The sequence below is a fragment of the Kitasatospora sp. NPDC059747 genome (assembly GCF_042732955.1).
Classification (GTDB): domain Bacteria; phylum Actinomycetota; class Actinomycetes; order Streptomycetales; family Streptomycetaceae; genus Kitasatospora.
In genome coordinates this window covers 1-52,718 of the sequence record NZ_JBHWGV010000063.1, presented here as the reverse complement: position 1 = coordinate 52,718, position 52,718 = coordinate 1, and the positions used below count along the sequence as shown (strand labels likewise).

43 protein-coding genes and 2 tRNA genes are annotated in these 52,718 nt (G+C 72.6%); 13 read left to right on the top strand and 32 right to left on the bottom strand.

The features are described 5' to 3' along the window. Nucleotides 1-144 precede the first annotated feature (144 nt). The gene (locus ACFV4G_RS25840) at nucleotides 145-1,416 is read right to left on the bottom strand and encodes a sensor histidine kinase (protein WP_380444309.1); all 1,272 of its coding nucleotides are present in this window, start codon (nucleotides 1,414-1,416) and stop codon (nucleotides 145-147) included. A 338-nt stretch (nucleotides 1,417-1,754) separates the two neighbouring features. Between ACFV4G_RS25840 and ppc the strand changes: the two genes are divergently transcribed. Then, complete coding sequence (gene ppc / locus ACFV4G_RS25835; RefSeq protein WP_380444313.1) at nucleotides 1,755-4,514, top strand: phosphoenolpyruvate carboxylase; 2,760 nt, start codon at nucleotides 1,755-1,757, stop codon at nucleotides 4,512-4,514. A 66-nt stretch (nucleotides 4,515-4,580) separates the two neighbouring features. Here ppc and ACFV4G_RS25830 read toward each other — a convergent pair whose 3' ends face one another. The 8 genes from ACFV4G_RS25830 to ACFV4G_RS25795 all read right to left on the bottom strand — a co-directional run bounded on the left by ACFV4G_RS25830 (nucleotide 4,581) and on the right by ACFV4G_RS25795 (nucleotide 11,045). After that, nucleotides 4,581-5,522: a hypothetical protein gene (locus ACFV4G_RS25830; protein ID WP_380444307.1), complete on the bottom strand. Its 942-nt coding sequence runs from the start codon at nucleotides 5,520-5,522 to the stop codon at nucleotides 4,581-4,583. Next, complete coding sequence (locus ACFV4G_RS25825) at nucleotides 5,512-6,033, bottom strand: SigE family RNA polymerase sigma factor (protein ID WP_380444305.1); 522 nt, start codon at nucleotides 6,031-6,033, stop codon at nucleotides 5,512-5,514. The genes ACFV4G_RS25830 and ACFV4G_RS25825 overlap by 11 nt, the downstream gene beginning before the upstream one ends. A gap of 117 nt (nucleotides 6,034-6,150) precedes the next feature. After that, entirely contained in the window at nucleotides 6,151-6,471 is a 321-nt protein-coding gene (locus ACFV4G_RS25820; RefSeq protein ID WP_380444303.1) for a hypothetical protein, read from the bottom strand. Nucleotides 6,472-6,617: 146 nt separating this feature from the next. Continuing rightward, complete coding sequence (gene pth, locus ACFV4G_RS25815; RefSeq protein ID WP_380444301.1) at nucleotides 6,618-7,199, bottom strand: aminoacyl-tRNA hydrolase; 582 nt, start codon at nucleotides 7,197-7,199, stop codon at nucleotides 6,618-6,620. 113 nt (nucleotides 7,200-7,312) lie between these two features. Further along, nucleotides 7,313-7,900 carry a 50S ribosomal protein L25/general stress protein Ctc gene (locus ACFV4G_RS25810; protein ID WP_380444299.1) on the bottom strand — a complete coding sequence of 196 codons (588 nt, stop codon included), beginning with the start codon at nucleotides 7,898-7,900 and terminating at the stop codon, nucleotides 7,313-7,315. Nucleotides 7,901-8,182: 282 nt separating this feature from the next. Next, on the bottom strand, nucleotides 8,183-9,160 hold the full coding sequence (locus ACFV4G_RS25805; protein WP_380444297.1) for a ribose-phosphate diphosphokinase: 978 nt from the start codon (nucleotides 9,158-9,160) through the stop codon (nucleotides 8,183-8,185). A gap of 204 nt (nucleotides 9,161-9,364) precedes the next feature. Then, nucleotides 9,365-10,819, bottom strand: coding sequence for a bifunctional UDP-N-acetylglucosamine diphosphorylase/glucosamine-1-phosphate N-acetyltransferase GlmU (gene glmU, locus ACFV4G_RS25800; RefSeq protein ID WP_380444296.1), 1,455 nt, complete (start codon nucleotides 10,817-10,819; stop codon nucleotides 9,365-9,367). A 155-nt stretch (nucleotides 10,820-10,974) separates the two neighbouring features. After that, nucleotides 10,975-11,045: transfer RNA gene (locus tag ACFV4G_RS25795), tRNA-Gln, on the bottom strand. 294 nt (nucleotides 11,046-11,339) lie between these two features. Here ACFV4G_RS25795 and ACFV4G_RS25790 point away from each other — a divergent pair. Both ACFV4G_RS25790 and ACFV4G_RS25785 read left to right on the top strand, forming a co-directional pair. Continuing rightward, entirely contained in the window at nucleotides 11,340-12,323 is a 984-nt protein-coding gene (locus tag ACFV4G_RS25790; RefSeq protein ID WP_380444294.1) for an acyl-CoA desaturase, read from the top strand. Between the two features lie 191 nt (nucleotides 12,324-12,514). Further along, complete coding sequence (locus ACFV4G_RS25785) at nucleotides 12,515-13,117, top strand: TetR family transcriptional regulator (protein ID WP_380444292.1); 603 nt, start codon at nucleotides 12,515-12,517, stop codon at nucleotides 13,115-13,117. Nucleotides 13,118-13,154: 37 nt separating this feature from the next. Here ACFV4G_RS25785 and ACFV4G_RS25780 read toward each other — a convergent pair whose 3' ends face one another. Then, nucleotides 13,155-14,012: a methyltransferase domain-containing protein gene (locus ACFV4G_RS25780; RefSeq protein WP_380444290.1), complete on the bottom strand. Its 858-nt coding sequence runs from the start codon at nucleotides 14,010-14,012 to the stop codon at nucleotides 13,155-13,157. Nucleotides 14,013-14,123: 111 nt separating this feature from the next. Between ACFV4G_RS25780 and ACFV4G_RS25775 the strand changes: the two genes are divergently transcribed. Continuing rightward, nucleotides 14,124-14,621 (top strand): MarR family winged helix-turn-helix transcriptional regulator, encoded by a 498-nt coding sequence (locus ACFV4G_RS25775; protein WP_380444288.1) that lies wholly within the window; start codon nucleotides 14,124-14,126, stop codon nucleotides 14,619-14,621. Nucleotides 14,622-14,675: 54 nt separating this feature from the next. Here the strand turns inward: ACFV4G_RS25775 and ACFV4G_RS25770 are convergent, their stop codons facing one another. The 5 genes from ACFV4G_RS25770 to ACFV4G_RS25750 all read right to left on the bottom strand — a co-directional run bounded on the left by ACFV4G_RS25770 (nucleotide 14,676) and on the right by ACFV4G_RS25750 (nucleotide 18,569). Then, nucleotides 14,676-15,611, bottom strand: coding sequence for a LuxR C-terminal-related transcriptional regulator (locus tag ACFV4G_RS25770; protein WP_380444286.1), 936 nt, complete (start codon nucleotides 15,609-15,611; stop codon nucleotides 14,676-14,678). 327 nt (nucleotides 15,612-15,938) lie between these two features. Continuing rightward, complete coding sequence (galE, locus tag ACFV4G_RS25765) at nucleotides 15,939-16,901, bottom strand: UDP-glucose 4-epimerase GalE (RefSeq protein WP_380444284.1); 963 nt, start codon at nucleotides 16,899-16,901, stop codon at nucleotides 15,939-15,941. Between the two features lie 175 nt (nucleotides 16,902-17,076). Continuing rightward, a complete protein-coding gene (locus ACFV4G_RS25760) occupies nucleotides 17,077-17,745 on the bottom strand; it encodes a LuxR C-terminal-related transcriptional regulator (protein WP_380444282.1) in 669 nt (222 codons plus the stop codon). A 168-nt stretch (nucleotides 17,746-17,913) separates the two neighbouring features. Continuing rightward, nucleotides 17,914-17,989, bottom strand: a tRNA-Thr gene (locus tag ACFV4G_RS25755). 118 nt (nucleotides 17,990-18,107) lie between these two features. Then, nucleotides 18,108-18,569, bottom strand: coding sequence for a winged helix-turn-helix transcriptional regulator (locus ACFV4G_RS25750; protein WP_380444280.1), 462 nt, complete (start codon nucleotides 18,567-18,569; stop codon nucleotides 18,108-18,110). 147 nt (nucleotides 18,570-18,716) lie between these two features. Here ACFV4G_RS25750 and ACFV4G_RS25745 point away from each other — a divergent pair, with 147 nt between their 5' ends. Further along, nucleotides 18,717-19,313, top strand: coding sequence for a flavodoxin family protein (locus tag ACFV4G_RS25745; protein ID WP_380444278.1), 597 nt, complete (start codon nucleotides 18,717-18,719; stop codon nucleotides 19,311-19,313). Nucleotides 19,314-19,343: 30 nt separating this feature from the next. Here the strand turns inward: ACFV4G_RS25745 and ACFV4G_RS25740 are convergent, their stop codons facing one another. Next, on the bottom strand, nucleotides 19,344-20,660 hold the full coding sequence (locus ACFV4G_RS25740; RefSeq protein ID WP_380444276.1) for an MFS transporter: 1,317 nt from the start codon (nucleotides 20,658-20,660) through the stop codon (nucleotides 19,344-19,346). 162 nt (nucleotides 20,661-20,822) lie between these two features. On the opposite strand from ACFV4G_RS25740, the gene ACFV4G_RS25735 reads away from it, so the two are divergent. From ACFV4G_RS25735 to ACFV4G_RS25725, 3 genes are all read left to right on the top strand, one after another. After that, nucleotides 20,823-21,284 carry a WXG100 family type VII secretion target gene (locus tag ACFV4G_RS25735; protein WP_380444274.1) on the top strand — a complete coding sequence of 154 codons (462 nt, stop codon included), beginning with the start codon at nucleotides 20,823-20,825 and terminating at the stop codon, nucleotides 21,282-21,284. Nucleotides 21,285-21,293: 9 nt separating this feature from the next. Next, nucleotides 21,294-23,519 (top strand): hypothetical protein, encoded by a 2,226-nt coding sequence (locus ACFV4G_RS25730; RefSeq protein WP_380444272.1) that lies wholly within the window; start codon nucleotides 21,294-21,296, stop codon nucleotides 23,517-23,519. Between the two features lie 79 nt (nucleotides 23,520-23,598). Then, entirely contained in the window at nucleotides 23,599-24,195 is a 597-nt protein-coding gene (locus tag ACFV4G_RS25725; protein ID WP_380444270.1) for a hypothetical protein, read from the top strand. Between the two features lie 157 nt (nucleotides 24,196-24,352). On the opposite strand, the gene mycP is transcribed toward ACFV4G_RS25725, so the two are convergent. The 3 genes from mycP to ACFV4G_RS25710 form a co-directional block, all read right to left on the bottom strand. After that, complete coding sequence (gene mycP / locus ACFV4G_RS25720; RefSeq protein ID WP_380444268.1) at nucleotides 24,353-25,636, bottom strand: type VII secretion-associated serine protease mycosin; 1,284 nt, start codon at nucleotides 25,634-25,636, stop codon at nucleotides 24,353-24,355. Between the two features lie 105 nt (nucleotides 25,637-25,741). Beyond that, nucleotides 25,742-27,343 (bottom strand): hypothetical protein, encoded by a 1,602-nt coding sequence (locus tag ACFV4G_RS25715; protein ID WP_380444266.1) that lies wholly within the window; start codon nucleotides 27,341-27,343, stop codon nucleotides 25,742-25,744. A 4-nt stretch (nucleotides 27,344-27,347) separates the two neighbouring features. Further along, entirely contained in the window at nucleotides 27,348-27,779 is a 432-nt protein-coding gene (locus tag ACFV4G_RS25710; RefSeq protein WP_380444264.1) for a hypothetical protein, read from the bottom strand. Between the two features lie 325 nt (nucleotides 27,780-28,104). On the opposite strand from ACFV4G_RS25710, the gene ACFV4G_RS25705 reads away from it, so the two are divergent. Continuing rightward, a complete protein-coding gene (locus ACFV4G_RS25705; protein ID WP_380444262.1) occupies nucleotides 28,105-29,952 on the top strand; it encodes an FUSC family protein in 1,848 nt (615 codons plus the stop codon). 31 nt (nucleotides 29,953-29,983) lie between these two features. Here ACFV4G_RS25705 and ACFV4G_RS25700 read toward each other — a convergent pair whose 3' ends face one another. From ACFV4G_RS25700 to rsmI, 7 genes are all read right to left on the bottom strand, one after another. Next, nucleotides 29,984-31,801, bottom strand: coding sequence for an ABC-F family ATP-binding cassette domain-containing protein (locus ACFV4G_RS25700; RefSeq protein ID WP_380444260.1), 1,818 nt, complete (start codon nucleotides 31,799-31,801; stop codon nucleotides 29,984-29,986). A 192-nt stretch (nucleotides 31,802-31,993) separates the two neighbouring features. Next, complete coding sequence (locus ACFV4G_RS25695; RefSeq protein ID WP_380444258.1) at nucleotides 31,994-32,926, bottom strand: 4-(cytidine 5'-diphospho)-2-C-methyl-D-erythritol kinase; 933 nt, start codon at nucleotides 32,924-32,926, stop codon at nucleotides 31,994-31,996. Continuing rightward, nucleotides 32,923-33,804: a 16S rRNA (adenine(1518)-N(6)/adenine(1519)-N(6))-dimethyltransferase RsmA gene (gene rsmA / locus ACFV4G_RS25690; RefSeq protein WP_380444257.1), complete on the bottom strand. Its 882-nt coding sequence runs from the start codon at nucleotides 33,802-33,804 to the stop codon at nucleotides 32,923-32,925. Before rsmA ends, ACFV4G_RS25695 begins: the two co-directional genes overlap by 4 nt. Before the next feature lie 220 nt (nucleotides 33,805-34,024). Beyond that, on the bottom strand, nucleotides 34,025-34,903 hold the full coding sequence (locus ACFV4G_RS25685; RefSeq protein ID WP_380444255.1) for a TatD family hydrolase: 879 nt from the start codon (nucleotides 34,901-34,903) through the stop codon (nucleotides 34,025-34,027). Further along, complete coding sequence (metG, locus tag ACFV4G_RS25680; protein ID WP_380444253.1) at nucleotides 34,903-36,522, bottom strand: methionine--tRNA ligase; 1,620 nt, start codon at nucleotides 36,520-36,522, stop codon at nucleotides 34,903-34,905. The genes ACFV4G_RS25685 and metG overlap by 1 nt, the downstream gene beginning before the upstream one ends. A gap of 162 nt (nucleotides 36,523-36,684) precedes the next feature. Next, on the bottom strand, nucleotides 36,685-37,110 hold the full coding sequence (locus tag ACFV4G_RS25675; protein WP_380444251.1) for a hypothetical protein: 426 nt from the start codon (nucleotides 37,108-37,110) through the stop codon (nucleotides 36,685-36,687). Between the two features lie 349 nt (nucleotides 37,111-37,459). After that, nucleotides 37,460-38,344: a 16S rRNA (cytidine(1402)-2'-O)-methyltransferase gene (gene rsmI / locus ACFV4G_RS25670; RefSeq protein ID WP_380444249.1), complete on the bottom strand. Its 885-nt coding sequence runs from the start codon at nucleotides 38,342-38,344 to the stop codon at nucleotides 37,460-37,462. A 97-nt stretch (nucleotides 38,345-38,441) separates the two neighbouring features. Here rsmI and ACFV4G_RS25665 point away from each other — a divergent pair, with 97 nt between their 5' ends. Together ACFV4G_RS25665 and ACFV4G_RS25660 are read left to right on the top strand one after the other, a co-directional pair. After that, nucleotides 38,442-40,292 carry a dolichyl-phosphate-mannose--protein mannosyltransferase gene (locus ACFV4G_RS25665; protein WP_380444247.1) on the top strand — a complete coding sequence of 617 codons (1,851 nt, stop codon included), beginning with the start codon at nucleotides 38,442-38,444 and terminating at the stop codon, nucleotides 40,290-40,292. Between the two features lie 190 nt (nucleotides 40,293-40,482). After that, nucleotides 40,483-42,255: a penicillin-binding transpeptidase domain-containing protein gene (locus ACFV4G_RS25660; RefSeq protein ID WP_380444245.1), complete on the top strand. Its 1,773-nt coding sequence runs from the start codon at nucleotides 40,483-40,485 to the stop codon at nucleotides 42,253-42,255. A gap of 33 nt (nucleotides 42,256-42,288) precedes the next feature. On the opposite strand, the gene ACFV4G_RS25655 is transcribed toward ACFV4G_RS25660, so the two are convergent. The 6 genes from ACFV4G_RS25655 to ACFV4G_RS25630 form a co-directional block, all read right to left on the bottom strand. Then, on the bottom strand, nucleotides 42,289-43,713 hold the full coding sequence (locus tag ACFV4G_RS25655; RefSeq protein ID WP_380444243.1) for a glycosyltransferase 87 family protein: 1,425 nt from the start codon (nucleotides 43,711-43,713) through the stop codon (nucleotides 42,289-42,291). A gap of 160 nt (nucleotides 43,714-43,873) precedes the next feature. Further along, on the bottom strand, nucleotides 43,874-45,436 hold the full coding sequence (locus ACFV4G_RS25650; RefSeq protein WP_380444241.1) for an amino acid permease: 1,563 nt from the start codon (nucleotides 45,434-45,436) through the stop codon (nucleotides 43,874-43,876). 177 nt (nucleotides 45,437-45,613) lie between these two features. Further along, entirely contained in the window at nucleotides 45,614-47,125 is a 1,512-nt protein-coding gene (locus tag ACFV4G_RS25645) for a penicillin-binding transpeptidase domain-containing protein (protein WP_380444239.1), read from the bottom strand. Then, nucleotides 47,125-48,504 (bottom strand): FtsW/RodA/SpoVE family cell cycle protein, encoded by a 1,380-nt coding sequence (locus ACFV4G_RS25640; RefSeq protein ID WP_380444237.1) that lies wholly within the window; start codon nucleotides 48,502-48,504, stop codon nucleotides 47,125-47,127. Before ACFV4G_RS25640 ends, ACFV4G_RS25645 begins: the two co-directional genes overlap by 1 nt. 171 nt (nucleotides 48,505-48,675) lie before the next feature. Beyond that, the gene (locus tag ACFV4G_RS25635; protein ID WP_380444235.1) at nucleotides 48,676-49,356 is read right to left on the bottom strand and encodes an ABC transporter; all 681 of its coding nucleotides are present in this window, start codon (nucleotides 49,354-49,356) and stop codon (nucleotides 48,676-48,678) included. Beyond that, on the bottom strand, nucleotides 49,353-50,216 hold the full coding sequence (locus ACFV4G_RS25630; protein ID WP_380444233.1) for an ATP-binding cassette domain-containing protein: 864 nt from the start codon (nucleotides 50,214-50,216) through the stop codon (nucleotides 49,353-49,355). Before ACFV4G_RS25630 ends, ACFV4G_RS25635 begins: the two co-directional genes overlap by 4 nt. Before the next feature lie 205 nt (nucleotides 50,217-50,421). Between ACFV4G_RS25630 and ACFV4G_RS25625 the strand changes: the two genes are divergently transcribed. Both ACFV4G_RS25625 and ACFV4G_RS25620 read left to right on the top strand, forming a co-directional pair. Further along, complete coding sequence (locus ACFV4G_RS25625; protein ID WP_380444311.1) at nucleotides 50,422-51,744, top strand: VWA domain-containing protein; 1,323 nt, start codon at nucleotides 50,422-50,424, stop codon at nucleotides 51,742-51,744. Between the two features lie 2 nt (nucleotides 51,745-51,746). Then, complete coding sequence (locus tag ACFV4G_RS25620) at nucleotides 51,747-52,628, top strand: peptidase (protein WP_380444231.1); 882 nt, start codon at nucleotides 51,747-51,749, stop codon at nucleotides 52,626-52,628. Nucleotides 52,629-52,718 lie beyond the last annotated feature (90 nt).

The window sequence follows — 52,718 nt, the reverse complement described above, 5'->3', positions numbered from 1 at the left end:
GCGAAGACCGCCCCGCACCCGCTCCCACCCCGCTACACTCCCCACTCCCAGGCCGTTGACCAGCGGGAATGGAGAAGTCCTGCTGGAGTACTAGGAACGAGCACCCCCAGCGCGGACGGGCACCGCCACCGCGGACGGGCGCCGCTACCGCAGCGGTTCGGCGCGGACGGCCAGCCGGGAGGGCAGCACCGCCTCGACCCGGAACCCGCCGTCCGCCTCCGGCCCGGCCGAGAAGGTGCCGCCGAGCGCGATCACCCGCTCGCGCATCCCGACCAGCCCGTTGCCCCCGCTCGGCAGCTTCGCCGCGCCGTGCTCGCCGCCCGGGCAGGCGTTGACGACGCTGACCCGGACCCCGTTCGGCGCGTACGCGAGCAGGACGGACACGTCGGCGCCGCCGGCGTGCTTGTGCGCGTTGGTCAGGCCCTCCTGGACCACGCGGTACGCGGTCTGCTCGGCCTCGCCGGTGAACTGCTGCCGGCTTCCGCTGACCGTCAGGGTGACCGCCATCCCGGCCGCCCGGGACTGGTCGACCAGCCGCGGCAGCGCGGCCAGCGAGTCCGGTTCGGCCGGGCGCTCGTCGTCCATCCGCAGCACGCCGAGGATCTCGCGCAGCTCGTTGAGCGCCTGCCGGCCGACCTCGCCCATCAGCTTGGCGCTCTGCGCGGCCTTCTGCGGGTCCTTCGCGGCGATCCGCTCCAGGGCCCCCGCGTGCACCACCATCAGCGAGACCCGGTGCGCGACCACGTCGTGCATCTCGCGGGCGATCCGCGTGCGCTCCTCCAGCCGGGCCCGCCGGGCGCGTTCCTGGGCCTGTTCGGCCAGCAGGTCGAGCTCGGTCTCCAGACCGTGCGCACGGTCCTTGAGCGACTCGATGAGCCGCCGCCGCGCGCCCACGTAGAGGCCGGTCACCACCGGCGGGACGGTCAGGCCGACCGCCACCAGGACGGCCACCAGCACCTGGACCCAGAGCGGCGTCGGGTCCGGGGGGCCGTCGCCACCGGGCAGGAGCATCGACACCAGCATGACGGTGACGGCCTCGGCGAAGGCCAGCGCCGACAGCGCGACCACCCGGCGGCGCCGCGAGGGCCACTCCCACGTCTCGGCCAGCGTGTACAGGGCCACCACGAGCAGCACGACGCCGAGCATCCCGGGCATCGCCACCAGCGTCACCAGCACCGGCACGGCCGGCCAGCGCCGGCGCAGCACCAGCGAGCCGCCCGCCAGCGCGCCGAGCACGGCGATGCCGGCCGCGCCGGCGGCGCTCAGGTGCGCGCGCGCGGAGAGGAAGGCGATGGTGCTGAGCGAGCACTCCACCGCGGCCAGCAGCGCCAGCCCGATGTCGAGGAATGCGCTGCGCGGTCGTTCCCACCACCAGAACGACCGGACCGGCGCGCGCTCCCCAGGCGACTTGCTCATGCCTGACAGCCTAAGGCGCAACCCCGTTCCCTCCCCACCGGGATGGCACCGGTAACTTCCCCAGACCTTCAAGTGGTCCAGACCACATGGCGGCCGCGGTGATCCTGTCCGCCATCCGGCCACCTCGCGGACACCGACCTCCCCGACACCTATGCTGGTCGCGTCGGACAGCGCGGTCCGCACGCGTCACACCTGCCACACGCGGGCGGACCTGTGACGATGAGCCGTTGCCGAACCCCACCACCACAGGGAGCCCAGCCGTGACCGCTCCGGTCCCCAACCCGGCGGACAGCCCCACCTCCGTCGCCGCCGCCGGCCCAGACGCAGACAACGCGGCCCTGCGCGCGGACATCCGCCGCCTCGGCGACCTGCTCGGCGAAACGCTGGTCCGTCAGGAGGGCCCCCAGCTGCTGGGCCTGGTCGAACAGGTCCGCCTGCTCAGCCGCACGGACGGCGAGGCCACCGCCGAACTCCTCTCCGGCATCGACCTGGATACCGCGGCGAAGCTCGTCCGCGCCTTCTCCACCTACTTCCACCTCGCCAACGTCACCGAGCAGGTGCACCGCGGCCGGGAGTTCGCCACCCGCCGCGCCCGGGAGGGCTCGCTGCTCGCGCAGACCGCCGACCAGCTCGCCGACGCCGACCCCAAGCACCTCCAGGACACCCTGGCCCACCTCGCGGTCCGGCCGGTCTTCACCGCGCACCCCACCGAGGCCGCCCGGCGCAGCGTCCTCAACAAGCTCCGCCGGATCGGCGAACTCCTCGAACGCATCCACCGCGAGCAGCTCAGCTCCGGCCTCGCCGCCGCCGACCCGGCCACCACCCCCGACCGGGCCGCCACGCGCCGCACCTCCCTGCAGCGCTCCGCCGACCGCCGCCTGGCCGAGGTCATCGACCTGCTCTGGCAGACCGACGAGCTGCGCATCGCCCGCCCCGAGCCCACCGACGAGGCCCGCAACGCCGTCTACTACCTGGACGAGCTCTACCGCGAGGCCGTCCCCGAGGTCCTGGAGGAGCTGCAGGAGGAGCTCGCCCGGGTCGGCCTCAGCCTGCCCGACGGCGTCCGCCCGCTCACCTTCGGCACCTGGATCGGCGGCGACCGCGACGGAAACCCCAACGTCACCCCGCAGGTCACCTGGGACGTCCTCAACCTCCAGCACGAGTACGGCATCAAGGACGCGCTCGCCGCGATCGACGACCTGCGCAACACGCTCTCCACCTCCGAGCGCCTGGCCGGCGCCTCGGCCGAGCTCCTCGCCTCGCTCAACACCGACCTGCACCTGCTCCCCGAACTCAGCCCGCGCTACAAGCGGATGAACGCCGAGGAGCCCTACCGCCTCAAGGCCACCTGCATCCGGCTCAAGCTGGAGAACACCCGCGAGCGCCTGGCCGGCGGCACCCCGCACGTCGAGGGCCGCGACTACCTCGGCACCCGCGAACTCGTCGCCGACCTGCGCCTGATCCAGGAATCGCTGCGCGCCCACCGCGGCGAGCTCATCGCCGACGGCCGCCTCGCCCGCGCGATCCGCACCATCGAGGCCTTCGGCCTCCAGCTCGCCACCATGGACGTCCGCGAGCACGCCGAGGCCCACCACCACGCGCTCGGCCAGCTCTTCGACCGCCTCGGCGAGGAGGCCTGGCGCTACGCCGACATGCCCCGCGAGTACCGCCAGCGGCTGCTCGCCAAGGAGCTCCGCTCGCGCCGCCCGCTCGCCCCCACCCCGGCCCCGCTGGACGAGGCCGGCACCAAGACCCTCGGCGTCTTCAACACCATCCGCCAGGGCTTCGAGCGCTTCGGCGACGAGATCGTCGAGAGCTACATCATCTCCATGTGCCAGGGCGCCGACGACGTCTTCGCCGCCACCGTCCTGGCCCGCGAGGCGGGCCTGATCGACCTGCACGCCGGCATCGCCAAGATCGGCATCGTGCCGCTCCTGGAGACCACCGACGAGCTCCAGCAGGCCGACCGCATCCTCGACGAGATGCTCTCCGACCCCTCCTACCGGCTGCTCGTCTCGCTGCGCGGCGACGTCCAGGAGGTCATGCTCGGCTACTCCGACTCCTCCAAGTTCGGCGGCATCACCACCTCCCAGTGGGAGATCCACCGCGCCCAGCGCCGGCTGCGCGACGTCGCCCACCGCTACGGCATCCGGCTGCGCCTGTTCCACGGCCGCGGCGGCACCGTCGGCCGCGGCGGCGGCCCCTCGCACGAGGCCATCCTGGCCCAGCCGTGGGGCACCCTGGAGGGCGAGATCAAGGTCACCGAGCAGGGCGAGGTCATCTCCGACAAGTACCTGCTGCCCTCCCTCGCCCGGGAGAACCTCGAACTGACGATCTCCGCGACGCTCTCCGCCTCCGCGCTGCACACCGCCCCGCGCCAGGCCCCCGAGGAGCTGGCCCGCTGGGACGCCGCGATGGACCGGGTGTCCGAGGCCGCCCACACCGCCTACCGCGCCCTGGTCGAGCAGGAGGACCTGCCGAAGTACTTCTTCGCCTCGACCCCGGTCGACCAGCTCGCCTCCCTGCACCTGGGCTCCCGCCCGTCCCGCCGCCCCGACTCCGGCGCCGGCCTGGACGGACTGCGCGCCATCCCGTGGGTGTTCGGCTGGACCCAGTCCCGCCAGATCGTCCCCGGCTGGTACGGCGTCGGCTCCGGCCTCGCCGCCGCCCGCGAGGCCGGCCTCGGCGACGTGCTGGACGAGATGCACGGGCAGTGGCACTTCTTCCGCAACTTCCTGTCCAACGTCGCCATGACGCTGGCCAAGACCGACCTGCGGATCGCCCGCCACTACGTCGAGCAGCTGGTGCCGGCCGACCTCCAGCACGTCTTCGACCAGATCGTCGCCGAGCACGAGCTCACCCTGCGCGAGGTGCTGCGGCTCACCGGCGAGGGCGAACTGCTGGAGCACAACCCGGTGCTGAAGCAGACCTTCACCGTCCGCGACGCCTACCTCGACCCGATCTCCTACCTCCAGGTCGCCCTGCTGCGCCGCCAGCGCGAGGAGGTCACGGCCGGACGCCAGGAGGACCCGCTGCGCGCCCGCGCGCTCCTGCTGACCGTCAACGGCATCGCCGCCGGCCTGCGCAACACCGGCTGACGGCAGACGCGTTGAAGGGGCCGGTGTCCACCCCCGTCGGACACCGGCCCCTTCGTCTGCGCTCCTCTAGCGGACCTCGGCCACCTTGGAGCCGTACTTCGCCTTGATCTGCGCCCCGGCGGACTCCCACTGCGGAGTGTCGACCACCACTCCGGAGCCGTCGTTGGCGACCTGCACGAACTCCAGCTGCACGCCCTTGTCCTTCCAGTAGGCGCGGTCCCCGTCGATCCGGTCCTGGAGCTCCCGCAGTTCGGCGTACGAGCCGACCGCGGCGGTGAACTGCAGCTTGACGGTGGGCCAGTCGGCCAGTGCTCGCGTCACGGCGTCGTCCAGGGCGCCGTCGCCCGGGACGCGCATCACGTAGAGGGTGTTCAGGCCGGGGTCGCGGCAGACGCCGAAGTAGTGGTCCGCGTAGCTCTCCGTCCCCACCTTGTCGACGGCCTCGCTCGCGCGCGCGAGGTCGAACTGCAGCAGCTGGGCCGACGACAGCGTCGACGGCGAGCCCGTCGACGGCAGGCCCGACCGCGGTGTGAACGACGGCGGGGTGAACGGGGGCGGGGTGAACGGGGGCGGGGTGAGCGACGGCGAGACCGGCGGCGTCGTCGACGTCGGTGTGATCCTCGGCGGGCCCGTCGGCAGGTCGGTCGGGTGCCAGTGCTGGCCCGGCGTCCGCAGCGAGGACGGCCCCGCGTCGCACCCGAAGACCATCCGCCCCTTGCCGGAGTTCCGCCCGGCCGACGGCGACGCCGCCCCTCCCGTCGGCGCCCCGGCCGGCCCTCCGCCCACGCGCTCGTCCGAGGCCGTCCCCCCGCCGCCCAGCTGCGTCAGCGCCCCCGCGCCGACGGCCAGCACCGCGACCGCCGTCACGCCCCGCACCGCGCCCTGCTGCCGTGCCCGCCGCCGCCCGGCCGCCTTGAGCGCGGCCAGCGGCGGGCTGCCGCCGACCGCCGACGCCCGCAGCCCGAGCCGGCGGGCCAGCTCCTCCTCAAACCCGTCCTCAGCGCTCACGTCCCACCAACTCCTTAGCCGGTTCCAGTTCCTGCCGAAGCGTCCTGACCGCCCGCGCCAGGTGGGTCTTGGCCGTCGCCACCGTGCAGCCCAGCTCCTCCGCCACCTGCGCCACCGGCAGGTCGAGGTAGTACCGCAGCACCACCGCCGCGCGCTGGCGCCGCGGCAGCGCCCCCAGGGCCGCCGCCAACTCCTCGTCCCGCTCGGCCTCCTGGGCCGCCGGCCCGTCCGGCAGCGCGGAGGTCAGCACCTCGCGCCTGGTCCGGCGCCACCGCGAGACGTGCGTGCGGATCATCGTCCGGCGCACGTACCCCTCCGTCGCCGCCGGCTCCCGGATGGCCGACCGCTTGGCGTACACCCGCGCCAACGCGTCGTGCAGCAGGTCCCGGGCGTCGTGGACGTCGCCGGTGATCAGGAAGGCACCGCGCAGCAGCGCCTGGTACCGCGCCGCGACGAACTCGTCGAACGGGTCCCCGTCGACGCCCCCCGGGCTCATCGATTCGCGCTTCATACCCACAGGACGCCCCGCCCGCCGGAAACGGATGACAAGTCGGCGCCCGGGATTCCGGGCACGCGAAAGGGCCGGGGTCCACGTGCGTGGACCCCGGCCCGTGAGCCGTTCTTCCCCCTACTCGGGCGATCCGCCGGCGCGGTGGCGCTTGAGCCACAGCGCGGCACCGCCGGCCACGACCACCAGCCCGCCGCCGACCGCCAGCAGCCCGGCGTCCGGCCCGACCGAATCGCCGAGCACCGGCGCGAACTGCGCGGCCGCCGGCTCCGGCGACGCCGCCTGGTCGGGCTCCGCCACCGGATCGGCGTGTGCCACGCCGCTGGACAGCAGCATCCCCGCCGCCCCCAGCGCACCGGCCGTGCCGATCCGCCGGCCGAACCGCCGCAACCGCATCACCCGGATCCGCCGCAGTCGGCGGACCGGACGCAATCTCCGCATCGAGCAACTCCCCAGGACCCGTTCGCGTACCGGGACCGACGCTATCCGATCGCGCACGGGGTTCTCACACCTATTCAGGTGTGGAACGTCAAGCGTTGTACGACTGTTGCCGACCCGGCGCGCCGCCTCGACCCCCGGTCACGCCGTCAGGAGTTGTACGTCCCCTGCGCCCGCTCCAGGCCCTCCGACAGCAGAGCCTCCACCGCGTCCGCCGAGCGGTCGACGAACCACTCCAGCTCCTTGCGCTCGGCACCGGAGAAGTCCTTGAGGACGAAGTCCGCGACCTCCATCCGGCCCGGCGGGCGGCCGATGCCGCAGCGGATCCGGTGGTAGTCGGGCCCGAGCGACTTGGTGATCGACTTCAGGCCGTTGTGCCCGTTGTCGCCGCCGCCGAGCTTGAGCCGCAGCGCCGCGTAGTCGATGTCCAGCTCGTCGTGGACCGCCACGATCCCGGCCGCCGGGACCTTGTAGAAGTCGCGCAGCGCCGTCACCGGACCGCCGGACAGGTTCATGAACGACATCGGCTTGGCGAGCACGACCCGCTTGCCGACCAGCCGCCCCTCGGCGACCTGCGCCCGGCTCTTGTGCGCCTTGAACTTGGCGCCCATCCGCTGCGCCAGCAGGTCGACCACCATGAAGCCGATGTTGTGCCGGTTCCGGGCGTACTGCTCGCCCGGGTTCCCCAGCCCCACGACCAGCCACGGCCCTTCGTACGCTTCTTCCGCCATGTCCCTACTCCTCGCCCTCGCGCTCCACGCCATCTTCCCGGACACACCGCTGCCCCGGCCGCTCCAGAGGGAGCGACCGGGGCAGCGGTCTCAAGCAGTCGTCAGCGCGAGGCTCAGGCCTCGGCGCCCTCGGCCTCGGCGGCCTCGTCCTCGGCCGGGGCGGCCTGGGCGCCGATGACCTGCAGCACGACGGCGTCGGCGTCGACGGCCAGGGTGACGCCGGCCGGCAGGACGATGTCCTTGGCGTGGATGGAGGCACCGGCCTCCAGGCCCTCGACCGAGACGGTGACGGACTCGGGCAGGTGGGTGGCCTCGGCCTCGATCGGCAGCGCGTTGAGGACGTGCTCCAGCAGGTTGCCGCCCGGGGCCAGCTCGCCCTCGGTGAGGACCGGGATCTCGACGGTGACCTTCTCGCCGCGCTTCACGAGCAGCAGGTCGACGTGCTCGATGGTGCGCTTGATGGCCTCGCGCTGGACGGCCTTCGGCAGGACGTACTCGTCCTTGCCCTCGATCGGGACGACCAGCAGGGCGTTCGGGGTCTTGAGGGCCATCATCAGGTCGTGGCCGGGCAGGTTCAGGTGAACCGGGGCGTGGCCGTGGCCGTAGACGACACCGGGGACGAAGCCGGCGCGGCGGGCGCGGCGGGCGGCACCCTTGCCGAACTCGGAACGGGTCTCAGCGGCAAGGCGGATCTCGGACACGACTGCACTCCTCGTGAAGAACGGCGCGGGGGTGCAGGCAACGCGAAAAACCGCCGGGACCACACCCTCAGTACGTTGGGGGTCACTCGGCGGCAACGACCTCTGCCAGGGTCCGGGGAACCGGCACCGGCAGCGCGTCGATCACGGAGCGGGCACCCGTCGAGCGGGCACACGGCATCCCTCGCCGAGCAGTTTCACGAGTCTAACCGCACCTGTGCCCTCCCGCGAAATCGACGGCGGCCCCGGCCCGTTCCGGACCGGGGCCGCCTGCGCGGGCCTTCGTCAGTGCACGCCCTCGAAGAGGCTCGTGACCGAACCCTCCTCGAACACCTCGCGGATCGCGGCGGCGATCGACGGGGCGATGGACAGCGTGGTGATCTTGTCCAGCTGGAGCTGGGCGGGGGTCGGCAGCGTGTTGGTGAACACGAACTCGCTGACCCGGGAGTTCTTCAGGCGGTCCGCGGCCGGGCCCGAGAGCACGCCGTGGGTGGCGGCGACCAGGACGTCCGCGGCGCCGTTGTCGAACAGCGCGTCGGCGGCGGCGCAGATCGTGCCGGCGGTGTCGATCATGTCGTCGACCAGGACGCAGACCCGGCCCTTGACGTCACCGACGACCTCGGCCGACAGGATCGTGTTGGCCTGGGTCATGTCGCGGCGCTTGTGGATGATCGCCAGCGGCGCGTCCAGGCGGTCGCACCACTGGTCGGCCACCTTCACCCGGCCGGCGTCCGGCGAGACGATCGTCAGCTTGTCGCGGTCGACCCGCTCGCCCACGTAGTCGGCCAGCAGCGGCAGCGCGAACAGGTGGTCGACCGGGCCGTCGAAGAAGCCCTGGATCTGCGCGGTGTGCAGGTCCACGGCCATCAGGCGGTCGGCGCCGGCCTGGCGCAGCAGGTCGGCAACCAGGCGGGCCGAGATGGGCTCGCGGCCGAGGTGCTTCTTGTCCTGGCGGGCGTAGCCGTAGAACGGCAGGATCGCGGTGATGCTCTTGGCGGAGGCCCGCTTCAGAGCGTCGATCATGATCAGCTGCTCCATGATCCACTGGTTGATGGGAGCCGTGTGGCTCTGCATCACGAAGCAGTCCGCACCGCGCGCGGAGTCCAGGAAGCGGACGTAGATCTCGCCGTTGGCGAAGTCCAGGGCCTTGGTCGGAACCAGCTCGGTCCCCAGCGCCGCGGCCACCTCCTTCGCCAGCTCCGGGTGGGCACGGCCGGAGAAGAGCTTCAGCTTCTTCTCACCCGACGTCGTGATCCCGCTCACTGCACCGTCTCCTCGCGTTTGCGGACGCTGAACCCCGACCATCCAACGCGAGCAGGCGCAGCCCGCACGCAAGATGGGTTCGGGGAATGTCGGTACGCCTGGACACGGGCGGTAAGCCCAGTGGCGCACGTATGTCCCCAAGGTTACGCGCCCGCGCAGAAACCGTCCGCCCCGGGACCGCCCCTCGGACGCCCGCGCGTCCCGTCAGGCTTCCGCCGCCCCGTCCGTCGCAACCTTCGCGGCCTGCGCCGATGCGGTCCCGGGGCGCTTGCGCTCCACCCAGCCCTCGATGTTGCGCTGCTGCGCCCGGCTCACGCCGAGCGCGCCCGGCGGAACGTCGGAGGTGATGACCGAGCCGGCCGCGGTGTAGGCGCCGTCACCGATCGTGACCGGTGCGATGAACATGTTGTCCGAGCCGGTCCGGCAGTGCGCGCCGATGACCGTGCGGTGCTTGTTGACGCCGTCGTAGTTCACCGTGACCGAGGCCGCGCCGACGTTGGTGCCCTCGCCGATGGTGGCGTCGCCGATGTACGACAGGTGGGGCACCTTGGCGCCCTCGCCGAGCTCGGAGTTCTTGACCTCGACGTAGGTGCCGACCTTCGCCTTGCGCAGCAGCTTGGCGCCCGGCCGCAGGTAGGCGTACGGGCCGGCGCTGGCCAGCTCGCCCACCTCGGCGCGGTCGGCCGTGGTGTTGCTCACAACGGCGCCGGCGCCGACCCGGGTGTCCCGCAGGGTCGAGTTCGGGCCGACCTCGCAGCCCTCGCCGAGGTGGGTGGCGCCCTGCAGCTGGGTGTTCGGCAGCACGACGGCGTCCGCCTCGTACGTCACCTGGACGTCGATCCAGGTCGTCGCCGGGTCGACCACGGTGACGCCCTCGCGCATCGCGCGCTCCAGCAGGCGGTCGTTGAGCAGGCGGCGGGCCTGGGCGAGCTGCACGCGGTCGTTGATGCCGAGGATGTCCCGCGGGTCCTCGGCCACGACGGCGCCGACCCGGTGCCCGGCCTCGCGCAGGATCTGCAGGGTGTCGGTCAGGTACTCCTCGCCCTGCGAGTTGTCCGTGGTCAGCTCGGCCAGCGCGGCGGTCAGCAGCTTGGCGTCGAAGGCGAAGACCCCGGAGTTGATCTCGGTGATCAGGCGCTGGGTGTCGGTGGCGTCCTTCTCCTCGACGATCGCGGCCACCGAGCGGTCCTCGTCGCGCAGGATCCGGCCGTAGCCGAACGGCTCGGGCACCACGGCGGTCAGCACGGTGACGCCGTTCTCCTGCTCGGCGTGCGCCCTGGCCAGGCGCCGCAGCGTCGCCCCGGTCAGCAGCGGCGAGTCGCCGGCGGTGATGATCACGGTGCCGTCCAGCACCACGCCGTCGGCGGCGAGCGCCTCCAGCGCCGTGCGCACCGCGTGCCCGGTGCCGTTCTGCTCGTGCTGGACGACCGGGCGGGCGGCCGGGTAGTGCGCCGCGAGGTGCTCCTCGACCTGCTCCCGCTGGTGGCCGACGACGACGACCAGCTGCCCCGGCGTCAACTCCTGCGCCGCCGAGACGGCGTGACCGACCAGCGTCCGTCCACACACCTCGTGCAGCACCTTGGGCAGCTTGTTCGACTTCATCCGTGTCCCGCCACCGGCGGCAAGAACGACAACGGCGGCAAGCGAATTGGCACCCATGCGGGGAGGCTCCTCGGTCGGTTCACAGAGAGGGCAGAGCGGCCAGGGGCGAGGATCCGCACATAAGCCCTGGCAGTTCGAGGATAGTGCGAGGAAAGTGGCCGAAAAGCCACCCCCTGGCCCGCCGCAATACCGGGCCGGGGCCGCTCAGAGTGCTCCCGGAGGAGGATTCGAACCCCCATAAGCTGGACCAAAACCAGCTGTCCTGCCCTTAGACGATCCGGGACCGGCACGCCGGCCCGAAGGTCGCCGGAGGCGCGCTGGGGCAAGACTACGGGGTATGCGGCTCCACATCTACCTCCATGGCCGACCCGCGCCCGCCGCCGCGCGGTCCGTCTCCGGCGCGCGTGACGCTCCACCACCGGGACGGCGGTTCATCCATCCAGTCGGGTGAATTCACTCAAGCGCCGTGCGGCGGTGTGTTCCCTTCGCCACGGAACGCAACCTACGATGCCGTAGGTTACGGCACCGTAGCCTTCCCACCCCCGCCCGCAGAGGGCCCCCGTCGAGGGACAAGAACATGACCATCCAGGCCGGTGAGGCGCGCGCCGGTTCCACCGCGCCGCCCAGCGACTCCTCCGAACCGTCCCCCGCGATGCTGTCCGCCACCCGTGGCGGGGAGCGCCAGGGCTTCGCCGAGCGCCTCGCGCTCGTCCTCTTCATCGTCGTGCCGTTCACGGCCCTGCTGGCGGCCGTCCCGATCGCCTGGGGCCGCGGCCTGGGCTGGACGGACGTGGCGGTCACCGTCGCCATGTACTTCCTCACCTGCCACGGCATCACCGTCGGCTACCACCGCTACTTCACCCACGGCGCCTTCAAGGCCGGCCGCCGGATGCGCCTCGCCCTCGCCGTCGTCGGCAGCCTCGCCGTCGAGGGCCCGCTGGTGCGCTGGGTGGCCGACCACCGCAAGCACCACCGCTTCAGCGACAAGGACGGCGACCCGCACTCGCCGTGGCGCTACGGGGAGAGCCTGCCCGCGCTGCTGAAGGGCCTGTGGTGGGCGCACATGGGCTGGATGTTCGACGAGGAGCAGACCCCGCAGCTCAAGTACGCGCCGGACCTCGTCAACGACCCCGCGCTGCGGCGGATCTCCCGGCTGTTCTGGCTCTGGACGTCGATCTCCCTGCTGCTGCCCGCGCTGGTCGGCGCGCTGGTGACGCTGTCCTGGCAGGGCGCGCTGTCCGCGTTCTTCTGGGGCTCGCTGGTCCGGGTCGCCCTGCTGCACCACGTGACCTGGTCGATCAACTCGATCTGCCACGCCGTCGGCCGCCGCCCGTTCCGCTCCCGGGACCGCTCGGGCAACGTCTGGTGGCTGGCCGTGCTCTCCTGCGGCGAGTCCTGGCACAACCTGCACCACGCCGACCCGACCTCCGCCCGGCACGGCGTCCTGCGCGGACAGATCGACTCCTCGGCCCGGCTGATCCGCTGGTTCGAGCTGGCCGGCTGGGTCCGGGACGTCCGCTGGCCGGACGCACAGCGGATCGCCGCCCGCCGCGCCGCATGAGGGCGCGCTTCCAGCATGATGTAGGGGTGAACGGGAGCAGCGCAGACAGCACAGGCGGTCACGACGGCACGCGGACGGACGCGGCGCCCGGAGCGGCGCAGGCCCGTCCGCGTGCCACTGCCCCGGCGGACGGGGCCGCGCCCCGGGGTGCGGCCGCGGCGGGGCCCCGCCGCCGCGGCGGGCGGGTGCGGATGACCGGCAAGCAGCGGCGCGAGCAGCTGCTGGAGATCGGCCGGACGGTCTTCGCGGAGCGCGGCTACGACGGCACGTCGGTGGAGGAGATCGCCGAGCGGGCCGGGGTCTCGAAGCCGGTGGTGTACGAGCACTTCGGCGGCAAGGAGGGGCTGTACGCGGTGGTGGTGGACCGCGAGATGCAGCTCCTGCTGGACATGGTCACCGGGGCGCTGACCGGCGGGCACTCGCGCGAGCTCCTGGAGCAGGCCGCGTTCGCGCTGATGGACTACATCGACACCTCGACGGACGGCTTCCGGATCCTCGTCCGGGACTCGCCGGTGGCCCAGTCGACGGGCACCTTCGCCTCGCTGATCAGCGACATCGCGACGCAGGTGGAGGACATCCTCGGGCTGGAATTCAAGTCCCGCGGGTTCGACCCGCGGCTGGCCCCGATGTACTCGCAGATGCTGGTCGGGATGGTCGCGCTGACCGGGCAGTGGTGGCTGGAGGTCCGCAAGCCGGACAAGGCGCAGGTCGCGGCGCACCTGGTGAACCTGGCCTGGCACGGGCTGGAGGGCCTGGAACGGCACCCGAACCTGGTCGGCGATCGCAAGCTCTGACCGGCGGGTCGCCGGCCGGGTTCCGCGCCCCGCCCGCCTACCGCCTCGTCGCGACCGCGAAGATCCGCCGGAACGGGAAGACCGTGCCGTGCGGCCCGGCCGGGTAGGCCTCGCGCAGGAGCGCCCCGTACTCGGCGAGGAAGGCGGCCCGCCGCTCCGGGTCGGCGAGCCGGGCGAGCACGGGCCGCAGGGCGGTGCCCTTCGTCCATTCCAGAACGGGATCCGGGCCGGTCAGCAGCGTGCTGTAGGTGGTCTCCCAGACGTCGGCGGCGCAGCCGGCCCCGGCGAGCACGTCGAGGTACCGCCCGGGCTCGTGGACGCCGGCGCGGGTGGCGTCGTCGCCGAGGACGTCGGCCCAGCGCGGACTGCGGCGCAGCCCGGCGAGCAGCGTGTGGCTGGGCGCGTCGAAGTTGCCCGGCACCTGGAAGGCGATGACGCCGCCGGGCCTGAGCGCCTCCGCCCAGCGCGGCAGGAGCGCCAGGTGGCCGTCCAACCGTCCCTCCTCGCCCGCCTTCGGCGCGGAGGGTCCCCGTCGGGGCCGGCGCTCCTCCGCGTTGATCCATTGCAGGGCCGCGTTGGAGACGATCAGGTCGGGCCCGGCCGGGGCCGGGTCGTACTCCGCGGCGTCGGCGAGGACGTACGCGGCGCTCGGCTCGCCCTGCGTACGGGCGGTCTCCAACATCGGGGCGGAGTTGTCGACGCCGGTGATCCTGGCCTGCGGCCAGCGCTCGCGCACGACGGCGGTGGAGTTGCCGGGCCCGCAGCCGATGTCCAGGATCGTCGCGGCGGGCTCGTGCGGCAGGGCGGGGACGCGGGCGAGCAGATCGCGCAGCGGGCGCGTCCGTTCGTCGGCGAAGCGCAGGTACTGGGCCGGGTCCCAGGCAGGAGCGGGCATGGCACACCTCGAAAGTATCTCGACATCAAGATATCTGCTTTTAGCCTCGCTGGCACATTTCTCGATGTCAAGAGACTTCACATCGACACATCCACCGATACACTGATCGTCATGGAGGACGAGGTCGACAGGCTGGTCGCAGCATGGCGCCGGGAGCGCCCCGACCTCGACGTGGAGCCGCTTGAGGTGCTCAGCCGGGTCAGCCGGCTCGCCCGGCACCTGGACCGCGCGCGCCGCACCGCCTTCGCCGAGCACGGCCTGGAGCCCTGGGAGTTCGACGTCCTGACGGCCCTGCGGCGCGCCGGCTCCCCCTACCAGCTCTCGCCCGGGCAGCTGCTCACCCAGACCCTCGTCACGTCCGGCACCATGACCAACCGGATCGACCGGCTCACCGGCAAGAACCTGGTCAAGCGCCTGCCCGACCCCGACGACCGCCGCGGCGTCCTGGTCCGCCTGACCGACGACGGCCGCGACCGCGCCGACCAGGCCCTCGCCGGACTGCTCGCCCACGAGCGCGAACTCCTCGCCCAGCTCACCGCCGGCCAGCAGGGCGAACTCGCCGGTCTGCTGCGGCTGTTGGTCGCCCCCTTCGACAACATCCCGGGCTGACCGGCGGACCGGCCCGCCGCCGCGGCCGCCGGCTCCGGCCGGGTCCGGCTCGTCTCAGCTGGTGGAGGCGACGGACGGCGGCGCGGCGGGCTCCGCGGGACTGACCCCCGCCCGGCGGGCGACCGCGACGGCGGCCAGGGTCGAGTGCACGCCGAGCTTCCCGAGCACGTTCTGCATGTGCGTGCGGACGGTGTGCGGGGACAGGTAGAGCCGCTCGGCGACCGCCTGCCGGCCCAGGCCCGCGACCATGCAGCGCAGGATCTGCTTCTCGCGCGGGGTGAGCGTGTCCACCAGGCGCTCGCTCTCGGTGCGGTCGCGCCGGGCGGTGGTGAGCTCCCGGATCACCCCGGTGAGCAGCGCCGGCGGCAGGTGCGTCTCGTCGCGCAGCACCCCGCGCACGACGGCGAGCAGCCGCGCCAGCGAACTCTCCTTCGCCACCCAGCCGGTGGCGCCCGCGTGCAGGGCCCGGGCGGCGCGGTGCGGGTCGTCGGCGGTGGCCAGGACGATCGCGCGCAGCCCCGGGTGGCCGCGGCGGACCCGGCCGAGCAGCGTGATCCCGTCCGGCGGCGGGGCGACCGGCCGCAGCTGGTCGGTGCGCACGTGCTCGGCGCGGACGTGCTCGGTGCGCTGGGGATCGGGCCGCAGCGGATCCGCCGAGCGTCCACCCGGACCCGTCGGCGGCACGGCCGGGCGGCGCGGCGGCGCCACCACGGGGGGCGGGCGCCGGCGGGCCGGGTCGAGCGGCTCGGGACCCGCGCGGACGGGCTTGCGCGGGCCCGGCGGCACGGCCGCCTCGGAGCCCAGGTCAGCGTCGATCAGGACGACGTCGAAGGCCCGCCCCTCGACGGCGGCGCGCTCCAGGGCGCGCTCGGCGGCGGCCGCGCTGCCCGCCGCGCCCACCTCGACGTCGGGCTCGGCGGCGAGCGCCGCGGCCAGGGCCTCGGCGAAGATCCGGTGGTCGTCGACCACCAGGACGCGGATCCGCCCCATCGTCACTACCCCCCTGCTCAGACCGGCCCGAGCCCGGGGCGGGGACCGGCCCCGGCGCCCGCGGATGCGGCACTCCGTTCCGCCCGCCCACCGGTGGCCGGCGGGGCCGAACGCGCGCCACCCCCAACCGGTACCGCATTCAGCGTACGGGCCTGGGGACGCGCTCGTGGCGGTTTGGTGAAGTTTCGTCAGGAGGTGCGCACGTGACTGGATTCGATCCGTCCGCGCCACTTTCCGACCGGTGTCGCGGGGGCGTCCAGGAGAACGCCGAGGCGCCGCCCCGGGAGGTCCGGGGCGGCGCCTGCGGTTCCTTCGAGCTCGGCCCGCTTACAGGCCGTTCTTCTCCAGCGTGAACTTCCAGGCGTCGGCGACGATGTCGTCCAGGTTCGGACGGCGCGGCGTCCAGCCGAGGGCGTCGTGGGCACGCTCGGCGGAGGCCACCAGCACCGCCGGGTCGCCGGCGCGGCGCCCGGACACCTGCACCGGGATCTCGCGGCCGGTGACGCGCTTGACCGACTCGATCACCTCGCGCACCGAGAAGCCGCTGCCGTTGCCCAGGTTGCAGATCAGGTGCTCGCCCGGCTTGGCGGCGTCCAGCGCCAGCAGGTGCGCGTCGGCCAGGTCGGCGACGTGGATGTAGTCGCGGATGCAGGTGCCGTCCGGGGTCGGGTAGTCGTCGCCGTACACCGCGATGTGCGGGCGCTGGCCCAGCGCGGCCTGGAAGACCAACGGGATCAGGTGCGACTCGGGGTCGTGCCGCTCGCCGTAGGCGCCGTACGCGCCGGCCACGTTGAAGTAGCGCAGCGACACCGCGGCCAGGCCGTGGGCGACGGCCTCGCTGGTGATCAGGTGGTCGACGGCGAGCTTGGTGGCGCCGTAGGTGTTGGTCGGCGCGGTGCGGGCGGTCTCGGCGATCGGCACGACCTCCGGCTCGCCGTAGGTGGCGGCGGTCGAGGAGAACACCAGCTTGCGCACGCCGGCCTCGCGCATCGCGCTGATCAGCTCCAGCGAGCCGGCCACGTTGTTGCGCCAGTACTTCTCCGGGTCCACGACCGACTCGCCGACCTGCGAGGAGGCGGCGAAGTGCAGCACGCCGTCGAAGGAGCCGTCCAGCACCTTGCCGGCCTCCTGGATCCGGCCCTCGACGAACTCGGCACCGGCCGGAACGCCCTCGCGGAAACCCGTCGAGAGGTCGTCCAGGACGGTCACCTGGTGCCCCGCCTCCAGCAGGTGAGCGGCCACCACACTGCCGACGTAGCCGGCGCCACCCGTGACCAGGTACTTACTCATGATGAGACCTCCAGCGGGCGATGGCCGCCGGATCGGCGGGGCCATCGGAAACGTGCGAACGACTGGCGCCTATTCTCCCTGCCCTCCGGGGGTGCTCCGGACCAGGGTCCGCGGCCCCCGCGACCGCCTGCGGCAGCTCCCTCCGGTGCCCTTCATCACCCTCCGGCGCACGCCTTCAGTCGGAGGCCATCCGCTCCAGCAGGCCGGTCCTCGCGGCCACCGCCGCCGCCTCCAGCCGGGTCCGCGCGCCCAGCTTCATCAGCACCCGCTGGACGTGCGTCCGGGCCGTGCTCGCGGCGATCCGCATCCCGGCGGCGATCGCCGCGGTGTCCTCGCCGTCCGCGATCCGGGCCAGCACCTGCACCTCACGGCGGGTCAGCAGGCGCAGCAGCCGGACGGCTTCGTCGTCCGGCTCGGCGGCCGGCCGCAGCAGCTGGTCGAAGGCGCCGCGCAGCACGTCCACGGCCACCGCCGCCTCGCCCGCCCGGGCCCGCCCGATCGCCCGCTCGACCACTTCGATCCGCTCGTCGCTCGGCACGTAGCCCGCCGCCCCGGCCGCGAACGCCCCGGCCACACCGCGCAGTTCACCCACCGGGCCGAGCACGATGACGGCCACCTCGGGCCGCTCCCGGCGGATCCGGCGCAGCCCGTCGAACGCGCCCGGCTCGGCCGGCGCGGCCACGCCGAGCAGGCACACCTCGGGCCTGCGCCCGGCCACCAGGTCGGCGGCCACGCCCGCCGGCGAGCCGACCGCGAGCACCCGGTGACCGCGCAGCTGGAGCGCGGTCGCGAGTGCCTCGGCCAGCAGCCGGTGGTCGTCGACCACCACGAGTCGAACGCCCATGACGCCCTCCCGGTCGGGGTCCGGCTCGCGCCCGCTCCCCACGGGCGGGCGGCCGATGACGCACCATCACAGCGCATTCCGTACCCGACTCGCTAGGCCACCGCGTGTCGGCGGCCCGGCCGGGCCGGGAACGCGAAAGACCCCCGCCTTCAGGCGAGGGTCTTCGAGTGGAGCCCCCATGCGGAATCGAACCGCAGACCTTCTCCTTACCATGGAGACGCTCTACCGACTGAGCTATAGGGGCTTGCCGGACGTTTCCGCCGGGCCGGTCGAACAAGGAAGACATTACACGGCCGTCGGCCCGGAAGGGAAATCGGCTCCGACCTGCCCCCTCCGCCTCCCTCCGCCCCCTTCCGTCGCCCTCAGGCCTCGGCGTGCGCCGCGTCGAACACCTCGCGGGCCGCGAGCATCTGCTTGGCGCGGCGCTCCGTCCAGCGGCCGAGCGGCGAGACCAGTTCGGCCAGCTCCCGGCCGAGCGGCAGCAGGTCGTAGACCACGCGCGGCGGCGTCTCCGGGTGGACCGTGCGGCGCACCAGGCCGTCGCGCTCCAGCGTGCGCAGCGACTGGGTGAGCATCTTGCGGCTGACCCCGCCGATCCCGCGCTGGAGTTCGGAGAACCGCTGCGGGCCGCAGAGGGCCAGGCTCATCAGGATCAGCAGCGACCACTTGTCGGCCAGCTCGGCGAACATCTCGCGACTGGGGCAGAGCTGGGCGAAGACGTTGAGCTCCAGCTCCTCCTGCTGCGTGTGCTCCTGGGACCCCTGAGACTCCCGGGACTCCTGGTGCCACCCGATGTCGGCGCGGGCCGTTTCCTCCGTCGTCATGACATCCAGGGTAGCTCCGTCGGTCTCCAATCCTCCCTTGGTAACCATTGGAGACTTGGTCTATATTGGAGACCAAGCGGGCCGAGGCCCGTCGTCCCCTTCCTTCTCCGTCCCCAGCGCCACCGCCGCCCGTACAGGAGTGCCCGCATGACCGCCATCCGCCCCACCGTCGCCATCGCCTTCCACTCCGGCTACGGCCACACCACCGTCATCGCCGAGGCCGTCGCCCGCGGTGCCGCCGCCGGTGGTGCCGAGGTCGTCTCGATCGCCGTCGACACCATCACCGACGAGCAGTGGGCCCAGCTCGACGCCGCCGACGCGATCGTCTTCGGCTCCCCCACCTACATGGGCACCGCGTCCGGCGCCTTCCACGTCTTCGCCGAGGCCACCAGCAAGCGCTGGTTCGGCGACGTCTGGCAGGACAAGGTCGCGGCCGGCTTCACCAACTCCGCCTCCAAGAGCGGCGACAAGGCCGGCACCCTCGGCTACTTCCAGACCCTCGCCGCCCAGCACGGCATGAACTGGGTCAACCTGGGCCTCAAGCCCGGCTGGAACGCCACCACCGCCAGCGAGAACGACCTCAACCGCCTCGGCTTCTTCAGCGGCGCCGCCGCCTCCTCGCCAGCCGACGCCGGCGCCGAGGCCGTCCACAAGGCCGACATCGCGACCGCCGAGCACCTCGGCGGGCGCGTCGCCAAGCACACCGCGGTCGTCCTGGCCGGCCGCGCCGCCCTGGCCGGCTGACCGCGCCGCACCTGCCGCACCGCCTGTCGGCTACGCCGCCGGATCCGTCCCCAGCAGGGGCGCCCGGCGGCGTTCGCCGTCCACCGACCCCAGCTCCGCACCGCACGTCTCCGGCAGCAGCCGCAAGCACAGCACCGCCACCACGCCCAGCGCCGCCACGTACCAGCCGACCAGCTCGGCCGTCCCGTACGCCGCCGTCAGCCGGGTCGCCACCAGCGGCGTCAGCGCCCCGCCGACCACGCCGCCCAGGTTGTACGTCAGTGCCGCGCCCGTGTAGCGCACCCGGGTCGGGAACAGCTCCGGCAGGAACGCCGCGACCGGCCCCAGCAGGGCACCCAGCACCACCATCGCCCCGGCCAGCGCCACGAACATCAGCGGCCGGCGCGCCGTCTCCAGCAGCGGGAACTCGACGAGCGACCAGGCCGTCGCGAACACCGTCGCCCACAGCATCGTCCGCCGCCGGCCCCAGCCGTCACTGCGCCCCGCGGTCGTCCACCCGGCCGCGCCCATGCCCACCGCGCCCACCAGCAACATCGGCAGCAGCACGGTGCTCGGCACCCCGAGACCGGTCGCCGCGTACGCCAGCGCGTACGTCGTAGTCAGGTAGAACAGCGCGTACCCCACGGTGATCACGCCACAGCCCACCAGCACCGTGCGCCAGTGCCCGCGCAGCACCTCCGCCACCGGCAGCCCGGCCCGGCCCGCCTCCTGCCCGCGGAACAGCGGAGACTCCTCGACCTTCAGCCGGATGAACAGCCCGACCGCGACGAGCGCGAGCGAGGCGACGAACGGGACCCGCCACCCCCACTCCCTGAACGCCCGCTCGTCCAGGCCGAGTTGCACCAGCAGGAACACCCCGTTCGCGAGCACGAACCCGACCGTCGGCCCCAGTTGCAGGAACGCCCCGTACCGCCCGCGCCGCCCGGCCGGCGCGTGCTCCGCCAACAACAGCGCAGCCCCACCCCACTCCCCGCCGAGCCCGACCCCCTGACACACCCGCAACACGACGAGCGCCACCGGCGCCCACCACCCCCACACCCCGAACCCCGGCAACACCCCCACCGCCGCCGTGGCCACCCCCATCAGCAGCAGCGACACCACCAGCGTCGTCTTCCGCCCCAACCGGTCCCCGAAGTGCCCGAACACCACGGCCCCCAACGGCCGCGCCAGGAACGCCACCGCGTACACCGAGAACGCCGCCAACAGCGCCCCCACCGCCCCCAACCCCGGGAAGAACACCGCCCCGAAGACGAGCGCCGCCGCCGTCCCGTAGATGAAGAAGTCATAGAACTCGATCGCGGTCCCGATCAGAGCCGCAGCCGCCGCCCGCCGCACTTGCACACCCATGCCCCCAACCCTGCCCGCCCCACCCACCCCACCCCCAGCCCCCACCCGAGTGACCCCGGCGCACGACCCCGTCCCGCGCGCCCCATGGCAGACTCGCAGCGACGAAGTGGCGACACTCCGCGCACGGTGGAGGTCGCTCAGCCCACTCCTGAGGGGGGATTGATGGTTGATCTGGACTTCGAGCGCCGAATGAACCCGTGGCTCTTCGACAGCTCCGGAAAACTGACGGACGCGGCCAAGAAGCAGTTTCCCGACCTGGCCGCCGTCGAGTCCGGAGCGCCGGCGCCGGTCTACACACCGAGCGCCCCCGCGCCCGGTACATCGGCGCCGACCGTAGCCGTCAGTCCGGAGGCGCTGAGGCGTGCGGCAACCAACAGCGACACCCTGAAGACCAAGTTCGGGCAGGCGTGCAAGCAGCCCACCACGCACGCCTCCGCGGCCTCCGCGCAGCTCCCGACCAACTGGGCGCTGCGCGCTGCGATCACCAGCGCGGCCGGCGTCTGGACGGACCAGGTCAGAACCCTTGAGGATGCGATCGGAAACGTGGCCGGGAACTTACGCCTCAACGCCGACCGGTATGCGCAAACGGATCAGGCGAATACCCACGCGTTCGGAAAGGGCTGAGGCACCGGCATGAAGTTCGAAGAACTGAGGAACGCGCAGGTGACCGGCCTTGACACCCTGGCCGGCGAGTTCGAGGCGATGCTTCGGCAGTGGAACTTCTCCTCCGAGCTGACCGGCGACATCATCACGCCCTTGAACGGCTCGGGCTGGCGCGGATTCGCGGCCGAGACCGCGGCTGAGAACATCACGAAGATACGCAACGAAATCGACGCGGCCTTCGAGGAGGCCAGCGGCATCGCCCAGACCCTCCGTGATGCCCACACCGAGATCACCGCCGCAAAGGCCGACCTGGAGGCGGCGATCCGATCGGCAACCGACCAGAAGCTGACGGTCGACAACGACGGAACCGTCCACTGGCCCCCGGCGACGACCCCGGAGGAGAAGAAGGACCCCGACTACACCGGGGCCTACCGCCAGAAGGCCACCGACGCCGCCGACGCGATAGCCAAAGCACTGTCCCGGGCCGCCGAAGCGGACGCCGCCGCAGCAGCCGCTCTCGCAGCGGACACCGGCACTGACCGGAAGGCGTTCAACAAGAAGCCGGTGGGCGGCGTCTCCGAGCAGGAGGCAAAGCAGGCAGTGGACCTGATGCGTCTCGGGGACAAGGCCACGCCCGCACAGATCGCCCAGCTCGACGCCCTGCTGAAGGCGCACTCCAGCGGCTCGCGGTTCGCCACCCTCTTCCTCGACTCCATGGGGCCGGACGGTTTCCTCAAGTCCTTCGGCGCAATGGCCGAGTACAGCGGCTACTACGGCAACGACGCGACGAAACGGGCCCTGGCCGATATGCAGGCCAATCTCGGCCTCACCCTCGCAACGGCAACGGACGGGGCCAAGCAACCGCATCTGTCCGACGCGTGGCAGGCGGGACTGCGCAAGGCTGGAGCCAGCCAGTACCAACTGCTCCCGGACCAGCTCCAAGGCGGCAACCCGTACGGCTACCAGATCCTCTCCAACATCCTCCGGACCGGCACGTACGACCAGCGCTTCCTCAACCCGCTGGTCGAGCACATCACCCAGCTCAGTGCAGCGAATCCAGGCCGTTGGGAGGACGCCGTCAGCAAGGCCAACCCGCTGGAACAGGTACTCGTCCTCGGAAAAGACGGCTCAGGCCTCAACCCGATGGCCGGCGCCCTGGAGGCGCTCGGCCACAAGCCGGAGGCGGCGACCGCCTACTTCCATGACCCGGCAACCACCTACAACGAGGACGGAACGGTCAAGGCCACCGGTCAGCCGAACACCTACCTGAAACAACTGACCGACGCGGGCTTCAACTCCCTCCTCCAGGACTTCGAGCCGGACCACCTCACTCCGCACTACCGGGCAGCGGCACATGACGCGACCGCACTCGGCCATGCGCTGGAGGCGGCCACCACCGGGCGGGCCTACGACGCGACCGACGGTCCGATGCCCACGCACTCACGCGAGATGAGCGCGGTGATGAAAGACGTCGTCGATCGGTTCGGGAACACGGACGGCCCCGGGCTGCTCAAGAAGGACGGGATATTCACCACCATGGACCCGAGCTTCGGCCACATGGTGGCGTCGTACATGGGCGACGTCCAGATCGCAGTCGACCACAACAACCACTCGATGCCGACCAACGGGGACCCGGCCGGCCTCGACCAGGGCGCCACCCAGAAGCTGCTGGGGGTGCTCGGCCGGAACCCGGATGCCTTCGGCACGATCGCGCAGGCACAACAGGCCTACACGACTGCCCACCTGCAGGACGTCATGCTGCAGAAGGACAAGTACGGGGAACTCTTCGGCGAGGCCATCACGAATGCTGCCCGCCCTGGAGGCGAGGTGGCCGGAATCCTCAACGCTGTGGCAACCGATGAGGTCTACAAGCAGAAGCTGCAGGAAATGACCGACTACAACAACAGCGTCGACGAGAAGGTCGGCTGGGCCAAGCAGGTATGGACGGCTACCGCAGGCAAGGCGATAGAGGGAATCCCCGGGGCGGATAAGCTTCTGACAATTCCCACCGACAAGATATTTCAGAACATAGCGCTGGGCTACCACATCGACAGATATCCGAGCGACGCCGCCGCGGACTGCTTCAACAGCGGGAGGAACGCCGCATCGGACGCGGCAGAAGCAGCCATCAGGGAGACGGCGAAGGGCAAGGGGATCGACCCGACGTACCTCAACGCCTTGGCCAATACGGCCGCCAACGGGGCGAAGCAGGGTCTCTCCGACGGAAGCATCCTGACAAAGGCAATCAATGCCTGACGCCCCGGAGAATCCCCTCGAAAGTGCCCCCGCAGAACAAAAAGCGGTCCGGTACCGGCAACGCCGATTGGTACTCGCGATGGTGCTGGCGCTGGTCGTCGGCGGGGGCGTCGGGCTGTGGTGGTGGGCCTCGCACGACTCGCTGAACCTGCCCGAAAGTGCCTGCTGGTCGATATTGGATCAGAATGACCTGCGTTCGCTGGCCGGTGCGGCGCGGGGGACGTACACCGTTCGTTACGGAGAGCACCGTGGGGACGAAAACTCGCTCCAGCCGGGCCTACAGAATCAGACCTGCACAGTGGAGGAGGATCACCACGTGCTCTCGGGGGTGACCGTCCGCCCGTGGGGCAAGCTCACCTACCACGATGTCTACGAAGCGAACGCGGACCCGGCGGCGAAGCGGCAGTCGGACCTCGGTCCCGACATCCAGGGGCTGTGGGAGGAACACAGCAGAATGCGGCTCGCGTTTCTTTGCGATAATCCAGCGGCGAAGTTGACACATCTCACGTACCTGGAGGTCATGGTCTGGGGAGACTCCGAACTCGTCGACCCCGAGCTGCCATCGGTTCGCCAGGCCCGCCTGAACACTGCACTGAAGACGGCCAAGACGGCCGCCAGCACGAGCGGGTGCGTGAACCCGATTCACTTCCCGGCGCAGGCGCCCGGGGTGGTCTGATTCGCACGACGGCGCGTCGCCCGGCGGCCTCTCGCTCCTGCCGCGGACCGAGAGGCCGCCGCTGCATTCGTTCAGGCGGTGAGGTCGCTGTCGTGGTCGAACTCGCGCGCCTCGATGTCGGCATCCCGAAGCGGTTCAGCCCCAACTCGGCCGCCAATTACCTCACGTACGGGTTGTCCGTTGGCTTCACCGGCGACCCATCGGCTGCAACCCTGCTGGCCGCATTTCGCCACCGTGCCACGAAGATCACCCCACCCGCCACCAGTACCACTCCGCTGACCACGGCGATCGCAATCGGCAGCACCGCGCCACCCGAATCGGATGCCTTGTCTGCGATGGGCGCCGCTGCCGGAGAACCGACATTCGTCGGTGCTGCGGGCACGGCAGCGGGTGAGGTCGCCGGGGCAGAAGAGGTATCGGCCGATGGCGAAGCCGAGGGCATCGGAGCCGTCTTGCTCGGAATCGGGTACACATCCGCCGGCCCCGGATCGCCCGGCGTGGCCAAGGCGATGCGAGGGCGGACCGCGCCATACCCGACGCTGTCGTTGCGGCTGGAACCATCGGTCGGCTTACCAGCCGTGTTGATGAGGACCCGCAGAACCTGATTCGCCGTCCAGTCGGTGTGCACGGCCCACACCAGGGCCGCCGAGGCTGAGACCAAAGCGGTCGCAGCCGACGTGCCGTGGCCTTTGCAGTAGCCAGTCGCGCCCGTACAGGCGTCGACGATGTCCATTCCGGGTGCCACGAGGTCAACCTGCGGCCCCTGCTGCGACTCAGACGTAGCCGTCAAGTTCTTGTCAACAGCGCCGACACCGACAACGTACGGCAGTCCCCCGGGGTACTCGACAAGGTTCCCGTCCTGCGCGCTGTTCCCGACACTGGCAACAACCAGAGAGCCCTTTGCCGCCGCACGCGCGAGCACGCTGGTCAGCTTCGCGGTGTCATCAGGAGCCGCGGTGACTGCCGCCGTTCCCTGCGAGATGTTGATGATCTTCACGCCTTGATCAACGGCGTAGTCGATGGCTTGACCGATCTGGTCCAGGAAGACGCGTGAAGTGACCCCGCCATCCTCGCCATTGTCGATCTTCAACGGGAGGATCTTGACCCCGGGGGCCAATCCGTAGGCGCCCTTTCCCTCCATGCCCTTGCCACTCCCCGCAATGATGCTCGCCATCTGCGTGCCGTGGCCCTTGGCGTCCGTCCCCACCCCGCCTGTACTTCCGCTGAAGTCCTTCCCGGGCAACAATTGCCCAGCCAAGTCCGGGTGATCGAACTTGAAACCGCCGTCAATGACCGCGACCGTCACACCCTGCCCGGTCGACGTCTTCCACATCTCGGGCGCATGCATCGCGTCCAGATGCCACTGATCATCACGGATCGAGCCGTCCGCAGCCGCCGGCACCACAGCCGCGCCAACCACGAGACCGCCGGCCAGGAGCACTCCGGCGAGGGCCCGCCCACGCTCTCGCCCATTCCTTCGCCACATCACAACTCCTCGTCAGTCCCCGCGTCAGCAGAGGGCTGTACCCAGGGCGGGCAGTCAGCTCTACTCAATCACGTTCGGGTTGCTGAGCGGTGTACCGCTGGTCCAGGTCTCCTCGTCCTCGTGCAGGTAGTCAGGCCTCTGGCGGCGGTCCCGCTCGTTCCTCCCCACCCCGCCCCCATGCACACCCGGCATCATGCCGTTCTGGCCGGAGCGGGCCCCACCTTCAACAGTCGCGGTCTGCCTGCGCAGGCCAGTACCGCCGGGAGTGAACTCGCCACCAGCGGAAGGACCCTTCCGTCCGCCGACAATCCCGCCACCGGTCGAGGTCAGGCCCCGGCCACGTGTACCACCGCCCGAAGCACCTATTCCGGGGCCAACCGGACCGGGATGCATGCCACCCATCCCCGGCATCCCCGAGACCCCTGCTCGCCCCGGCTGCGCCTCACGAGCTCCGAAGACCGTCCCGGTGGGCAGCCCTGGAGTAGCTGACCGTCCTGGAAGAGAACCGCCGCCGAAGGGGGCCGGCCTGCCAGAAGTCGAGCCACCACTACCACCTGGAACCGATCCACCCTTTCCTGGGTGGCCACCTACCGGAAACGAACCGCCGATCGGGAAGGCGGGGTTACCTCCGGCCTCCGCAGCCCCACCCGAGCGTCCGGGAGTCCCTCCCAGATCATCGAGTGGCAGATTCCCGCCATCGATTGGACCGACTGGGACGCTCTGGCTCGGCAGGAGTGGGACGGCCGGCAGGCTGTCGAGGCCCGTACCAGGGTGATTGGTGGGCTCCAGTGGAACGTATGAGGGAGTGGCTCCACCACCCTCCGGCGACGGCACATACCCGCCGCCACGCGACGAGGTCGGCTCGAAGTGATCAGCGTGCGTCCGCCACTCTGACGACGGCTGGCGGACCTCTGTCGAGCCACCACTGTGATTGCCGCCGTCCCGACTATGGGTTCCGACTGTGCTGCCCGTACCTCCACGAGGGATCCGGCCGACACCACCCGGGCCGCCGGTTTGGGCGGCGCCACCTGGCGAGTAGTCAACGGAGCCGATCCTGTCCTTGTCCGGCGCTCCTGGCAGGTTCGGATCCTCCAACGAATTCAGTGTCGTCGTGGCCGCAGAGTAGGCCTGCGCCAGCTTCTCCATCTGCCGGACGGCTTCACGGTATTCCCGATCGATGATCGACTTTGCAACGTCCGTCCGATCGTCGCTGATCCAATCCGGGCTGCTCTTCCTCGCAATGGAGTCGGAGGACTCGGGGGCGCCGATCTTCGGCATCCCGGCCGGAAGTCCCTGCCGCTGGCTCCTGGCCGTGGCGAACAAGGCGATCTCCGCACGCGGCGGTTCGGGTACTGCAGCCTTGGCGAGGCTGAGGGACTCGCCCGCCTGCAGCAGCGCGTCGCCGGCCTTGGTGGAGTAGTCGCCGAGCAGCGTGGCGGACTTCTGCAGGTTTCCGGCCCAGGTCTTGAAGCTCTCGGCCGCCGGGCCTTCCCAACCGACGTTGTCGACGTGCGACTTGAGGGCTGCGCTCAGGTCCTTCAGGACCTGGCCGGCCGCCTGGAGTTGTACGCCGCGGTCTACCACGGTCTTCGCGTCGGTCGAGCGGACCATGTCCTTCAGCTGGGCATGGTCGTACTGCTCAAAGTTCGTGCCGTCTGCCATTTCGTCACAGCCCCTCGATGCTCTTCGACGCTGCCCCGCCTGCCCCGCCCAAGTTCGCGTGCACGGTCTTGTGCGCGTCGACCGTTGCCTGCTCGTTGCCCGCATAGCTGCCGGCCGTCTTGGCCACCGCGAGTTTCATAGCCTCGATCTGGGAGGCGAAGTCCTTGTGGAGCTTGACGAGTTGGGTGTGAACCTTGTCGTAGGCGGTGGTCAGGGCGACCGCTTCCACGACGTGTTCGCTGTACGCGCCACTGATCAGAACCTTCCCCGTCAGCTTCTGCGCCTGCAGCTTGTCGGGTGCCGCCGCCGAGCCCTCCATCGTCTGCAGCAGTGCCTCGATCTTGTTGGCGAACGCCGTCAGCGTGTCGAGCTCCACCTTGACGTCCTGTTTGCCGAACGCGGACACCAGGTCCGCGACGTTGGGCGTCTCCGGCACCCCCACGGGCTGGTCCGGCTTCGGCCTGGGACCGGGCGGGACTTCTCCTGGCACAGCGAACACCTCTCCCCCGCTGCGGATGGCGGTCCGCAACACACCGTCAACTACTGAGCCTTGTAGTCACTGTCGGCAACGCCACCACCCCGACGGGTTGCCGGTACGGGTCATGCTAGCGATCGGCACCGTCAGCCTTGGTGCGCTTGGGTGCGATCGGTACGAACGGGCGGGCGGGCGCGCTCGGGCCGGTAGGATCGCGGTGTACGACCCGATCTGCCGCGCAATGTCGCACAGCAGCGACCCCTGGCCGCAGAACGGACGTGACCGCATGCCTGTCGAGGAGATCCCCGCCACCGCCTGGTGGGCCCGGGCCGTGCGGCCGACGCGGGTCGTGTTCCCGGGTGCGTTGGTGGTGCGGGCGGCTGCCGGGATGGGGGTGCCGCTCTCCGTCGGGCTCCTCGCGCACCGGCTGGATCTCGGGGTGTTCGCCGGGCTCGGGGCGATGCACGCGACGATGAACGACCGGGCCGAGCCGAACGGCTTGCGGGTGCGGCGGATCGGGACGGCCCTGCTGGCGTCCGCCCTCGGCATGCTGATCGGGACGGTGCTGCAGTACGTCCACGTCTCGCCGCTGGTCCTCGGCGCGGCGCTCACCGTCACCGCGTTCGTGTCCGGCGCCCTCAGCGCCACCGGCCCGCGCGGTTCGGCCGCCGGCATGCTGCTGCTGGTGTCGACGGCGCTGGGGAGCGGGATGCCGTTGCCGCATCCGTGGTGGGCGGCGGCGCCGATGATGCTGGCGGGTGCGGCGTTCGTCCTCGTCCTCGGGCTGCCGGCCGGTCACGTCGACGAGCGCGACCGCGCCCTGGCCGCCGCGTACGACGCGCTCGGCCGCATGCTGGCCGATCTCGGCACCCCGCAGGGTCCGGCCTCGCGCCGGGTCCTGACGGCCCGGCTGAACCAGGTGCAGGACTTCCACCCGGACCGGACCGATCCCCGGTACGAGGCCGCCCTGGCCACCTCCGAGGCGGCCACCGGCCTGCTGTGGGCGCGCCGCCCCGTCCCGCCCGAGGTCGCCGACGTCCCCGTCCGCCTCGCACGCGCCATAGAACAGGGCGGCAGCGAGATCACCGTCCCCGACTGGCGCCCCGACACCCCCGCTCGCCAGGCCCTGGACGCCGCCCTGCGCGCCGCTGCGGACACGGTGGCCGGCCGGGAGGTGGTGCTCGGCACCGCCCCCGCGCCGCCGCCCGACCCGTGGCGCATCCGGGCGCGCCTGCTGTCGCGCGGCTCGGTGGCGTACGGGCTGCGCGTGGCGCTCTGCATCGCGGTGGGTGCGGCGGTCACCGCCAACTACCCGCTGAGCAAGAGCTACTGGGTCCCGATGACGATCGCGTTCGTGCTCAAGCCGGACCTCGGCTCGGTGTTCCTGCGCGCGGTGAGCCGCTCGGTCGGCACCGTGCTGGGTGTCGCGCTCACCGCCGCCGTCGTGGGCGTGACCACCGACGAGTGGATCCTCACCGCCGTCGCCGCGCTCTGCGTGGCCCTGTTGCCGTACGCGACGGCGGCGCACTACGGGCTGACGACGGTCGCGATGACGCCGATGGCGCTGCTCCTGCTGCAGCTCGGCGGGCAGAGCAGCGCGGCCGAGTTCCGGCCGCGGGTGCTGGACACGGCCCTGGCGAGCGCGATCGTCCTGCTGCTCGGTTACCTGCTGTGGCCCGAGCGCCCGCGGCACCGGATCGAGCCGCGCGTGGTCGACGCGGCCACCACGCTCCGGTCCTACCTGGACGCCGTGACGACGGCCGGACGGGCCGAGGTATGGCTGCGCCGCACCGCGTACCGGTCGCTCGCGGACGCCCGCCTGGAGGTGCAGCAGGGCCTCGCCGAACCGCCCCCGACCGGCCGGCTCGCCGAGCAGTGGCTGCCGGCGACGGCGGCGCTGGAGCGGCTGGGCGGCGCGGTGGCGGCGTACGCGGCGCAGCTCCGGTACGGCGGGCGGGTGCCGGACCCCGCCGAGGTCGACCGGGTGCGCCGGGCGCTGGACGACCTGACCGCCGCCGCCCGTGAGCACCGCCCGCCGACGGGCCCCGCGGCCCGCCCGACGAAGCCGCACGACCCGGCGCGCAGCGCGCTGGGCCGTGCGGCGGACGAGCTCGAAGCCCTGCTCACCCCGTAGGGCGGTCAGCCCTGCTCACCCCGTAGGGCCGTCAGACCTGCTCGGCCAGCTCCAGCCAGCTCATCTCCAGCTCCTCCTTCTCCTCCCGGACGGTGCGCAGCTGCGCGTCCAGTTCCGCGACCTTGGAGAAGTCGGCGGCGTGCTCGGCGAGTTGGGCGTGCAGCTTGGACTCCTTCTGGTCCAGCTTGGCGATCTGCCGCTCCAGCTTCTGCATCTCCTTCTTGGCGGCGCGCAGGTCCCCGCCGGAGAGCCCGGCCCCGGCGGCCTCCTCGACCGCGGGAGCGGCCGCGGACGCGGCAGCAGCCGTAGCGGCGGCCATCCGCGCCCGGCGCTCCAGGTACTCGTCAACGCCGCCCGGAAGCATGCGCATCCGCTTGTCGCCGAGCAGCGCGTGCACGACGTCGGTCGTCCGCTCGATGAAGAAGCGGTCGTGGCTGATGACGACCATCGAGCCGGGCCAGCCGTCGAGCAGGTCCTCCAGCTGGTTGAGCGTCTCGATGTCGAGGTCGTTGGTCGGCTCGTCGAGGAAGAGCACGTTGGGCTCGTCCATGAGCAGGCGCAGCAGCTGCAGTCGCCGCCGCTCGCCGCCGGAGAGGTCGCCGACGGGCGTCCACTGCTTGTCCTTGCCGAAGCCGAACTGCTCGCACAGCTGGCCGGCGCTCATCTCCCGGCCCTTGCCGAGGTCGACGCGCGAGCGGACCTGCTCGACGGCCTGGAGCACGCGCACCTCCGGGTCCAGCTCCGCGATCTCCTGGGACAGGTAGGCGAGCCGGACGGTCTTGCCGACCTTGATCACGCCGGAGTCCGGCTGCACGTCGCCCTCGGAGGCGTACGCGTCGCGCAGGGCGCGCAGGAGCGAGGTCTTGCCGGCGCCGTTGACGCCGAGCAGGCCGATCCGGTCGCCGGGGCCGAGCTGCCAGGTGAGGTTCTCCAGGAGCAGCTTGGGGCCGGCCTTGACGGTCACGCCCTCCAGCTCGAAGACCGTCCGGCCGAGGCGCGCGTTGGCGAACTTCATCAGCTCGGACTTGTCGCGCGGCTCCGGCACGTCGGCGATCAGGGCGTTGGCGGCCTCGATGCGGTAGCGCGGCTTGGAGGTACGGGCGGGGGCGCCGCGGCGAAGCCAGGCGAGCTCCTTGCGGGCGAGGTTCTGGCGCTTCTGCTCCTCGACGGCCTCGATGCGGGAGCGCTCGGCGCGCGCGAAGACGTAGTCGGAGTAGCCGCCCTCGTACTCGTGGACGGAGCCGCTCTGGACATCCCACATCCGGGTGCAGACCTGGTCGAGGAACCAGCGGTCGTGGGTGACGCAGACGAGGGCCGAGCGGCGCTTCTGCAGGTGCTGGGCGAGCCAGTTGATGCCCTCGACGTCGAGGTGGTTGGTGGGCTCGTCGAGGATGATCAGCTCGGGCGAGCCGAGGAGCAGCTTGGCGAGGGCGATCCGGCGGCGCTCGCCGCCGGAGAGCGGGCCGATCACGGTGTCCAGGCCGTCGGCGAAGCCGGGCAGGTCGAGGCCGCCGAAGAGGCCTTCGATGATGTCGCGGATGCGGGCGTCGCCGAGCCACTCGTGGTCGGCGCGGTCGGCGATGACCTCGTGCCGGATGGTGGCCTTCGGGTCGAGCGAGTCGTGCTGCGTGAGGACGGCCGGTTCGAGGCCGCCGTTCCAGGTGATGCGGCCGCCGTCGGGCTCCTCCAGCTTGGCGAGCATCCGGATCAGGGTGGTCTTGCCGTCGCCGTTGCGGCCGACGACGCCGATCCGGTCGCCCTCGCTCACGCCCAGGCTGACCGCGTCGAGCAGGGCGCGGGTGCCGTAGACCTTCGTGACGGACTCGATGGTGGCGAGGTTGACGGCCACGTGTGCTGCGCTCCTGGGGGGTTCGGCGGTGCCGGGGCGGCCCGCCGTTCCCCGGCCGGGCGCCCCTCTCGGGGACGCCCCGATCTCCCCAGCCTAATGGGCCCGCCGAATCGCCCGCACCGCCGAGCTCACCGCCCGCACCGCCGAGCTCGGCCCCACTACAGGGGCCGATGCATGACCGGGGCTGGTCCGCTACAGCGGCCGGTCCACCACCGCGGCCCCCGCGACCGGCCCGTACGTGGCGTGCGCCGTCCGGCAGGTGCCGGAGGCGCGCAGGGCCGCGGCGATGGCGGCGGCGCCGTCGGCGTCCTTGGCGAGGAACGCGCAGGTCGGCCCGGAGCCGGAGACGAGGGCGCCGATCGCGCCCGCCTCGGTGCCGGCCCGCAGGGTGGCGGCGAGGGCGGGGCGCAGCGAGAGGGCGGCGGCCTGGAGGTCGTTGGAGAGCGCGGCGGCGAGGGCGACGGCGTCGCCGTCCGCCAGGGCGGTGAGCAGCGCGGGGTCGGCGTCGGGGGTGGGGACGTCGACGGCGCTGGAGCCGGTGCCGGCCTCGTCGCGCAGGCGGTCGCACTCGCGGAAGACGGCGGGGGTGGAGAGGCCGCCGTCGGCGACGGCGAAGACCCAGTGGTAGGTGCCCTCGACCGGGAGCGGCTCCAGGATCTCGCCCCGGCCGCGGCCCAGGGCGACGCCGCCGACCAGGGCGAACGGCACGTCGGAGCCGAGTTCGGCGGCGAGTTCCAGCAGCACGTCGGCCGGGGTGTCCAGCTTCCACAGGGCGTCGCAGGCGACCAGTGCCGCCGCGCCGTCGGCGCTGCCGCCGGCCATGCCGCCGGCGACCGGGATGGCCTTGGCGATGTGCAGGTGCACGGCGGGGTCGGCGATGCCGTGGTGGGCGGCGAGCAGCCGGGCCGCGCGGGCGGCGAGGTTGCCGTCGTCGAGCGGGACGGCACCGGCGTCCGGGCCGGAGCAGGTCAGCGTGATGCCCGGGCCGTCGCCCGGGGTGGCCGTCACCTCGTCGCCGAGGGCGACGGCGAAGAAGACGTTGGCCAGGTCGTGGAAGCCGTCGGCGCGCAGGCCGCCGACCCCCAGCTGGACGTTGACCTTGGCCGGCACCCGTACGGTGATCACTCGTTCCCAGCCTTCGGCTTGTGCTCGGCGATGGCGGCGAACTGTTCCACCGTCAGCATCTCGCCGCGCAGCTTGTGGTCGATCCCGGCGGCGGCGAGGGCCTGTTCGGCCCCGGCGGCGGAGCCGGCCCAGCCGGCCAGGGCGGCCCGGAGGGTCTTGCGCCGCTGGGCGAACGCGGCGTCGACCACCGCGAACACCTCCGCGCGGCTCGCGGTGGTCCTGGGGGGCTCGCGGCGGATCAGCGAGACGAGGCCGGAGTCGACGTTGGGGGCGGGCCAGAAGACGTTGCGCCCGATGGCGCCGGCCCGCTTGACGTCGGCGTACCAGTTGGCCTTGACCGACGGGACGCCGTACACCTTGTTGCCGGGCTTGGCGGCGAGCCGGTCGGCGACCTCGCTCTGCACCATCACCAGGGTGCGCTCGATGCTGGGGAAGGTGGCCAGCATGTGCAGCAGGACGGGCACCGCCACGTTGTACGGGAGGTTGGCGACGAGCGCGGTGGGCGCCGGGCCGGGGAGCTCGGTGACCTCCATGGCGTCACTGAACACCAGGTCGAAGGCGTCGGCCTTGCCCGGCATCCGGGCGGCGACGGTGTCCGGCAGGTGCTGCGCGAGCACCGGGTCGATCTCGACGGCGGTGACGTGCCGCGCGACCTCCAGCAGGGCGAGCGTCAGCGACCCGAGCCCGGGGCCGACCTCCACCACCGCGTCCTGCTCCGTCACGTCGGCGGCCCGGACGATCCGCCGCACGGTGTTGCCGTCGATGACGAAGTTCTGCCCGCGCTGCTTGGTCGGCTTCACGCCGAACGCGGCGGCCAGCTCCCGGATGTCGGCGGCGCCCAGCAGGTGGCTGTCAGGGGTGGGTTCGGTGGTGCTCACGGGCCAAGGATACGGGCGCGGGCCCTGCCGTCCGGACGCGCCGGACCGGACGGACGGGTTCCCGATGCCGCCCGCAAACCGGACGCACCGGGTTCGGTACCCCCGAACCGGGCGGCACCCAGCCCCAGCCCCAGCCCCAGCCCCGGCACCCGGCACCCGGCACCCGGCACCCGGCACCCGGCACCCGGCACCCGGCACCCACGAACGAGGCGCCCCCGGCTCAGTACCCGAACGCCCGCGCCGTGTTCGCCGCGATCGCCGTCGCCAGCTCGTCCTCGTGCAGCCCCAGCGTCGCCGCCATCGACCGGACCGTGACCGGGATCAGGTACGGCGCGTTGGGCCGGCCGCGGTAGGGGTGCGGGGTGAGGAAGGGCGCGTCCGTCTCGACCAGGACGCGGTCGAGCGGGGTCGCCAGCAGGGCGTCGCGCAGCGGCTGGTTGGCCTTGAACGTGACCGGGCCCGCGAACGACAGGTACCAGCCGTGCTCGGCGCACACCTTGGCCATCTCCGCGTCGCCCGAGTAGCAGTGGAAGACGGTCCGCTCGGGGGCGCCCTCCTCCAGCAGGACGGCGATGACGTCCTCGTGGGCGTCGCGGTCGTGGATGACCAGGGCCTTGCCGTGCCGCTTGGCGATCTCGATGTGCCGGCGGAACGACTCCTTCTGGATCTCCACGCCCTCGGGCCCGGTGCGGAAGTAGTCGAGGCCGGTCTCGCCGACGGCCCGCACCTGCGGCAGCGCCGCGAGGGCGTCGATCTCGGCGAGCGCCTCGTCCAGCGCCGCCGCACCGCCGGCCGGGCGCTGCTGCCCGGACCAGCCGTCGGGGTCGCCGAGGAAGATCCGCGGCGCCTCGTTGGGGTGCAGCGCGACGGCCGCGTGGACCTGCTCGAACCGGGCGGCCAGCTCGACTGCCCAGTGCGAGCCGGGCACGTCGCAGCCGACCTGGACGACGGTGGTGACCCCGACCGAGGCCGCGCGGGCGAGGCCCTCCTCGGGCGTGCCGGACTGCATGTCCAGGTGGGTGTGCGAGTCGGCCACCGCCACCGCCAGGGGTTCCGGCAGCGGCGGCGGGGTCGACCGGTCGTCGTCCTTCTTCGCCATCAGGAGGCGGGCTTCTCTTCGAGGCGCGGGAAGAGGATCTCGCCCTTGGTGACGGTGGCGCCGACGGGCAGCCGGCCCCAGTCGGCCGTGGTGGCGACGGTCTGCGCGGCGAGCGCGCCCAGTCCGGCCTCGGCGCCGAGGGAGGCCCACAGCTTCTCGGCCGTGGCCGGCATCACCGGGTTGAGCAGGACGGCGGTGGCACGCAGCGACTCGGCGGCGGTGTACAGGATGGTGGCCAGGCGGGCCCGGCCCTCCGCCGAGTCGTCCTTGGCGACCTTCCAGGGCTCCTGGTCGCTGATGTAGCCGTTGACCTGCTTGACGAACTCGAAGATCGCCGCGAGGCCGCCCGCGAAGTCGAGGTCCTCGCCGATCTTCCGGTCGGCCGCGGCGACGGCGGCGGCGAGCCCGTCCTGGACGGCCTTCTCGGCCTCGCCGGACGCGGTCGCGGCGGGCAGCACGCCGTCGAAGTACTTGCCGACCATGGCGGCGACGCGGGAGGCCAGGTTGCCGAAGTCGTTGGCGAGTTCGGAGGTGTACCGGGCGGTGAAGTCCTCCCACGAGAAGGAGCCGTCGGTGCCGAACGGGATCGCGCGCAGGAAGTAGTACCGGTAGGCGTCCACGCCGAAGTGCGAGGTGAGGTCGGTGGGCGCGATGCCGGTCAGGTTGGACTTGGACATCTTCTCGCCGCCGACCATCAGCCAGCCGTTGGCGACGACCCGCTTGGGCAGCGGCAGTCCGGCGGCCATCAGCATGGCGGGCCAGATCACCGCGTGGAAGCGCAGGATGTCCTTGCCGACCAGGTGGACGGAGGCGGGCCACAGCTCGGCGAAGCGCTCCGGGTCGCTGCCGTAGCCGGCGGCGGTGATGTAGTTCTGCAGCGCGTCGACCCACACGTACAGGACGTGCTTCTCGTCCCAGGGCAGCGGGACGCCCCAGTTGAAGGTGGAGCGGGAGATCGACAGGTCCTTCAGGTCCTGCTCGACGAAGCGCAGCACCTCGTTGCGCGCCGAGGCGGGCTGGATGAAGTCCGGGTTGGCGGCGTAGAACTCCAGCAGCTTCGGTCCGTAGGCGGAGAGACGGAAGAAGTAGTTCTCCTCCTCCAGCCATTCCACCGGCCGCTTGTGCACGGCGCAGAGCTTCTCGTCCGCGGTGGCGCCGTCGAGCAGTTCGGCCGGGAGCTTGAACTCCTCGCAGCCGACGCAATACGGGCCGGAGTAACCGCCCTTGTAGATCTCGCCCTTGTCGTACAGGTCCTGGACGAATTCCTGGACGCGGTCGGTGTGGCGCTGCTGGGTGGTGCGGATGAAGTCGTCGTTGGCGATCTCCAGGTGCTCCCAGAGCGGCTTCCACGCCTCCTCGACCAGCTTGTCGCACCACTCCTGCGGGGTGACGCCGTTGGCCTCGGCGGTCCGCATGATCTTCTGACCGTGCTCGTCGGTGCCGGTCAGGTACCACACCTTCTCGCCGCGCTGGCGGTGCCAGCGGGTGAGGACGTCGCCCGCCACGGTGGTGTACGCGTGGCCCAGGTGCGGGCGATCGTTGACGTAGTAGATCGGGGTGGAAACGTAGTACGCCGGGGCGCTCGCCCCGGTGGTGCTGTGGTCTGCAGTGGCCGCCATGGTCGGAAAGCTTAGTCGGGCACGCGGGCGGCCCTCGACCGCGTTCCGCCCCGCGGACGCCCGGGGACCGCCCCCGCCGACCGCGGACACCGGCCGCCCGGGGACCGCCCCGGCGGTCACGGGAGGACGGCCCCGCCGCGCGCCCCGGTGCGCGCCTTGGTGTCAGCCCAGCAGCCGCGACCAGAACCGGGCCCAGCGTCCGCGCGGCTGCGCGGGCCCGGACACCGCGGGCGGCCCGGCCGGCTCGGCGTGCGCCGGGTAGCCGGGGGCGTGCTGCCAGGGCTGGTCGGCGACGGCCACCCGGCCCTCGCGCATGATCCGGACGGTGTGTCCACCACACCCCGGGCAGGTCGGCTTGAGCAGCGGGGACGGTACCCGGACACCGTTGGCGTGGTACTCGAACACGACGTGGCCGTCCCTGGCGACGTGGTGCTCGATGTCGTACGCCTGCTCCCATCCGTACCCGCACTTCAGGCACGCGAAGGAGTAGGCCTCCCGAACGGTCTCGACGGGAGTGTGCGCCCGCCCGGCCGGGACGGGGTCGCTCAGCGCGTTGCCACCGAGGGGGCTACCGATCGTCTCGCTCATAGCCGTCTCCCAGCGCCCGCCGGGCGCTCGCCCGGCTGGGTCTTTCCATTCCAGGAAATGCCCGGACCGCCCCTGGCGATGCCCTGCTTGTGAAGACTTGGATGCGGGTTGGGGATCCCTAGACGAAAGGTCGGATCCATTGCGGAAACCGCGGCCAAAGCTTCAGCTCAGTTGGCGTTTACCGGGGCCTTCACTCCAAGGTACGACGCACCGCCCGCCACGCAACCCCCGGAATTCACCGGCTTATCAAACCCGTTCGAACCCGTACCCGCCCGCGCCCACTTCCCCGTGGCCGCGGGCGCCCCCTCCCCCGTGGTGCCGGGCCCTGCTTCCCGGCACCGGCCGGGTCCTACTTCCCGGTACCGGCCGGGCCCTGCTTCCCGGTCCCGGAGCCCTCCTTCTTCGCCGCGACGACGGCGTCGAACACCTCCCGCTTGGGCAGCGCCAGCTCCGCCGCGACAGCGGCGATGGCCTCCTTGCGGTGCTCCCCCGCCTCCTCGCGGACGGCGACCAGGCGGGCCAGCTCGGCCGGGGTGAGCTCCTGCGGCGCGGCCGGCGGGGCCCCGGCGACGACCACGGTGATCTCGCCCTTGACGCCCTCGGCCGCCCAGGCCGCCAGCTCGCCGATCGGGCCGCGCTTGACCTCCTCGTAGGTCTTGGTCAGCTCGCGGCACACCGCCGCGGGCCGCTCGGGCCCGAAGGCCTCGGCCATCGCCGCGAGCGCCTCGGCGATCCGGTGCGGCGCCTCGAAGAAGACCATCGTGCGCGGCTCGGCGGCGATCGAGGCGAGCTGGCGGGCCCGGTCGCCGGTCTTGCGCGGCAGGAAGCCCTCGAAGGTGAAGCGGTCGACGGGCAGCCCGGACAGGGCGAGCGCGGTGAGCACCGCGGACGGCCCGGGCACCGCGGTGACCTTGACGTCGGCCGCGACCGCCGCGGCGACGAGCCGGTAGCCGGGGTCGGACACGGACGGCATGCCTGCGTCCGTGACCAGCAGCACCCGGGCGCCGCCGAGCAGTGCCTCGACCAGTTCGGGGGTGCGGCCGACCTCGTTGCCCTCGAAGTAGGAGACCACCCGCCCGGCGGGGGTCACCCCGAGCGCCTGGGTCAGCCGGCGCAGCCGCCGGGTGTCCTCGGCCGCGATCACGTCCGCGGTCGAGAGTTCGGTGAGCAGCCGGGGCGGGGCGTCCGAGACGTCGCCGATGGGGGTGCCTGCGAGAACGAGTACTCCTGTCACGGGCCCCATCCTTCCAGCCCGCGTGCTTATGGTGACGATTCGGGCAGCTTCCGAGGGGCCGGTCCGACGATAGGACCGCGCGCCTACGATGTGGCGGATGAACGGCGACACGGCGGCGCAGACGCCCACTGGTAGAGACCGCACCACACCGGGTGGCCTCGGCGCGACGGACCTGCCGTCCGGTTCCGTGCCCGCCGTCCCGGCCCCGCGCCCGCCGGTGGCCGACCCGCCCGCTGACCCGCCCGCCGACCCGCCCGCCGACCGGCCCGCCGCCTGGCGCCGACGCCTGGCCGGCTTCGGCTACGCGCCGCGCCCGGCCGCGCCGCTGACCGAACGCCTCGTGCCGCCGATGCCGGACGGCCCCGGGGTGACGCCGGACGACGTCCCGCCGTCCCCGCTGCTGCTGCGCCTGGGCATCGCGGTGCCGCCGGCCCTGTGGGCGTTCCTGTGCCGCTGGTCGGGCTGGCTCGGCCCGGTCGCCGTCGCGGTCTTCGCCGGGATCCTGCGGTTCACCGACCTCGGGGAGCCGCACGCGATCATCTTCGACGAGACGTACTACGCCAAGGACGCGTACGCGCTCTGGCACGGCGGCTACGAGATCAACTGGCCGGACGGCGCCAACGAGCAGATCATGAAGGACGGGACGGCCCCCTACCGCCCGATGGCCGGCTACGTCGTCCACCCGCCGGTGGGCAAGTGGATCATCGGCTTCGGCGAGTGGCTGTTCGGGATGAACCCCTTCGGCTGGCGCTTCGCGGTGGCCCTGCTCGGCACGGTGTCCGTGCTGATGATCGCCCGGATCGCCCGCCGCCTGTTCCGTTCCACCCTGCTGGGCTGCGTGGCCGGCCTGCTGCTCTCGGTGGACGGCCTGCACTTCGTGCTCAGCCGCTCGGCCCTGCTGGACCTCGTGGTGATGTTCTGGATCCTCGCCGCCTTCGGCTTCCTGATCCTGGACCGCGACCGCACCAGGGCCCTGCTGGCCGCCCGGCTCGACGGGATCGCGGACGCCGCGCTCGCCCAGCGGGTGCGCCTGGGCTGGCGCCCGTACCGGATCGCGGCCGGCGTCTGCGTCGGGCTGACCTGCGCGACCAAGTGGAGCGGCCTGTACGTCGCGGCCGCCTTCGGCCTGATGACCGTGCTCTGGGACGCGGGCGCGCGCCGCCTGGCCGGGGCCCCGCGCCCGTACCTGGCGGCGCTCACCCGGGACGCGCTGCCGGCCTTCGTCTCGGTCGTCGTGGTCGCACTGGGCGTCTACGTCGCCTCGTGGTGGGGCTGGTTCGCCAGCAGCAACGCGCCCGGCCAGGGCGGCTGGGGCCGCGACTGGGCGGCCGGCCGGAGCACCGACTACCCGTGGATCCCGGAGGGCCTGCGCGCCCTGTGGCACTACCACTCCACGATGTACGACTTCCACACCCACCTGACCGACCCGCACACCTACCAGTCGAACCCGTGGAGCTGGCTGGTCCTCGGCCGGCCGGTCTCCTTCTACTACGAGTCCCCGAAGACGGGCCAGGACGGCTGCACCGCGGCCGAGTGCGCCCGCGAGGTGCTCGGCCTCGGCACCCCGCTGCTGTGGTGGGCCGGCTGCATCGCCCTGGTGTACTGCCTGTGGCGCTGGGCGGCCCGGCGGGACTGGCGGGCCGGCGCGGTGCTGTGCGGCCTGGCGGCCGGCTACCTGCCCTGGTTCGAGTACCAGCAGCGGACGATCTTCCTGTTCTACGCGGTCGCCTTCGTCCCGTTCCTGGTGCTCGCGGTGACGATGATGCTCGGCGCGATGATCGGGCCCCCGGGCGCCTCCCGGGACCGCCGGATCATCGGCGGCGCGTCGGCCGGCCTGCTGGTCCTGCTGATCGTCTGGAACTTCCTGTTCTTCTTCCCGCTGTTCTCCGGACAGACGATCCCGATGGACGACTGGCGCCGGCGGATGTGGTTCAACAGCTGGATCTGAGCCGGCTCCGGGCCGGGCCGGCCCGCCGCGCCCCGGTCCGGCCGGGAGTGCGGGGACCGTACGCATACGGTGTTCGACACGTACCAGAACCGTCACAACTCCCGGGCGTTTCGTCGGCGCACCGAGTCGGCCTGCCTAGGGTGGGGGGTCAGTACCGCGTTAGTCGCCCGACCCCTGGGGGAGCAGCACCATGCGCAAAGGCGCGAAAATCGGCATCATCACCGGCGTGTCCGTCGCCGTGCTCGCAGGCGGCGGCTACGGCGCGTACAGCCTGGTGAACGGCTCGGGCGACGGGTCCGGCTCGGCCAAGAAGCCCCGCACGGTGGTCGCCGAACCCCCCTCCGCGGACCAGGCGGCCAGCGGCGCCAAGGACTTCCTGGCGGCCTGGGCGGCCGGCGACGTGGCCAAGGCGGCTTCGCTGACCGACAACCCGGACGCCGCCACGGCCGCACTGACCGCCTTCAAGGAGCAGGTCAAGCCGAGCGCGCTGACGCTGACCCCGTCCGGCCCGGCCACCCCGCAGGCCTTCGCCTCGGCCACCGGCACCCCCACCCCGGCCAAGCCGTCCGGCGCACCCTCCGCGTCCGCGACCCCCTCGGCCGCCGGCACGCCGGGCGCGAGCGACTCGCCGTCCGCCGCCGCCACCCCCGCGCCCACCGGCGTGCTGATGGGCTTCAAGGCGCGCGCCGAGTTCGAGGGCACCGCCCGGGTCTGGGACTACAACGGCTTCCTCGGCGTCGTGAAGATGAGCGACGACACCCCGGCCGTGCACTGGGCCCCGAGCGTGCTCCACCCGCACCTGTCCGGGAACGAGACGATCGCCACCCAGCAGGTCTTCGCCCCGCCGTCCAGCGCCGTGGACCGCAACGGCAAGCCGCTGCAGGCCCCCTCGCTCACCGCGTCGCTGGCGACCCTCCAGGACAACGCCCGCAAGCTGCTGCCGCCGGACCCGAACAAGGACCAGGACGCGGGCAGCGCGGTCGTCATCAGCGACCCGGCCGGCAAGACCGCCCCGGACAAGCTGTTCACGATCGTCGAACCCAAGCCGGGCAAGCCGTTCAAGGTGACGATCGACAACGCCATCCAGGCCGCGGCCGAGAAGGCGATGACCGACCTGGGCGGCAAGCAGGGCTCCATCGTCGCGATCGAGCCGAGCACCGGTCAGGTGCTGGCCTTCGCCAACGCGCCGTCCAACGGCCAGAACCGGGCCTTCCTGGGCCTGCTCGCGCCCGGCTCGACGATGAAGATCGTCACCTCGACGGCGCTGCTGGAGGCCGGGATCAACCCGGACTCGAACGTGGCCTGCCCGGAGAAGAGCAGCAACCCGGTGGCGATCCCGAACGACTTCCCGGGCGCCTTCCCGAACAACACCCTCCAGGACGACTTCAAGGTGTCCTGCAACACCGCCTTCATCAACCAGGGCCTGACCAGCCTGAAGCCGGAGACGCTCGCGGCCACCGCCAAGGACGTCTACGGCGTCGGCCTGGAGTGGAAGACCGGCCTGCCGAACTCGGACGGCAAGATCCCGGCCACCCCGGGCAGCAAGGACGAGCAGGCGATGAACTACATCGGCCAGGGCAAGGTCCAGATGAACCCGCTGGCGATCGCCTCGATCACGGCGACCGTGCAGAGCGGCGCGTTCAAGCAGCCCATCCTGGTCGCCGGCCTGCCGCAGCAGCCGGCCGCCCGCCAGATCTCGCCGGACGTCGCCGGCAAGCTGCGCGCGATGATGAACGCCACCGCCACCGGCGGCACGGCCCAGGCCGTGATGGCCGGGATCACCGACAACGCGGGCGCCAAGACCGGCTCCGCCGAGGTCGCCGGCGCGGCCACCACCAACAGCTGGTTCACCGCCTACCGCGGCAACATCGCGGTCGCGGCCGAGGTGCAGGGCGGCGGCCACGGCGTCGACGCGGCCGGCCCGGCCGTCGCCTCGCTGCTCAAGTCCTTCGGCAACCGGTAGACCCCACACGCACCGGCACCCCCAGGAGCCCGCTCAGCCTCTCGGCAGAGCGGGCTCCGGCCGTTCCGGGCGGTCCGGCTGTTCCGGGCGCCGCCGCACCACGGCGGCCGGCCGGTTGCTCCACCGCCGCGCGGCGAGCCGGGGCCAGATCACCAGGACGGCCGGCAGCGCGAGGTACCCGAAGCGCCCGGCCGGGGCCAGCATGAAGGCGATCGCGAGCCCCGCGGCCAGCAGGTCGGCGGCGCCGGTCGCGGTCACCGGCGGCCGGGCCAGCAGCCAGATGGCCACCGCGACGCCGCCGAGGGTCATCAGCGTCAGCGAGACGGTGTGCCCGGTCGGTCCGAAGCCGGCCAGCACCTTGCCGGGCAGCGGGCTGCCGGCCGGGGTGCGGATCGCGGTCATCCCGAGCGGGAAGAGCACCACCTGCTCGCGCAGCTCGGCCGCCCTGGTCAGCACGGACGGCAGGAGCACGGCCAGGCTCGTGCCGACCGCGATCAGCCCGGTCCGGGCCGCCGGGCGCCGCCCGTAGAGCCGCCACAGCAGCAGGACGGCGACGGGCAGCGCGGGCCAGGCCGTCCACTTGAGGGTGCAGGCGAGGGCGAGGACGAGCCCCGCGGCGACGGTGCGGTCGCGCTCGGCGAGTGCCATGGCCAGGCAGCAGACGCCGATCAGCGGCAGGTCGACACCGCCGACGACGAGGGCGAGCGCTATCAGCGGCGAGGCGGTGAGCACCGCGAGCGGCAGCAGCGGGGCGCGGTCCCGGGAGGGCCGCAGCAGGCGCCAGCTGGCCAGCAGGCAGGCGAAGAAGGTGAGCGCGAACCAGATCCGGGCGTCCCCGGCGACCCGGGTGAAGGCGTCGCCGCTGCCGAGCAGTTGGCGGGGCATCCCGAAGAGGGACATGGCCGGCAGGTACGGGTTGTAGTCGGTGACCACGACGGGGTGCTGCAGGTAGGCGCTGCCGGTGGTGAGCAGCAGGTGGGCCGAGCGCTCGACCACCATCACCTCGGACTGGTGGCGGCCCTGGACGGCGAGGAGCGCCAGCGGCACGACGACGGCCCCGAGGAGGGCGACCGCCGCAGCGGAACGCGCCGCGAACCGGCGCGGCAGGATCAGGCAGAGCAGCCCGGCCAGGAGGTAGGCGGGGGCCGCGATGATGCCCCAGACGCGCTGGTTGGGCAGGTCGGAGACGAGCGGGAAGGCGGCCGCCCAGCCGGCCGCGACGGCGCAGCCGAGCAGCTGGACGCTGCGCAGGGAGGCGAGCCGGGCGGGGTCGGTCCGCGCGGCCGTGGGCGGAAACGTGTTCTCGCGGCGCTGGCGGGGGACGGCCCTGGAGACCAGGCCGCGCAGGGGGCGGTCGGGCCGGGAGGGCGGTCCGACCGGTTGGGGGGCCGGCGTTCTGGAACGGCCGGTGAAGCGGCCGCGCGGGCGGGAGAAGCCGGGCGTGCGGGTGCTCACCATGGTGGAAGGTTATGGGTGGGGGGCCCGCGCTGTCGCCACCGGGATCGACGGAGAGTCGCGGTCTACGCGCGAAGAGTCGCCAGGCGTCTTGCCACCTGGCGACCCTTCGTATCCATAGCAACGGGCGGTGACCACCGCCGGATCCGGAGCGTGAGACGGATCAGCCGGAGTGGCTGTCCACCGGGGCGCTCTGCTGCTCCGCTCCGCGCTCCAGCTTCGAGTTCTTGATGCTGTAACCGAAGTAGACGACCACGGCGACGGCGAGGGCGATCGCCCCGGCCCGGAAGGTGTCGGCGTGCAGGCCGGTGATCAGGTAGCCGCAGAAGCCGACGCTGAGCAGCGGCACGACCGGGTAGCCGGGCACCTTGAAGCCGCGCGGCAGGTCGGGCTGGGTGCGGCGCAGGACGATGACGCCCACCGAGACGACCGAGAAGGCGATGAGCGTCCCGAGGCTGGTGATGTCGGCCAGGATGTTGAGCGGGACGAACGCGGCGAGCGCGCCCACGCCGACGCCGACCACGATCGTGTTCCAGACCGGGGTGCCGGTGCGCGGCGAGAGCTCGGCGAAGCGCTTGGGCAGCATGCCGTCGCGGCCCATCGAGTACAGGATGCGGGTCTGGCCGTAGATCACCACGAGGGTGATGCTGAAGATCGAGAGGATCGCGCCGACCGCGAAGACCATCGCGGGCCAGCTCTGGCCGGTGATGTCCTGGAGGATCTGGGCGAGCCCGGCCTCCTGGCCGTCGAACTTCTGCCACGGCTGGGCGCCGATGCCGGCCAGCGCGACCAGGATGTAGAGCAGGGTCACCACGACCAGCGAGATGATGATCGCCAGCGGCAGGGTGCGGCGGGGGTTCTTGACCTCCTCACCGGCGGTGGACACGGCATCCAGGCCGATGAACGAGAAGAAGATGCTGGACGCCGCGACCTGCACGCCTCCGATGCCGAGCGGCATGAACGGGGTCAGGTTGCCGGAGTGGAAGCCGGTGAGCGCGACGCCGACGAACAGCACCAGGATGAGGATCTTGATCGCGACCATCGCCGCGTTGACCTTCACCGACTCGCTGACGCCGCGGATCAGCAGGAAGCAGACCATGGCGACCAGCAGCAGCGCCGGCAGGTTGAACCAGTGGGTGCTGTCCGGCGCGCCCGCCAGTTGCTCGGGGATCTTGACCCCGAAGGCCAGGTCGAGGAACTTGTCGAGGTACTCGGCCCAGCTCACCGCGATCGCGGAGGCGGACACGCCGTACTCCATCAGCAGGCAGATGCCGACGCCGAAGGCGACGCCCTCGCCGAGGGTCGCGTAGGCGTAGGAGTAGGACGAGCCGGAGACCGGGATCGCGGAGGCCATCTCGGCGTAGCACAGCGCCGTGAGGCCCGCCGTGACGGCGGCGATGACGAAGGACAGGATGACGGCCGGTCCGGCGGACGGCACCGCGGTGTTGAGCACGAAGAAGATGCCGGTACCGATGGTGGCGCCGATGCCGATCGAGGACAGCTGCCAGAGTCCGATGGAGCGGCGGAGGTGGATGCCGGAGCGTCCGCCCTCCTCCGGTGCGCCGGCCGGGAGGCTGTCCCGGCCCTCGCTCTCGGCGATCAGTGTCGACACGGGCTTGCGTCGCAGCAGACGCGCACCAAGGGAGTTGCTGGCCAAAACCGCGGTCTTTCTAGGCGAGGGAGGGTGTCCTAGCGGTCGGTCACCAAGTGCGATACGGGGTGTCATCGGGGACCAACCGAACAAAGATGGGACAGTACCGCGCGAATGCACCAGTGTCGCAAACGAACAGTCCGGGCTTGCGCATTATACGAACTGTCGAATGGACAAGGACAAACCGGACGCTTCGTAAACGGCGAATCTCCCTCGGGCGAGGTAAAGCCGCAGCTCAGGGGTATCGCCCGGTCACCGTCCGAGGACGGCCTGCATCACCGAGCGGGCGATCGGCGCCGCGAGCCCGCCACCGGTCACGTCCGTGGCGTCACTGTCCGCGATGACCACGGCGACGGCCACCGGCGGCACCTTGTCCGATCCGGCCGGCCTGGCCCACGAGACGAACCACGCGTACGGCGTCCCGCTGTTGTCCACGCCGTGCTGGGCGGTGCCCGTCTTCCCGCCGACCACCGCGCCCGGGATCCGGGCGTTGGCGCCGGTGCCGTTGTCCACGACGTCCGTCATGAGCCGCTGCACCTGCGCGGCCACCCCCGGCTCCATCGCCCGCTTGTAGACGGCCGGCTTCATCAGCTGGACCGCCGTCCCGTCGCTCTTCGTCAGCTTGTCCACAAGCTGTGGACGCATCACCGTCCCGTTGTTGGCGATCCCGGCCGCGACCATCGCCATCACCAGCGGGGTCGCGGCCGTGTCGAACTGCCCGATAGAGGAGAGCGCGAGCTGCGAGTCGTTCATCTTCGTGTCGAAGTTCGAGCGCGACGGCCGCACCGGCATGTCGAGCCTGGCGTCGTTGAAGCCGAAGTTCGCCGCCATCGCGGCCATCGCGTCCAGGCCGGTGCGCACGCCGAGATAGCCGAGGACGCTGTTGCAGCTGTAGGTCATCGCGGTGTCCAGCGACTGCCCGGGCTGGTCGCAGGCCCTCGTGTCGTTGACCAGCGGCGTGGTCGTCCCCGGCAGGACGTACGGGAAGGGCGCGCCGGTGGGCGCGTTGATGTCGGTGACCACCCCGCCGGCGAGCGCGGCGGCGGCCGTCACCACCTTGAAGGCCGAGCCGGGCGGGTAGGTCTGGCGCAGCGCCCGGTTGAGCATCGGCTGGCCGCTGTCGGCCTGCAGCCGGTTCCACGCCGTCTGGTCGGCCGAGGTGGACCCGGCGAAGCTCCCGGGGTCGTAGGTGGGCGTGCTGGCCAGCGCCAGGATCCGCCCGGTGGCGGGCTCGATCGCGGCGACCGCGCCCGTCTGCGCGCCCAGCCCGCGCATCGCCGCCTCCTGGGCCGCCCGGTCGAGGGTGGTGTAGACGTCCCCGCCGGGGTTCTGCCGGCGCGCGACCGCGTCCCAGACCGCCCAGCCGGCGAGGCGGCTGTCCGTCCCGGTCAGCAGGTCGTCCTCGGTCCCCTCCAGCTGCGTGTCGCCGTACGCCTGCGAGGCGAAGCCGGTGACGGCCGCGTACGTCGGGCCGTCGGTGTAGGTGCGCTTGTACGCGTACCGGCCGCCGGTGGGCGCCGAGCCAGTGACGGTGTCCGCGCCGACCAGGATGTTCCCCCGCGGCTGCCCGTACCGCTCGACGGTGAGCCGCTGGTTGGCGCTGTTGTGGTCGAGGTCCTTCGCCTCGAAGACCTGCACCCGGGTGGCCTGGACGCACAGCGCGGCGATCAGCAGCAGGCAGAACGTGCCGGCGCGGCGGCCGGTCACGGAGATCCCCGGGAGCCCCTGCGGCCCGTTCCCCCTGGCCGGCCCGAAGCGCGCCATCAGGCCTCCCCCGAAGCCGGAGCAGGGGCCGGGGCCGGGGCCGGAGCAGGCCGCCGCGCGATGTCGCTCATGCGGACCAGCAGCGCGACGATGATCCAGTTGGTGACCACCGACGAGCCGCCCTGGGCGACGAACGGCAGCGTCATCCCCGTCAGCGGGATCAGCGCGAGCACCCCGCCCGCCACCACGAACACCTGCAGGCCGACGATCGCCGCCAGCCCGATCGCCAGCAGCCGCCCGAACGGGTCGCGCAGCGCGATGCCCGTCCGGAACCCGCGCGAGACCAGCAGCGCGTACAGCAGGAACACCGCGACCAGCCCGGTCAGGCCGAGCTCCTCGCCGATCGTCGCGAGGATGAAGTCGGACTTGGCCGCGAAGCCGATCAGCACCGAGTGCCCGTTGCCGAGGCCCGTCCCGAGCTCCCCGCCCCACGCGAAGGCGAACAGCGACTGGGCGATCTGGTTGGCCCCCTTGCCCGCCGCGATCGAGCCGAGCGGGTCCAGCCAGTCCGCCACCCGGCTGCGCACGTGGGCCTCCAGGAATCCCACCGTCACCGCGCCGGCCGCCGCGAGGCCCAGCCCGATCGCGATCCAGCCGGTGCGCGCGGTGGCGACGTAGAGCATCACGACGAACAGCCCGAAGTACAGCAGCGAGGTCCCGAGGTCGGTCTCCAGCACCAGGACCCCGACGAACGCGGCCCAGATCAGCAGCACCGGCCCGAGCACCCGCCCGCGCGGCAGCCGCCAGCGCCAGACCCGCCGCCCGGTGAGCGCGAGGGCGTCCCGGTGCACGGCCAGGTAGGCGGCGAAGAAGACCGCCAGGAGGACCTTGGCGAACTCCCCCGGCTGGAAGGAGAGCGGCCCGACGACGATCCAGATCCGGGACCCGTACACCGGCGGGAAGAAGATCGGCAGCACCAGGAGGACGAGTGCCGCGAGCGCGCCCACGTGGGCGTAGCGCCGGAGCCGCCGGTGGTCGGGCACCAGCAGCACCACCGCGCCGAACAGCGCCACCCCGAGGGCGGACCACAGCAGCTGCGTGGAGGCCGCGCCCGGGCCGGAGGTCGCCCGGTCGAGCCGGTAGATCACCACCAGCCCGATCCCGTTGAGCAGCACCGCGATCGGCAGCAGCAGCGGGTCCGCGTACCGGGCCCGCCACCGGACGACGGCGTGCGCCAGCAGGGCGAGCACGCCGAGCGCGGCGCCGTACCCGGCGGTGTCGGCGGGCACCGTGCCGTCCAGGTCGACGCCGACCTCGACGTAGCCGAACACGGCGATCAGCACCGCGGCCAGCACCAGCACGAGCTCGGTGGTGCGCCGGGTCGGCACCGGCCGGGCCGGCCGGGCGGCGGTGGTGGTCACGGCGGAGGGTGTCGCCACGGACCGTCCTGGGGGTGCTCACCGCGGGTCCTTCCCGCGCGTCGGACGTACCGGGGAGCGGAAGCGCCCGCGCCCCGATTCGTCACCCTAACGAGCACTATCCATATTTATCGGCTCTTCTTCACGGTGTGTCAGCAATTGTCCGGATCATCGAGGCCTGCACCCGCCGGCTCACTCCGGCCGCCGCCCCGCCAGCGCCGCCGAACCCGCCGCGGCCGCCACCAGCAGCCCCGCGGCCGCCAGCAGTTCGAGCCACGGCGGGCCGACCCGCCCGGTCCGGTCGGCGGCGACCAGGCCGCTCACCGCCGCGTTCGCCGGCGAGCCGGGCGCCACCAGCACCGCCGTCGCGAGCGCCGGCGCCAGCGGGATGCCGTACTGCGCCCGCGCGAGCACCGGCCGGTTGCACAGCGCCCCCACCAGCACCCCCAGCAGCACGGAGACCACCGAGGCCAGCAGCCCGGCCAGCAGCGCCACCCCGACCGGCGGCTGGTCCGCCTTCGGGTTGGCGACCGGCCCGCTTACCCACCAGAGCCCGGCCACCTCGGCCACCGCCAGCACCAGACCGACCGTCAGCGCCGCCAGCAGCCCGCCCAGCTGGACCCGGGCCGGACCCGCCGCCGCCACCAGACACGCCCGCGAGGCCGGCGGCTCGGCGTTCAGCGCACTGCGGACGTACCACGCGCTGACCGGCAGCAGCACGCCCGCGCCGTAGCCCAGCCCGCCCAGCAGCGGATCACCCGCCGTCACGCCGAGCACCAGCAGCAGCGCGTACGCGAGGAACGGCGGCAGCCATCCGTGCCCGCGCAGCAGCAGCTCCAGGTGGTACCGGGCCAGCGCCCCGACCTGCCTCACCGCTCCCCCTCCCGCCGTCTGACGGCCAGCACGCTCACGGCCGGACGGCCGGTCAGCAGGCGGCGCAGCAGAGCGTCCGAGTGCGCCGCCGCCACCGTGAGCCGCACCGCCGTCCCCTCCAGCGCGGTGAGCTCCGGGGCGCCCGGCAGCCGGGCGGGCAGCGGATCACCGTCCAGGACGTCCACGTCCACCTCCACCCGCACCGACGGGCCGTCCGCCCGCACGGCCCGCTCCTCCGCGGGCCGTTCCTCCGCGGGCCGCAGCCCGCCGTCCGCGCCGACCCGGTAGGCGGCCGTGGTCAGTCCGGCCAGCCGCGCCGGGTCGTGGTCGACGAACAGCACCGCGCCGCCGCCCGCCGCCCGCTCGGCCGCGGCCTCGTCCAGCACCGTCCGGGCCACCGGGTCGAGCCCGGTCCAGGCCTCGTCCAGGAGCACCACCCGCGCCCCGGGCAGCAGCGCCTGCGCGACCGCGACCTTCTGGCAGGTGCCCTTCGACAGCTGGCTCAGCGGCGTGCCCGCCCGGTCCGCGATGCCGAACCGGTCCAGCCACTCCGCCGCCCCGCGCCGCGCCTCCGCGTCCGTCAGCCCGTGTACCCGGCCGACCCGCAGCAGGTACGAGGCCGCGTCGAACGGCAGCGCCGGCGGGAACCGTTCCGGCACGTACGCCACCGTCCCCGGCCGCACCACCCGCCCCGCGCTCGGCCGCTCGATCCCCGCGACGAGCCTGAGCAGCGTCGACTTGCCCGTCCCGTTCGCCCCCGCGATCCGCACCAACTCCCCCGGCCGGACGGCCAGGTCGACCCCGCGCAGGACCCACCGCCCGCCCCGCCCGTACCGCTTCCCGACGCCCGTCAGCTCCACCGCGCCCCCTTCGCCGCCCGCCCGGCCGGTCCGGACCCGCTCGACCGGTCCGCACGGAAGGCTAACCACCGCGCATAAGCGCCGTGTGAGCCCGGCGCCCGCGAAACCCCGCCCGCGCGCGGGAGTTCGCCCGGGGGTGCACCACCGCCACGCTGCGGACTCGTTTGGCCATGGCGAACTGATGATCCCTAGGATCGGCCGCGTGATTACCGGACGACGACGACCAACGACCAGGCTGGGCAGCCTGCTCGCCGCCGCGGCGATAACGGGTGCCTCGCTGCTCCTCGGCCTGCCCGCCCACGCCGACGAACCATCGGGCGGCTCCGCCCCGGCTCCCCAGGAGGCCCCCAGGGTCGACCTCATCCTCGATGTCAGCGGCTCCATGAACACCGCCGACATCCAGGGCAAGAGCCGCATCTCGGTGGCCCAGCAGTCCCTCAACGAGGTGATCGACGCCCTGCCCGCGGAGACCGACTTCGGCATCCGCACCCTCGGCGCGACCTACCCCGGCAACGACAAGACCGTCGGCTGCCAGGACACCAAGCAGCTGTTCCCGGTCGGCAAGACCAACAAGGTCGAGGCCAAGACCGCGGTCGCCACCCTGCGCCCCACCGGCTGGACCCCGATCGGCCTGGCGCTGCGCGGCGCCGCCCAGGACCTCGGCAAGGGCGACGCGACCCGCCGGATCGTCCTGATCACCGACGGCGAGGACGACTGCGCCCCGCCGGACCCGTGCGACGTGGCCCGCGAACTCGCCGCCCAGGGCATCCACCTGGTCGTCGACACCCTCGGCCTCGCCCACGACGACAAGACCCGCCAGCAGCTGCTCTGCATCGCCAACGCGACCGGCGGCACCTACACCGACGTCCGCAGCCAGGACCAGCTCACCAACAAGGTGAAGCAGCTGATCGACCGCAGCGACGACACCTACACCGTCAACCCGGTCAAGACCGCCGGCACCGACAAGTGCGAGAACGCCCCCGTCCTCGCCCCCGGCGTCTACAGCGACCGCGAGAAGTTCTCCGAGCACCGCGTCTACAAGGTCCCGGTCAAGTCCGGCCAGGAGCTGCGCGCCTCGGTCAGCGTCTCGCTGGACCGGGCCGTCGCCCGGGACTACGGCGTCCTGCTCCAGGCCACCAGCGCGACCGGTCAGGAGCTGGTCCGCGGCACCGACGCGGACAACGGCCGCAACGACGTCATCTCCACCGGCCTGCGCTGGTCCACGAACGACTCCAAGGGCTACGTCATCGCCAAGCCCAAGGCGTCGCCGAGCGAGCAGCCGCCGACCACCGTCTGCCTGGTCGTCAGCAACTCGCTGGCCCCCCAGGCCGGCGTCCAGGCCGACCCCGGCCTGCCGCTGGAGCTGACCGTCGACCTGGCCTCCGCCTCCCCCGCCCCCGAGGTCGCGGCGATGGGCCTCGGCCGCGGCTGGATCCTGCTGCTCACCCTCACCGGCGCCGGCCTGCTGACCGGCCTGGTGGCCGGCTGGATCGCCCGCTGGCGGATCGCCGTCTGGCGGGAGAACTGACCATGCGTAGGACTCTTCGCGGCCTGCTCGCCGCCTCCGCCCTGCTGCCCGCCCTCGCGCTGGCCGCCCCGGCGGCCTCCGCCGCCTCGCCGACCCCCTCGCCGAGCGCGAGCGGCACCGCGGCCCCGGCGACCAAGGCCGGCACCTCCTTCCTGACCGCCGTCAACCTCTCCCCCGGCCAGGACGCCAACGTCGCCGCCTCCACCGGCGACTACCTGTACTGGGCGTTCGGGGCCGCCGAGGGCCAGACCCCGACGGTCTCCGTGACCGTCAACCTGGCCCCCGCCGCCGACCGGCACGGACACGGCCCGCAGACCTGGGCCGTCGAGGTCTTCGACGGGCTGCGCCGCCGTCAGGCCTGCACCGCCGGCACCCAGAACGCCACGGGCGACGAGAACACCGCCTCGCTCGCCCTGAGCTGCACCCTGCGCGAGGTCCGCACCTGGGCCGAGCCGTGGTCCGGCGACCCGCTGCCCGGCACGTACTACGTGAAGCTCGCGGCCACCGACGTCGCGCAGCAGGACCTCGGCCTCGCCGCCTCCGTCCAGCTGCACACCGCTGCCAAGGGCAACGCCGACAACGCCCAGCCCGAGGGGGGCGAGCTCAAGGCGCCGCTCGTCCCGCCGGCCGGCGGCGGCGCGAGCACCGCCAAGGCGGCGGCCCCGGTGAAGGCGGCGGACCACTGGTACACCGGCTGGTTCTCCGGCTGGAACAGCCGCTGGTACTGGACGATCGGCGGCGGCGCCCTGGCCGCCGTCGCGGGCGTCCTCGGCTTCCACCTGACCCGCCACCCGCGCGGTCGCCGCCCGGGCCGCTACGGCTCGGTGCCGGCCCAGGCCGGCGCCCACCAGCACGGCGCGTACACGGACACCCAGCGCCCCTGACGCGCTTGCGCGCCCGAGGGCCGGCCGGGACGGAGTTCCGGCCGGCCCGCCGGCGTCTCAGGGCCCCTCCTCGGGGTGCCCGCCGCACGG

Coding starts and splice junctions, on each gene's coding strand:
- ACFV4G_RS25840 (WP_380444309.1), bottom strand. CDS start 1,416: ATGAGCAAGTCGCCTGGGGAGCGCGCGCCGGTCCGGTCGTTCTGGTGG.
- ACFV4G_RS25825 (WP_380444305.1), bottom strand. CDS start 6,033: ATGAAGCGCGAATCGATGAGCCCGGGGGGCGTCGACGGGGACCCGTTC.
- ACFV4G_RS25820 (WP_380444303.1), bottom strand. CDS start 6,471: ATGCGGAGATTGCGTCCGGTCCGCCGACTGCGGCGGATCCGGGTGATG.
- pth (WP_380444301.1), bottom strand. CDS start 7,199: ATGGCGGAAGAAGCGTACGAAGGGCCGTGGCTGGTCGTGGGGCTGGGG.
- glmU (WP_380444296.1), bottom strand. CDS start 10,819: ATGGGTGCCAATTCGCTTGCCGCCGTTGTCGTTCTTGCCGCCGGTGGC.
- ACFV4G_RS25790 (WP_380444294.1), top strand. CDS start 11,340: ATGACCATCCAGGCCGGTGAGGCGCGCGCCGGTTCCACCGCGCCGCCC.
- ACFV4G_RS25785 (WP_380444292.1), top strand. CDS start 12,515: ATGACCGGCAAGCAGCGGCGCGAGCAGCTGCTGGAGATCGGCCGGACG.
- ACFV4G_RS25780 (WP_380444290.1), bottom strand. CDS start 14,012: ATGCCCGCTCCTGCCTGGGACCCGGCCCAGTACCTGCGCTTCGCCGAC.
- ACFV4G_RS25775 (WP_380444288.1), top strand. CDS start 14,124: ATGGAGGACGAGGTCGACAGGCTGGTCGCAGCATGGCGCCGGGAGCGC.
- ACFV4G_RS25770 (WP_380444286.1), bottom strand. CDS start 15,611: ATGGGGCGGATCCGCGTCCTGGTGGTCGACGACCACCGGATCTTCGCC.
- galE (WP_380444284.1), bottom strand. CDS start 16,901: ATGAGTAAGTACCTGGTCACGGGTGGCGCCGGCTACGTCGGCAGTGTG.
- ACFV4G_RS25760 (WP_380444282.1), bottom strand. CDS start 17,745: ATGGGCGTTCGACTCGTGGTGGTCGACGACCACCGGCTGCTGGCCGAG.
- ACFV4G_RS25750 (WP_380444280.1), bottom strand. CDS start 18,569: ATGACGACGGAGGAAACGGCCCGCGCCGACATCGGGTGGCACCAGGAG.
- ACFV4G_RS25745 (WP_380444278.1), top strand. CDS start 18,717: ATGACCGCCATCCGCCCCACCGTCGCCATCGCCTTCCACTCCGGCTAC.
- ACFV4G_RS25740 (WP_380444276.1), bottom strand. CDS start 20,660: ATGGGTGTGCAAGTGCGGCGGGCGGCGGCTGCGGCTCTGATCGGGACC.
- ACFV4G_RS25735 (WP_380444274.1), top strand. CDS start 20,823: ATGGTTGATCTGGACTTCGAGCGCCGAATGAACCCGTGGCTCTTCGAC.
- ACFV4G_RS25730 (WP_380444272.1), top strand. CDS start 21,294: ATGAAGTTCGAAGAACTGAGGAACGCGCAGGTGACCGGCCTTGACACC.
- ACFV4G_RS25725 (WP_380444270.1), top strand. CDS start 23,599: ATGGTGCTGGCGCTGGTCGTCGGCGGGGGCGTCGGGCTGTGGTGGTGG.
- ACFV4G_RS25715 (WP_380444266.1), bottom strand. CDS start 27,343: ATGGCAGACGGCACGAACTTTGAGCAGTACGACCATGCCCAGCTGAAG.
- ACFV4G_RS25705 (WP_380444262.1), top strand. CDS start 28,105: ATGCCTGTCGAGGAGATCCCCGCCACCGCCTGGTGGGCCCGGGCCGTG.
- ACFV4G_RS25685 (WP_380444255.1), bottom strand. CDS start 34,903: ATGGCGAAGAAGGACGACGACCGGTCGACCCCGCCGCCGCTGCCGGAA.
- metG (WP_380444253.1), bottom strand. CDS start 36,522: ATGGCGGCCACTGCAGACCACAGCACCACCGGGGCGAGCGCCCCGGCG.
- ACFV4G_RS25675 (WP_380444251.1), bottom strand. CDS start 37,110: ATGAGCGAGACGATCGGTAGCCCCCTCGGTGGCAACGCGCTGAGCGAC.
- ACFV4G_RS25665 (WP_380444247.1), top strand. CDS start 38,442: ATGAACGGCGACACGGCGGCGCAGACGCCCACTGGTAGAGACCGCACC.
- ACFV4G_RS25660 (WP_380444245.1), top strand. CDS start 40,483: ATGCGCAAAGGCGCGAAAATCGGCATCATCACCGGCGTGTCCGTCGCC.
- ACFV4G_RS25655 (WP_380444243.1), bottom strand. CDS start 43,713: ATGGTGAGCACCCGCACGCCCGGCTTCTCCCGCCCGCGCGGCCGCTTC.
- ACFV4G_RS25650 (WP_380444241.1), bottom strand. CDS start 45,436: ATGACACCCCGTATCGCACTTGGTGACCGACCGCTAGGACACCCTCCC.
- ACFV4G_RS25645 (WP_380444239.1), bottom strand. CDS start 47,125: ATGGCGCGCTTCGGGCCGGCCAGGGGGAACGGGCCGCAGGGGCTCCCG.
- ACFV4G_RS25620 (WP_380444231.1), top strand. CDS start 51,747: ATGCGTAGGACTCTTCGCGGCCTGCTCGCCGCCTCCGCCCTGCTGCCC.